We start from the raw sequence: 57,671 nt of genomic DNA, 5'->3' as shown, positions 1-57,671 counted from the left end.
ACTAACGGCTGCGACAGCTGCTATGCCAATAGTGATCCCGGCCGGGCCGAGCAGCTTCACCGCATTTCCAAGAACAATACCTGTCGCGGCAAAATCGGTATCAGAAAATGTCGTATTGGCAACCCCTAAATCACCCATGACAGGCAGAAGAAATACAGGGAAGAACGTGATGATCAGCCCGTTGACAAAGGAACCCAAGACTGCTCCTCTTATGCCTCCGGCCGCATTTCCAAACACCCCGGCCGAGGCACCCGTAAAGAAGTGGGGAACCACTCCGGGAAGAATGATGACGGCTCCGGCTGCACCGAGAATGAACATACCGGTGATTCCTCCCGCAAAGCTACAAAAAAAGCCGAGCAATACCGCGTTTGGCGCGTACGGAAAAATGATCGGGCAATCAAGCGCAGGTTTGGAATCGGGCACAAGCTTGTCGGATATTCCTTTAAAAGCCGGGACGATCTCTGCGAGCACAAGTCTGACGCCTGAAAGGATGATAAACACCCCTGCCGCAAACGTAACCGCCTGAATGACTGAGAATACAAGGTAATGCGTACCACCGCTCAGCTCGCCTTCGACATAGCCGGCCCCCGCAAATAATGCAATGAAAACGTACAGTACGGTCATGGTAAGCGCAATGCTGACAGAACTGTCCCTTAAAAAGCCGAGGCCTTTTGGAAAACGGATATCTTCCGTTGAACGCGAGCCTTTTCCGACAGCTTTTCCAATTAATCCTGACAAACAATAGCCGATCGATGAAAAATGGCCGAAAGCAACTTTGTCATTGCCTGTTATTTTTCTCATAAACGGCTGAACGGTTGCCGGAAATATCCCCATTGCCAGACCGAGCGAAACTGCGCCGACGCCGATCAAGAGCGGTCCTTTCAAACCTGCGACCGCCAAAATCACTGCGATTAAACAAGCCATGTACAATGTATGGTGTCCTGTCAAAAAAATATATTTTAATCTTGTAAAACGGGCGATTAAGATGTTGGCAAACATCCCAAAAAACATGATCAGCGCTGTTGCCGTGCCGTATTCGTTAAGGGCCATGGCGACAATCGCTTCATTGTTCGGGACAACGCCGTTAACATGAAAGGCCGCCTGAAACATTTTCCCAAACGGTTCGAGCGAGTTTACAAGAATCCCGGCACCGGCCGAGATGACGATAAAACCTAAAAATGATTTCGTCGTCCCTTTCACAACTTCATTGGCAGGCTTTTTCTGAAGGATAAGCCCAATAAGAGAAATGATTGCTATTAAAACGGCGGGCTGGCTTAAAACATCCACGATCAGCTTCAGTGCTCTTTCACCCATTTGCAACTCTCCTTTCTGTTTTTAAAGCACTCCTTTGTCCTGCAATGTTTTTACCAGTTTTGTTTTCAGTTCATCCTTATCGATGATGCTTTCAAGCACGACCATGTCTCCCAAATGGGATGCACCTTCGGCAATATCTTTGGCGACGACAAATAAATCCGCCTGATCACGCGATGCCGAGCTTAAATCAGAATGATTGACCTCTATGCCTTCTGTTCCAAGTTCCGTTAAAATATCCTGAATGTTCATTTCAAGCATAAAGCTGCTGCCAAGGCCTGATCCGCAAACCGCCAATATTTTCATAGTGAAAACCTCCTGTTTTAATAGGATGAATATGCTTTGATTAAATCTCTTACACGCTCCATTGATTCAGTTTCCTTCAAGACATTCTGATTATCTTTATTGCTGAGGAGGCGAGTCAGTTGTGAAAGCGCCTTCAAATGTGTGGTTTGATCAACGGCCGCAATACAAAACAAAAGCTTTACAGGGTATTGTTTATCATCTAAAAAATAGACGGGCTTTTTCAGCTTCAGCAGGCTCATCCCTACTTTGTTCACGCCCATTTCAGGCCGCGCATGAGGAATGGCAATCTCCGGGCCGATGATCATATAAGGACCCATCGTTTTGACATTGTCGATCATGGCGTCTGTGTATTCTTCTTGAATCACCTCCTTATCGAGCAAAGGTTTTGCCGCTTTTTTGATCGCTTCTTCCCAGCCTGTGATTTGATCGGCCATTTGAATGGTTTCATCTGTCAACAGCTCTTTCAGCACTGGTCGTTTCCTCCTTATTTCCGTTGCTTTTTGCAGGAACACAATATCTTTCAATGAGTCTCTCAGCCCTTTTTCATCAATGATGCGGACGTGTTTATTGAGCAGTTCAATAAACTCCTCTGTCAGTATTTCTCTTTGCTTGATGCCAAACAGATTCTGATACACTTCATTGACAAGCCTGCTCTTTTCAGCGGGGGTCATTAGCGGCTCGGCTATGTAATAATGCCTTTCCGTCTCAAGTTCAATGGTAGAAAACACCGCGTCATACTGGTCAAAGAGCTCGGGTGTGTATTCTTGTAAAGACAGCGTCTTTTCTACACAAATTTCGGAAAACAAAGACTCAAGCTGGCGTTTGACCATAAGTGATGAACTGACCCCGCCCGGACAAATGATGACAGCTGTCTTTTTGAACGAATTTGTCTGTATGGGTTTTTCAAGCATTGCACAGAAGTGAATCGTAATAAAACCGATTTCTTCTTCCGGTATCGGAATGTTCAGACAAGATTCAAACGGCTGAACGAGCTTTTGCACGATCGTATACAATTCTTTATGATCTTTTTTTATTTTATTTAATAGAGGATTGTGGATTGGAATGCGGTATTTCATCCTGAAATACGCCGGCTTTATGTGGCGGTATAGGGATTCAGCCACTTCATTTCGCTTTGAGAAGGTAATGCAGGCTCTTGATTCAAATTCGAGAACAAGCTTTTCGCACATCTGAAAAAGAGGATCGTCTGCTGAGCGGCTTCCAAAAGAAAGTCCTAAAAGCTGGATCATGACATAGCATACTTCTGTTTTGTATGTTGGGATGTACAGTTTTTCCAATAGCTTTTCTGCCGCGAATCTCAACGGATTTTGCTTTAACATTTCTTTTTCTTCCTGATGAAGCTGGATCACCTTGCCCTCTGCCACTCTGAGGGAATACAGCTTTAGGAAATGGATAAATTCATTCAGCCTTTCTTCAACAAACTGAAGATGGAATTCTTCGGATATAGAATCGATCGCTGTTTTTATGCCCTCTGTGCCGCCCGATGCCCCGGAGGTTTTTAAAATATACCGAAGCATTTTTTTTCCGTACGGCTTTCGCAAAAAAGAAGACAGGTAATGCATGACAGGAACCCTTTTGTCGAATTCGCTTCCTTTTAAATGATAGCCCTGATGCCTCGTATAGCCGACGGCGACCAAAAATGGATGTAACGCTTCATTTGCTTTTTTTACATCATTCATTACCGTGTTTTTGCTGACCTGCAACAGCTGTGTCAGATGAGCGGATGAAATCGGCTCTCGCCTGATAAAGAGGAAGATGTAAAGAGCTTTGATTCGTTCTTCCTGGGTGAAAATAAAGGAATATTTTCCGTCTGCTCCTGTTCGATTTCTTGTTAATTGAAGCACTTCTTCCGGAACGACCACCGTGTTTTTTCTTTTATATTCAATTTGGGGAAGCTTGTTCCCGGCCAGCCAATGATTGATTTTTTCAAAATCATAATAGATTTGGCGTTTTGTTAATTGAAAATGATCGATCAGCTGATGCATCGTAGCTTCTTTCACACGGACTAAATATTGGAGCAGATTGGCCGGGCGTTTCTCAGTGATCATCTCAATATCCTCCTTGCTGTCATCTTACAATAAAATGTTTTTATTCCGTTTGCTGTTTGAGCACAAATAACAGGACTTCAGATCCGCAAAATTGGGCTGAATAAAAGCAGCGCCTCCGCAATATAGTCAAAACCTCTTAACATATCAGAAAACAAACCGAGACAATTCATCGACTTTTCTAATGGTGAAAATTTGGCGGAATTGTCATGTGTTAAAGATGGCCGGCTTGTATTAATATATGTATTGATATTTTCATTTTCCCAACTTGTTCAAAAGCATAAGAAAAGGGTCGCCAAATTGTTGATTTAGCGACCCTTCCAACTCTAAAACAATTTTGTTCTAGACATTTCGTTTTCTTCTAAAATACCAAAGGCCTGCCCCGGCTCCCAGCAGCACAAAGCCCGCAAGAAGCAAGTTAAACATATTTGTTGCCGTATCCGGAAGCTCATTTCTTCCATCTGTCTTTTGCTCTGTATCCTTAGGCTCTGATTTGCTTGGCTTTTCCGGTTTAGCTGGTTCATTAGGTTCATTCGGCTTTTCCGGCTTCTTCGATTCGACCGTGATGTCTGTTCCCGGTTTATCAGGATCATCGACATTTCCGCCGTCTACGACTGCCACGTTTTTAATTGTTTTGCCCGCATAGCCTGATTCTACTTTCGCTTGGAATGTCACTGTCCGCCACTCGGTATCGCTCACATCGCCGAAATTCGCTTTAACCTTGCCATCTTCAAATGTTCCTTCACCGCCGTGGCTTACTTTTAAACTTCCTTCTACATATGTCAGACCGAACGGAAGTTCATCCGAAATCGTCAGGTTTTCCACTCGGCTGTCCGTTACCGTGTTGCGGGTTTTAATCGTGTAGACTACCGTGTCTCCCGCTTCATACTTGTCCTTTTCTGCATCAAGGTTCTTCGCTATTTTCTTTGATTCAAGCTTAGGGTCTTTCGGATCAACTTTGATGTCTGTTCCCGGCTTATCAGGATCATCGACGTTTCCGCCGTCAACGGTTGCTACGTTTTCAATCGTTTTGCCGGAATATCCGGACTCGATCTTCGCTTGGAATGTCACTGTCCGCCACTCGGTGTCGGTGACATCGCCAAAGTTCGCTGTGATCTTGCCGTTTTCAAATTTCACTTCCCCGCCGTTGCTTGCTTTTAAGCTGCCTTCCACATATGTGAGGCCGGCTGGAATTTCGTCTGAAATGACGAGATTTTCAACCTTACTGTCCGTTACCGTGTTGCGGGTTTTAATCGTGTAAACCACCGTGTCGCCTGCTTCATACTTCTCCTTGTTTGAATCAAGGTTTTTCGCCGTTTTTTCCGACTCTAACACAGGATCACGCGGATATACTTTGACTTCGTGGTTCGGCTTATCAGGAGTATCAACATTGTCGCCGCCGACTTTCGCCGTATTGACAATATCTTTGCCCGCTTGACCGGCTTTGACTTTCACTTCGAATGTCACCGTATGCCACTTCGTGTCAGTGACATCGCCAAACTGGCCTGCCGCCTTGCCATGGGCATAATGGCCTTGATCATCATCCTGGGCATCGCTCACCGCTGTACCGTCCACTTTTAATGTACCTTGAACATATTCAAGTCCTTCAGGAATCACATCTGAGATGACGAGATTTTTCACCAGGCTGTCATCGATCGTGTTTCGAGTCTGGATCGTGTAAAGAAGGGTGTCTCCCACTTCGGGATGAGCTTCATCCGTGTTTCCTTCCGCTTTTTCTTGAAGGTTTGCTGTTTTCTTTGATTCAAGCTTAGGGTCTTTCGGATCAACTTTAATGTCTGTTCCCGGCTTATCAGGATCATCGATGTTCCCGCCGTCGACATCTGCGACGTTTTCAATCGTTTTACCCACATAGCCGGACTCGATCTTCGCTTGGAATGTCACTGTCCGCCACTCGGTGTCGGTGACATCGCCAAAGTTCGCTGTGATTTTGCCGCCTTCGATTGTCGCTTTGCCGCTATGGCTTGCTTTTAAGCTGCCTTCGACATACGTGAGGCCGGCTGGAAGTTCATCTGAAATGGACAGATCTTCCACATTGCTTTCAGTAATTTTATTTCGGGTCTTGATGGTGTAGACAACTGTGTCGCCTACTTCAAATTTATCCTTGTCTGCATCCAGATTCTTCGCCGTTTTTTCCGACTCTAACACAGGATCGCGCGGATATACTTTGACTTCGTGGTTTGGTTTATTAGGCTTGTCAACATTGTCGCCGCCGACGTTTGCCGTATTAACAATATCTTTTCCCGCTTGTCCAGGCAGCACCTTCACTTCAAATGTCACATTATTCCATTTCATGTCGGTTATATCACCGAATTGACCATCCACTTTGCCGTCGGCATAAAAGCCCTGGTCATCGTCTTGGGCGTCACTTACTGCAGTGCCGTCCACTTTCAAGGTACCCGGGACGTATTCCAGTCCTTCCGGAATTGCATCAGAAATGACGAGATTTTTGACAAGACTGTCTTCGGAAATATTTCGAGTCTGAATCGTGTACAGAAGCGTATCCCCTACTTCAGGATGGTCTGCGTCTGTATTACCTTCCGCTTTTTCCTGAATGGCTGCCGTTTTCTTTGACTCCAACTCCGGATTTCGCGGATAGACTTTGACTTCGTGATTAGGCTTATCAGGAGTGTCAATATTGTCTCCCGTGACGTTTGCGGTGTTGACAATATCCTTACCAGCTTGGCCGGACTTTACCTTCGCTTCGAATGTCACGGTATGCCATTCGGTGTCCTTGACATCCCCGAACAAGCCCGCTGCTTTGCCATTGGCGTAATGTCCCTTATCACCGTCTTGAGCATCGCTCACCGCAGTGCCGTCTACTTTCAGTGTGCCCGGGACATACTCCAGTCCTTCCGGAATCGCGTCTGAGATCGCGAGATTTTTCACCAGGCTGTCTTGAGAGGTATTTCGGGTCTGAATCGTATAAAGAAGCGTATCTCCCACTTCCGGGTGATCGGCATCCGTGTTTCCAGCTGCTTTTTCTTGAATAGCTGACGTTTTCTTTGATTCAAGTTTAGGCTCATTAAAAATGATCGGTGTCGTCACTTCATTTGATTCCGTTTGATCATTTTTATTCGTTAACAAATTTTTGTAGTTGATTTGCGCCTTGTTGTTAACTTTTGTAACCGCATAATCCGTCAGCGTTTTCACTTTAAATTGGACGGTGACTCCATTAGGCAGGTCGGTTGTATTAGGCAAATTCCCTAGTTTCACGTTTACCTTGCTGCCGTCAAAATGGCCTTCATCGCTGTCCGAAGCATCAGTTAGATTTTTGGTTGTTGAACCGTTGATCAATTTTAACGATCCAGGGACATATTTCGTGCCCTCTGGGATTAGGTCAGTGAAGTTCGCACCGGCGGCGATATCTCCGCCTTCGTTTTTGACTTGAACCGAATATGTCAACTCATCACCGGCGTGCACTTCTCCCTGTGGAGAAACTGACTTATTTGCCGTGACACACGGCTCTGTGCCCAGGAAGATATCGTCCAAAAAGTTGCCGGCTCCTAAGCTTCCGCCGGCTGAACTCACCGCCTCAAAACCAAATCGCGTTGTCGTCTGTCCTGCCGGGACGGTATAAGATCCTGTATGGGTTCCCCATGCAGTTTTCCCATCAGACAGTTGTTTTTGGACCACGGTATCGTATGGGTTAGCAGTTGCCGCACCAATGCGGACCTGCATCGTGTCAACCCCTCCACGCCCCATATGGGATAAGCGCCAATAAATCGTTTGTCCAGGCGTTGTCTTCACGTCTTGATACAACATACCGTTTTCAAAAGCATTTAATTCCGCCCACCGGTTTCCATCAGGAGGCGCAGGGAAATTTTTTACGGATGCAGGGAGATTCTCTGCATAATTCCATAGTTCAATGACTTTATAACCAACGGCATCGTCAGTCGTCTTCCAGCCAGGAACCTCAGATTCATGAAAAAAGTAACCCGAATTATTATAGGCAGTTCCTCTGGCAGCACCTTGCTCAAAGCTTCCGTTAATCAGCGCGACAGGTGCCGGGCAAGGGTTATCTGCCGCCGGGCTTACCCCGGTATTATCCTCAGCATGGATCTGCTCAGGCAAAACGGTCAGCAGATTGCTGATGACTAATAAAAAGACAGCTAATAGCATAAAACTTTTTTTGATCTGCAGTTTGCAAGACCTAGGAATAAAGCCCTTTCGCATCAACATCTCACTCCAATAGTCCTTTTTTAAAACATGACATTCACCATAACTGTTACCATTCGTCAAAATATTAATAATATTTTGAAATTTGTTCTTAATATGACCCCCTTTCGGTGATTAAAATACAACTAAATAGTTGTATTTTTCACAATATGACAAAATATTCGTATTTTTTTAATAACGTAGATGAATATCGAAAAACAGCAGCTTTATAGTCTCTGAATCTGCTTTTTTGCATTGGTTTGACGAAAGGAGATGTAGATCGGAGTATCGTTCGGCACTTACGTCGGCAGCATTTTCAGCTCACCCAACTGCATCGATTTTCCCCAGGACAAGTTACTTGTGATGGGTTTTTATTGAACAGAGGAATGACTTATTTGATCAAGTCGAAACAAAATTTCTGCCAACCCCCACATCGATTCGTTCATCGTTTTTAGCGGCATTTGCCTGCGAAAATAAAAAAACAGATGTTCTTCAAGGATCATCTTATAATAAAACCTATACATTTTGTTTGTCGATTGAGCACAAATGAAGGGACTTCATATTTACAAAATTGGTCTGAATCCGACATTTTGTCGATTTATTTCCACAAACAGAATTCCAAAAAACGGTATAATTAAGACTGATAACACAATGAACAGGAGGAATTTTGTTGAAAAAATGGTTGATGGCAAGTGCAGTTGGTACAGCGGTCCTTTTTACAACATTTTCAGGAGGCATCCCGGGCCTTCCAAGTACAGACGCCCAAGTCGCAAAAGCAGCTTCACAGCTGCCTAATGGGATCGGCGGGCGTGCCTATCTGAACAGTACAGGCTCTGTTTTCACGGCTAAAATCAAGCTTCCCGATACGATACAAATCGAAAACGCTACCGCTTATATTTATTCCGGCTTCCGCGCGAAAAATGGAACCGAGTCAGATATCGGCCTTCAGTACAGCACCGTCTACAAGGTCTGGAAACCGCTCATGAAGGTCGGTTCAAAAAATGAGGAAACGTATATCGAGGGGAAAGAACAATTCACAAATCATAAAGGCTTCCGTCCTGGAAGCACGGTGCAAATGACGATCTATAAGAACTTGAATGGGAATACCCGCGCGACCTTCTGGGGAACGAACAATGACGGCTATACCGGACGCATCATCATGGAAATTCAAGGAACGAACATCGGCACCCTTTTAAAATGGAAAACGCTTGCCACCGCCGCGGTATCGTCTGAGAGCCAGCGGTCTTCCATCACAGCCGGCTTTTCAACCTCTTTTACCAATATCACAATCGACCAAAAGGCGGTCACACCTGTCGTGGATACACAGGATTTCGCAAAAGTTATCCCTTCCGGCAACAATGTCACGATTTCCGTGAAGAAATAACGTTAAGCAGCATAAGGCCGCCGGCAATACCGGACGGCCTTTTCTTATTTTCCACTCTCCATAAAAATCCCCAGTTCGGCTTCCGCAATCTTTCTGCCGTTTACAGACGCCAGTCCTTTCCCAAATAAAAATCCCCGTTTATAGCGCACCGCTTCAAAATAAAGATCAAGCTTGTCTCCCGGAAGCGCCATGCCGCTGGACTCAGCCTTTTTGACAGAGGAAAGAAATCCGAGCCCGGTATGATCCCCCATTGCGGTGAACGCCGCGATTTGCGCCAGGGCCTCGATGATAAGGGAAAACGGCATGTCCTTTTGGGTATCTGTTATAAACCAGTCGTTTTCCGATATTAATTTATATCCTTTCGCCCACTTGCCAGGGTCATTTTCAACAACGCGGTCAACCAATAAAAATGGGTATTGGTGCGGCAATGCTGCCATAGTCACAGTCATCATCCTTTTTATTCTCATTATACCACCTCTCTTATCTGCTTTGGCTTAGGGTATACTGAGAAAAAAGGAGGAATCCAGATTGAAAAGCGCAAATCCTTATCTCTTTATAGACGGCTGTAAAAAAGCAGTCGCATATTATCAAGAAGCACTGGGCGGAGACGTTCAAAATATTCAGCTTGCTGACGGCATCGAGATGTTCAAAGGACATGAAGGAAAATATCTGCATGCCGAACTTCACCTCGGAAACAGCATCATCCATTTCTCCGACGTTTTTGGAAAGGTTGAAAAAGGAGACCATGTCGGCATTACATTGGAGTGTGAAAATGAGGATGAAATCCGCCGGGTGTATGATGCGCTGAAAAGCGGCGGACACGCGGCTCTGGAATTGCAAAAAACGTTTTGGGGCGCGCTGCATGCGAATGTGACGGACAAGTATGGAGTCAGATGGCTGCTGAATTATCAAATGCAAGCTTAGGCAGACGGACTAAATCATGACATAAAGCCGGGCGCTAACATGCCCGGCTTTACTTTCATTTAATTTGATTTCAGCTGATCAGGAAAGACGGTCAAATCTACTCCCCAAAGATGAGGAAGAATATAGAACACAGCCCCGACAATTAAAATCAATGTAAAGATGTTAATGACAAAGCCCGTCCTGACCATTTCGCTGATCTTTAATTTTCCCGACGCGAAAATAATCGCATTCGGAGGCGTTCCGACCGGAAGCATGAAAGCACAGTTCGCCGCCATTGCGGCAGGCACCATCAGCGCAAATGGATGCACATTCAGCGCCAAAGCAAGCGATGCCAGCACCGGCAAAATCATGGTAGCCGTGGCCGTATTAGACGTGATTTCAGTCAAAAACAGCACCAATGTTGCTGAGATGACGACAATGATGACAAAGTTAAACCCGTCCAATATCGTCAGCTGTCCGCCGATCCATTCGGCCAGCCCCGTTTCTTTAAAGCCCGTTGCAAGCGCGAGCCCTCCGCCGAACAACAGCAGAATTCCCCACGGCAAGTCTTTTGACACCTTCCAGTCCAAGACCCTCCCGCCTTTATTCAGCGATGGGATGAGGAAAAGCAATGAAGCTGCAAAAATCGCAATCATTGTATCATTGATGCCCGGTATCCTCTCTTCCCATAAAAATGTTCTCGTCACCCACATAAATGCGGCAAATCCGAACACAAGCAGCACCATTGTTTCTTCAAAACGAATGTTCCCGAGCTTTCTTTTTTCTTCCAGAATTAATTCTTTTCCGCCTGGAAGCTGTTTTATTTTGATCGGGTGTGCAACCTTTGTCAAGTACAGCCATACCGCCACAAGCAAAACGACAACAACCGGAACGGCAAAGGCCATCCAGCCTCCGAAAGAGACTTCAACCCCGTAGAGCTTTTGAATATTGGCTGCCAAAATAATGTTTGGCGGTGTGCCAATCAGTGTACCAAGTCCGCCGATCGTACCCGCATACCCGATGCTGAAGATGAGAGCCTTTGAGAATCTCGCTTCTTCCCCTGCCAGATCTTTTCTCTCAGACTTCATGACAGCTGATACCTGATGGATGATAGCGGTTCCAATTGGCAGCATCATCATAACGGCGGCCGTGTTTGAAACCCACATGGACAAAAATCCTGTGGCAGCCATAAACCCGAGAACAATTCTTGACGTACTGGTGCCGACGACGAAAATAATGTTAAGAGCAATCCGTTTATGGAGATTCCAGCGCTCCATGGCAAGGGCAATGAGAAATCCTCCTAAAAACAGAAACACGATCGGATCGCCATAGCTTGCTGTGACAGCAGAGCTTTCCAGTGCTCCCGTCAGCGGCAGCAGCACGATCGGCAGCAGGGATGCCGCAGGAATCGGCACAGCTTCCGTGATCCACCAAACCGCCACCCATAAAGTAGTCGCCAATACCATGCGGCCTTCATAGCTCAGCCCCTCAGGAAAAAAGAACAAAATGACGGCGAAAAACAGTGCAGGCCCGAGAAGCAAACCAATCTTTTGCGGCGTTTTATAGCTTGGCGGCTTTTCGTCTTTCATGGCCTGATCCGCCTTTATATTTAACCCGGCATCTTTTCCAGCTTTGACTGGCATAGCGAACAAAAGCAGCTTTTTTGCTTCCCGGTGTGACCTCCAAAGCATATCCCATGCTGTTGCAACACTTGATTTCATAATAATTCCCCCTTCCCCTATGTCGATAAAGCGCTTACAATAATAATTAAAAAATAATCTGCCGACTGTCGACAGCTATAATTCAATTATAGCTGACACAGACTCGCAGTCAACAATTTTTTGTCACAAAACGATCAATTTTGTGGAAAATTAAGGTTGGGGGTTTCCCTCGATTTCTGCTAGACTATTAGTGATTTCTGTCAGCGAAAAATGAATGAGGTGAACAGCGTGAAGTTTTCGATACAACGTGCACTCTCTTACCATGATCAAGTCCACCATTATTTAAAAGATATGATTATTAAAGGGGAATATCAGCCTGGTGAGCGAATCTACGAAGCAAAAATCGCCAGAGAACTTCAGGTCAGCCGGAGCCCTGTAAGAGAAGCCATACGGACCCTTGAGCAAGAAGGCCTCCTGTTGATTGACGACAAATCAAGAATTACAGTATATGAACCGACCATTAAAGACTTGGAAGACATCTATCAATGCCGTCAAGCGCTCGAATCACTGGCCGTCGCTTTGGCGACGCGCCTTGCAGCAAATGAAACGCTGGAGCTCATAGCAGAAACGCTGCGCGAAGCGAATCATCAATTTGAAATACAAAGCTGCGGCTCGGCCAATGCTCTCCTTCACTTGAATACGAAATTTCATGATTTAATCATAGAAGCGAGCGAAAATATCCGTCTGCAAAAACAGCTCCTGGACTTGCGGTCGCTCACCTTTTTCTATCGAAGCAAAAACCTTGAAAAACGAGAGCGCAGTTTTGACATCATCAGCCAGCACGAGGAGATTTTCCGGCACATCCAGGAAAGAAACGAGACAAAAGCGGCTGAGTCGATGAAAAGACACATAGAAGCTGACCTTGATTATTTAAAAACGGTTTTGTTCCCTTCATTTACAGAGAATCCATGAAAAAACGAAAAAAGCTTTCAAAGAGAAAAGTCTGGTGGATTTTCCTTTTATTTATTGCCTTTATATATGTCGGCAACTCTTCTTTTCTCGTAAAAGAACGGAGCGGAAAGCCGGTGCTTTTGGCGCATAGAGGACTGTCACAGACCTTTCGTATGGAAGGGATCACGAATGATACATGCACGGCTGAGCGAATTGATCAGCCGGAACACTCTTATCTTGAGAATACATTGCCTTCAATGGAAGCAGCTTTTGCAGCCGGAGCAGATATCGTAGAACTCGATATTAAACCGACTAAAAACGGGAAATTCGCCGTGTTTCACGATTGGACGCTCGATTGCCGGACAAACGGCACAGGGATGACAAAGGATTATACAATGGCTGAATTAAAAAAACTTGATATCGGTTACGGCTATACCGCTGACCACGGAAAAACACATCCTTTTCGCGGCAAAGGCATTGGCCTTATGCCGTCGCTTGATGAGGTTCTTGAACGTTTTCCACATCGTTCGCTTCTCATCCATATCAAAAGCAATGACCTGAATGAAGGCGTGCAACTGGCAGGGAAACTCGCCGAACTTCCGCAAAAACGGCTGAACAAGCTGACTGTATATGGCGGCGATGAACCGATTGCAGCTTTAAAGAAAGAGCTTCCCTCACTGCGGGTCATGTCAAAAGAAACGATGAAAAGCTGTCTCATTCCATATATTTCAGCCGGCTGGACAGGATTTATTCCGGACACCTGCAAACATACGCAATTGCACATTCCTGAAAAGATTACTCCTTGGCTGTGGGGATGGCCGGATCGATTTTTGAACCGGATGGATAAAGCAAATACGCGGGTGATTGTGACGGGCGAAAGCGGCAGTCATTTCTCAAGCGGCTTTGATACACCTGAAGATATCAAGCGCCTTCCGGAATATTATACAGGGGGCATCTGGACAAACCGAATTGATCGGATTGCACCTTTATACGAAAAATAATGACAGATGGCAAAAAGCAGGGAATTCCCCTGCTTTTTTTAGCGGTTTATGATGCAGACTTCCGGTCTGTCATGTTTCAGCTCATTTAAATAATCTTCAAGGGAGACATCCTCCCCAGGAACATGAACATGCTTCAATCCAAAATCAACAGCGGCTCTTCCCGCTTCTTCGCTAAGGCAGACGGCATGGAGGTCTGCAGCATCCTCAGGCGGCATGCCGATGCTGCCTGCCTCTTTCATAAAAAGCTCGACACATTTTCTATTCGAAAACAGGATGATATCAATTGGAAATTCATTCATTTCCCTTTTCATAATCGATGTAAAACGGCCGTCGATCATTTGATCATGTGTAATGAACGTCTCACAATCGGGATGGGGGTTATTTTGAACGGCCTGCCGGCTGCCGATGATTAAACATGCGCCCGAAAAAGGCATATCCTTCCGCAGACAGGCTAGAAATCCCCGATCTTCAAGCGCTGCTTTTACTAAAGGCTCTGAAGCGTAAAGCCTGGCGCGTATTTGTCTAACATCGATTTTCAGGGCTTTACATCGGCTGAAAAACTCATCCACCGCTCTCTGCGATGTGAACAGCAGACTGTCGAAACGAGCGATCTGACGCAAAACCACATCTTTCTCCGCCGTTTTAAGCGGCTTCCATTTTGGCCATTCAATGACCTCAGCACCTTGTTCCCGCAATGCGTCTGCCGGCAGGCTTTCTTCTTCTCCGCTTTGAACGGCCATGATATTCAGGCCGATTAACGGCTTTTCTTCAAACCAGCTGTGCTGCCGGAAAGAGACGATATCGCCGATGACGATAATCGCAGGATTTTTAATATGATGCTCCGTTATTTTTTGCCGGATATCCTGCAATGTTCCTTTTACACTGCGCTGGCGGCTCCATGTGCCCCATTGGATCACCATCACGGGAACAAAAGGAGACTTGCCGTTTTTGATCAGCTGCTCGCATATATAGTCCAGATTTTTGATGCCCATATAGAAGATGAGCGTTTGAACGCCCCTGGCAAGCCCTTCCCAATCCATATCCGGTTTTCCAGATTTATCATGAGCGGTAATGACGGCAAAGGATGAAGCAAAATCGCGGTGGGTCACAGGCAATCCGGCATAAAGAGGCGCTGCGATTCCAGAGGTAATCCCCGGCACCATTTCATACGGTATGCCGTGTTCGCTAATGGCGGCCGCTTCTTCTCCGACTCTGCCGAACACACTGGGGTCCCCCCCTTTCAGCCTGACGACATGAAGGCCTTTTGAACCTTTATCGATCAAAAGAGCGTTGATTTCACTCTGCTTCATAAAATGCCGGTTGGGAAGCTTCCCGCAATAGATGAATTCACAAGATGCTTTTGCATGCTCAAGCAGCCGGGCATTGACCAGCCTGTCATACAAAATGACGTCGGCCGACTCTATCAACGCTTTTCCTTTTAATGTGATAAGCCCTGAATCTCCCGGTCCAGCTCCTATAAAATATACTTTCCCATTCCCCATCAACTGTCATCCTTCCATCTGCCGATTCTGTGAATGCGTTTGATTTTAAATATAAAGATGGATCACATCAGGAGTGATCCAATGAGGCTGCCGCTTTCACCCATATTCTTCAACATTCAGATTTTCAGTGCGCCCCCGCTGACCATTAAGCGGAAAAAGAATGGCGGCGTTTGGCAAAACGCCGGCACCGGCATCCTTTTCTCCCTAGAGCAGCGAATCTGTCAATCTTGTTTAATAGACAATAAACAGGTCTTCCCCTTCAACCACTGTTTCATAGGTTTGGATACAACCTGTATCCGGCTCTTGAACTTTGCCGTCCTCAAGGCTGATCTTCCAATCGTGCATCGGACAGAATACGAATTCGCCGCTTACCATTCCTTCGGCAAGCACGCCCCCTTTATGGGGGCAGCGGTTTTCAACCGCGCGGACGCCGCCGTTTGAAAGCTTGAATACCGCTATTTCCTTACCTTCGATAACCACTGTCTTTCCCAGTTGATTCGGCAAATCGCCGATTTTCGCAACATATACCTTTGTTAAGTCTTTGTTCACCATGTGAATTCCTCCTCAAGATGGTTTCTATCGTTAAGAAGTGACAACATTTTCGAATAGCTGCTTTGTTGTCTTTTCATCTTCCAAAAAGTTCTTCCACGGATCTTTGTGGACAGACAGGGCTTCATTGATACGGTCATTCAGCTCTTTTCGTTTTGCTTCATCGTTCAATACGGACTGGACGTGTTCCAGGCCGACGCGTTCGAGCCATGCGGACGTCCGCTCTAAATAGTTGGCCGTTTCCCTGTAATATTGGAGGTAAGCGCCTGTCACCTCAATGACTTCTTCAGTCGTTTTGACTTTCATTAACAGGTCGCCGGCGCGCAGATGCGTCCCTCCGTTTCCGCCGACATAAATTTCCCAGCCTCCGTCAATACCGACGACACCGACATCTTTGATACCGGACTCGGCACAGTTTCTCGGACAAGCGGAAACTGCCATTTTAATTTTGTGAGGCGTGTAGAGGCCCTCGAATTTTTTCTCAAGGTCGATTCCGAGCGCCATTGAGTCTTGCGTACCGAAGCGGCAGAACTGTTCGCCTACACACGTTTTAACCGTTCTGAGCGTTTTTCCGTAAGCAAAACCTGAAGGCATGTCAAGATCAGTCCATACTTTCGGAAGGTCTTCTTTTTTGACGCCGATTAAGTCGATCCGCTGACCGCCCGTCATTTTCACAAGAGGAATGTCATATTTGTCGACAACATCGGCGATGCGCCGCAAATCATTCGCATTGGTGACACCGCCATACATCCGCGGTACGACGGAATATGTGCCGTCTTTTTGGATGTTGGCGTGCATCCGTTCATTAACGAAACGGGATTCTCTTTCATCTTCATATTCTTTCGGATTGATCATGCCAAGGTAGTAGTTGAGCGCAGGGCGGCATTTGGAACAGCCCTCTGCCGTTTTCCAGCCGAGCACATTCATGACTTCTCTCGTATGTGTCAGGCCTTTCTCTTTGATTTCGGCTACCACTTCATCTCTTGAAAGGTCAGTACATCCGCAAATCGCTTCTTTTTGGGCGGATGCGTCAAATTCTGAGCCGAGTGTATGCTGGAGAATCTCCGCTACAAGCGGTTTACAGCCTCCGCAAGAGCGGGAAGCACCGGTGCAGGCTTTGATTTCATCCGTTGACGTACAGCCTTGTTCTTTAATGGCCTGCACGATCATTCCTTTTGAAACGCCGTTGCAGCCGCAGACGATCTCATCATCACTCATTGCCGCAGTAATGCTCATGCCTTCCTCTTGATTCAAAGGCTGCAAGATTGAAACTTTAGAAGTTTCTGAAATGTCGGCTCCTTTTTGAATCATCGAAAACAATCTGTTGCCTTCACTGCTGTCGCCGAATAATACGGCTCCGATGATTTGATTTCCACGCAGCACGATTTTTTTATAGATGCCGTCCTGTTCGTCAAACACCTTGAGCGCTTTTTTGCCTTCATCATCGTCCTCATTGAAGTCGCCTGCGGAAAATACCTCGACTCCGGAAACCTTTAACTGTGTTGATAAAACAGAACCTTCATACGGCTTCGTCTCAACGCCGCAGATTTTCTTGGCCATTACTTTGGCCTGCTCATAAAGAGGCGCGACAAGCCCATAGGCAATTCCTCTATGTTCGGCGCATTCCCCGACAGCATAGATGTGAGGGATTTCAGTCTCCATATAATCATTGATGATCAGCCCTCTGTTGACTGGGACTCCGCAGTCTTTTCCAAGCTGAACGTTCGGTTTGATTCCGACTGCCATGACGACCAAATCAGCATCAAGCGTTGATCCGTCTTTAAATTTTAATCCTTCTACACGTTCATCTCCGTAAATTTCTTCTGTTTGCTTTTCAAGCAGAAATGTCATGCCCTGTTTTTCCAATTCCTTTTGCAAAAGACGGCCCGCAGTCGCGTCAAGCTGGCGTTCCATTAAATATGGCGCAAGATGAATAACGGTGACGTCCATGCCAAGGTTGAGCAGTCCGCGCGCAGCTTCAAGGCCCAGCAAACCGCCGCCGATGACAGCCGCTTTTTTGTACGTTTTGGAAGCCTCGAGCATGACATCCGTATCCTTGATATCGCGGAAAGCCGTAACACCTTCTTTATCCGCTCCAGGCAATGGCAGAATAAAAGGGAGAGAACCTGTCGCCAATATCAGTTCATCATAAGGCTGAACCCTTCCGGAATCAGTTGTCACGGTTTTGGCCTCAGGATCGACTTTGACAACCTCTTCACCTGTAAATAGCTGAATGCCGTTTTCTTCATACCAATCCCAATCATTCAGTGTAATGTCTTTAATATCCGTATCTCCCTGCAGCACTTTAGAAAGAAGAATTCGGTTATAGTTCGGATGCGGCTCGTTTCCGAAAATCGTGATTTGAAATTGCTCGCTTGACACTTTGAGTATCTCTTCAATGGCCCTGACCCCGGCCATACCATTCCCAACAAGGACTAGCTGCTTTTTTTTCACTATGATCCTCCCCTTTTTCAAAACAATTCACAATGTCGTCCAAAAAATGTATTTCATCTACATCTTTAAAACTATCACAAATTATATTTAATTTTGTAAACTTTTTATGACTTTTTATGACAGTTTATTCACATCTTTGTCATCGGCCCGACGAATTCGGACGGAACAAACCTTAAAGCCCGGCATTTGGCATGAAGGATCCAAATCTTCTGCGACTAAGCAATTCACATTTTGCGAGTCCCCCCAATGCATCGGCACAAAAACGGTGTCAGGCCTGATCGACTCAGACCATTTGCTTCTCACGATGATGCTGCCTCTTTTTGATTCGATCTTCACCAAAACGCGGTCTTCAATCTTGTATTTCTCCGCCGTTTTCGGATGGATTTCCATAAAGGATTCAAAATGTCTCGCTCTGAGGGCTGCACTCCTCCTCGTCTGCACACCGGTTAAATAGTGTGACATCACCCTCCCGGTCGTTAAACACAGCGGATAATCTTCAGTCGGCTCGTCTTTTTTAACAGTCGGTTCATTTGGAACGACACACATTTTTGCTTTTTTGTCCGGATGAGAGAATTCCGTTTCAAACAGACGCTTTGTCCCCGGGTGCCGGTGTTCAGGACAAGGCCACAAAATGCCGCCTTCCTTTCTGATCCGTTCATAGGTGATTCCCGAATAGTCGGCGATTCCGCCCCGGCTCGCTTTGCGGAGTTCATTAAAAATGTCCTCAGCAGATTCATAGGAGAAAAAACGGCCTTTTCCAAGCGCAGCTGCGATGTCGCAAATAATCTGCCAGTCATGCCTTGCTTCCCCGAGGCATGGTTTCGATGCCTCCCTTAATGTCACCCTGCCTTCTACATTCGTCATCGTCCCTTCGTCTTCAAGATAGGATGAAGCGGGCAGAATGACATCTGCAAGCCTTGCCGTCTCTGAAATAAACAAATCGACTGCCGCAAAAAACTTAAGTTTTTTTAAAGCTGCTTTGACAAAATTGGCATTCGGATTGGATACGGCAGGATTTGAACACATCAAAAACATTCCGGTAATCTCTCCCTCATGAACCTTTTTCATCATTTCAAAAGCCGAGACCCCTTTTTGCGGCAGGTTTTCCTCCGCAATTCCCCAAATATTTGCAATATAAGCACGGTCTTTTTGATTTTCGATCGAACGGTATCCGGGCAGCTGATCTGCTTTTTGGCCATGCTCTCTTGCTCCCTGTCCGTTTCCTTGTCCCGTGATGGCCCCGTAGCCGCAGCCGAATTTGCCGATCTTCCCAACGGATATTAGAATATTCAGTAAATTCCTGACAGCTGCCGTTCCGTCTGTCTGCTGCTCAACTCCTCTTGCGGTAAAGAGCATGCCCGTTTCTTCACGGGCAAATTTCACGGCAGCCTTTCTCATCTGTTCAATCGGTACACCGGTCTGCTCTGAAATATCCTCCAAAGACAAAGATGTCACATAGCGCTTCACACCCTCAAAGCCTTCTGCCCTCTGTTTGATGAAAGCCTCGTCTGTGAGCCGCTCTTCAATGATGATCTTCAGCATGCCGTTTGCAAGGGCGGCATCTGTCCCGGGCTTTATCTTCATATGCAGATCAGCGATTTGGGCTGTTGCCGTTTCACGGGGGTCAATGACGATGATATAGGCGCCGTTTTCTTTCGCTTCTTCAACATAAGGCATGATCGTCGGCTGGCATTCGGCGATGTTTGTGCCGGCAAGCATGATCACTCTTGCATGCGGAACCTCAGAAAGTGCATTTGTCAGCCCCCGATCCATCCCGAAGGTTTGATTTGCCGCTGTTGCCGCGGCTGACATGCAGAGCCTGCCGTTATAGTCAATATGCTTCGTTTGCAAGGCCACACGGGCGAATTTTCCGAGCAGATAGGCTTCTTCGTTTGTAATAGACGCGCTTCCGTAAACCCCTAATGCATCATGACCGTCTTTAGTTTGGATGCTTGTCACTTGCTCTCTGATATATTGAAGCGCTTCTTCCCAGGAGACACGCACAAACTCGCCGTTCTTTTTGAGCAGCGGGTGGGTGATCCTCTCTGAATGAAATGCATGCTGATGAGCGTTCATTCCTTTCATGCATAAGCGCCCTTTTGTTGTCGGATTGTCTTTTCCAACCGCGCTGTACTTTTTTCTTGTAACAATCGTTTGTTCGATAAGCTGCATTTTGCATTGCATGCTGCAAAATGGGCATTGCGTATCATACGTTTTTTCGGATTGTACTTCTTTCTGCTTTGTGCGAAAGTATTTCAGCATGAACTCTGTCACTTCACATCAGCCCTTTTATCATTTCTTGCTCCATCAGCCTCTTTTCTGCTTTGAGCCGTTCGATCAGCTGACTTCGAAGCCAGTTATCAAATAAAACCTCTCTTATATGAATGATGCCGACGCGTTCGATCCACTGCCTGATTTGTTCAAGGTAATTTGCCGTTTCACGGTAATACTGGAGAAAACCTTTAAGCAATTCTCCAGCTTCCGCCGCCGTTTCAGCCACAGACAGCAGCTCTCCGGCAGAAGCGTTTTGGCCTCCTTGACCGCCGGCATATATGTCCCATCCTCTGTTTGCCTTAAGGATTCCGATATCCTGTACGGCTGCATATACACAATCATCCAAGCATGCCGATATTCCGATCGAGACTTTCGCCGGAATCAGCAGGGATTCCGCTGCTCTTTCCAAATCAGCCGCCAATGTTTGAACCGCGTCATCAGGTCCGCATGAACATGTTTTAATCGTGCCGATCGCCTGCTTCTGCGGCGGACAAACAGGCATTTGCAGCTCTTCTTTTACGCTTTGCAGATGCTCCCGTTTGACTCCTGAGAGCCTCAGCCTTTGCCCGTGTGTAATAAATGCCTGGGGAATGTGGTATTTTTCGATCACATCGGCAATCCTTTTCAGCTCATCGGCATTTGTCCGTCCTCCGTACATTTGCGGAACAAGCACGGATGTGCCGCCTTCCTGCTCCGGCTCAAACAGGACGCTTTCTTCCGCCCGCGGCCGAATCATCCTTAAATAATAATGAATCGCAGGCACGCAGTAAGAGCATCCGCTGCTGTTTTTCCATCCCAGCGCTGAGATGACGTCCTGAACGGAAGAAAGATGTCTCATCTGTATTTCGTTCACGACTTCATCTTCCGTTAATGAAGTGCAGGAGCACATCGCTTTATTTGCGATCTGTGCGTCATATTGCTGATCTGAGGCATGAATCAGCAATTCTTCGATCAACGGTTTGCAGCCTCCGCAGGATGCGGAAGCCTTTGTACAGCGCTTCACATCATCAGCCGTTTTCAACCCGTGGATGCGGACGGCTTCGATAATCGTTCCTTTTGAAACCGCATTGCATTGGCAGATCGTTTCTCCAAGCGGCATTGAAGCAACTGAATTTTCTTCCCCGGATTGAAAAAACTCTTTTTTCACAACTGTAATATCCCTTTGTTTTACGATGCTTTCGAGCAGCTTTTGTTTGCTGCTTGTGTCCCCGTATAAGATGACACCGGCCATTTTGTCAGCTTGAAAAACCGCTTTTTTATAAATTCCGGCTGACTCATCAAGTAGTTTGATGGCCGTTGTCGTTTCATCCTCTGTGATGTTGCCCGCTGAAAATACGTCGACTCCCGCTATTTTCAAAGTTGCGGACTGGACGGACCCATGATATCCGCCGCATTCCGAGCCGCAAATATGCTTTGCCAGCACTTCTCCCTGCTCATATAACGGCTTGATCAATCCATATACGATTCCATTATGCTCCGCACATTCTCCGACAGCATAAACATTTGGGACATTTGTCTGCATATAGTCGTTGACGATGATGCCCCTGTTGATCGAAATGCCGCTCGTCTTTGCCAGCTCAATATTCGGTCTGACACCGGCAGCCATGACGATCAGATCGGCGCGAATCTTCGTTCCGTCCTTGAACCGCATCCCCTCGGCTCGGCCCGTTCCCAAAATCTCTTCCGTATCTTTTTCTAAAAGAAAACGAATGCCCCGGCGTTCCAGCTCATCCTGCAGCATGGCAGATGCAGGCGGGTCAAGCTGGCTTTGCATGATATGGGAGGAATGCTGTACCACATCGACGTCCATCCCAAGATTCACAAGTCCCATCGCCGCCTCAAGCCCTAAAATACCTCCGCCGATGACGACCGCTTTTTGAAACTGTCTTGATGCATCTATGAATGCCCGGCAGTCTTCTATCGTGCGAAATCCATATACCCCTTCTTTGTCTGCACCCTGAATCGGGAGGATAAACGGGGAAGATCCTGTCGCGATAATCAGCTTGTCATAGGATATTTCACGGTTTTGGTCAGTAGCCACCGTCCGCTTATCAGTGTTGATTCTGACAGCTGTTTCTCCAGTATAAAGAGCAATCCCGTTTTCTTCATACCAGCTGCGGGTGCTGAGCGTTATATCCGGCATATCAGCTTCGCCCTGAAGGACGGAAGACAGCAAAATGCGATTATAATTCAGATGGGGCTCGCTGCCGATGATGACGATCTCAAACTCCTTTTCCAGCTTTAAAATCTCTTCAATCGAACGAACCCCCGCCATGCCGTTTCCTATTAAAACCAACCTTTGTTTCCCCATATTCTCCCTCCCCTCTGCAGTTGTTGAACTCCGTATTATTATTTCACATTGCTTTGCTAAAGCGTTCAAACCTGTTACATTTCCTGACAAAAGAATTTTGAAACCGTACCGTTTCACCCATTTCCCATCAGGAAATGCGCACTGCAAAACACCGTTGTTAAAGTTCAACATATTATCACATTTTTTATCATCTCCTGCTTGTTTCTTTTGCTTCAATCTACTAGGCTAATACATATAGGAATGAAGAATGGAGGGGGAGAATGCTACCAATTAAACGGAGGCAGCAAATTTTATCATGGATCAAAGAAGAGGAGACGCTCCGGATTTCGGACATTTCAAAAAGACTGAACGTCTCGGAAATGACAGTGTACCGTGATATTAAACCGCTTATCGAAAACGGCCAAGTCATCAAGACGGCGGGCGGAATCGCTTTAAACCGGCCGAAACAGCAGCCGGGTCAGCTTTGTTTCGTTTGCGGAAAAGGAGCGGCAAACTCGAGGCTGTCCGTGCAGATCGTAAGAACCGACAGCCGGATTGAACACTTTTGCTGTGCCCACTGCGCCATGCTGCGTTATGAAAAAATAAAGGATGATATATCACAGATCATCTGCAGGGACTTTTTATTGGATACAACGATCAGCGCAAGAATGGCCGTTTTTCTGCTGGATGCGGAGCTGCATTTGCATTGCTGCGAGCCGCAGGCGATTCCGTTCGCTTCGGCAGCTGATGCGGAGAAATTTAAAAAGGGTTTCGGGGGAAAGCTTTTATCTTTCGATGATGCAGCGCGAGACATTCAGAAAAATATGAAGGACAGCTGCTGCAGCCTGAAAACGTGAAATTTTTGATGAAAGATTGGATGAATGTTATGAAAAGAGCAACACTCTGGACAGTCATGGCCGTTCTTTGTTTCATCCTGCTGCCAAAAGCCGCCTTTGCTCACGCTTATATCGTCAATTCGGCGCCTGCAGAAAACCAAGAGCTGAAAAAAGCGCCGGACCAAATGAAAATTGAGTTCAATGAAGCGATACAGGAAGGGTTTCATTCGATAACGGTCAGAAATTCTTCGGGCAAGCGCGTCGATTCAGGCAAGACTCAAATCGATCCGCAAAACCCAAAAATCATGACCGTCAAGCTGAATAACAATTTAAAGGATGATATTTATTCGGCTGAATGGCGGGCCGTCTCAGCTGACGGGCATCCCGTTTCAGGAACGATCCCATTCAGCATCGGGAACATACAAGGCGGATTGCCGAAAGACCAGCAGAGCGGCTCGGCAAACCTGCCTTCGGCCGATACCGTCATCGAACGCGCGCTTCTTTATACAGGCTTTTCCCTGTTCATGGGAGCCGTCCTTTTTCAGCTTGTCTGGCACCGTCCGGAAAACGGCTGGCCGCAAAACAGGCGCCGCCGCGTTCAGCGGGTTATGAAGCTCGCACTCCTTTTCATCGGCGCTGCCATCATCATTCAGCTGCCGCTGCAGACAAAAACAAATGCTGGTGTTTCATGGGCAGATGCCTTTCAGCCTGGGCTGTTAAAGGAAACGCTTCTGCATACGACAGGCGGGATGTTATGGATGATCAACATCGCCTTGATCACTCTGCTTGCCGTTTTCTCGCTGAAAGCCGGCCGGTTGAACGGCATAGCGGGTATGATCCTGTTTATGGGTCTTTTATTTGTGAAATCACTTTCCGGCCATGCCGCTGCAACGAGCTACAGCTATATGACGACAGCTATGGACTTCATTCACTTGACGGCAGCTTCCGTCTGGACCGGGGGGCTCGCGGCCATTGTGCTGTTTTTCGGAAAAGACTGGCTCAAGCCTGATAAAGACCATATTTGGGCGACGATCAGACGATTTTCACCATGGGCGCTCGGTTCAGCGGGGATGATCGTGTTTTCTGGACTGTTAAACAGTTTTTTCATTGTGCACACATTGAATAACCTTCTGGAGACCCATTACGGAAAAACGCTTCTCATGAAATCAGCACTCGTCCTGATGATGATCGGCTTCGGAGCATTTCATTATGTCCGCTTCAGAAAAAAACCGAAAAACTCTGGACGCACGATCAAAGCCGAATGGGCAATCGGACTTCTCATTCTCTTGACAACAGCCGTTTTCACCAATATTCCAAGCCCGCCGGCACCGCTTCCGCAGCCGTTTAATGAAACAAAACAGCTGACGGACGGAGAAACCCTGTCACTGAGAATCAGCCCGAACATGCCCGGATCGAATACATTTGAAGTCATTGTCAGGGACCGGAACGGAGAAGTGATCAAAGATATTCAGAAAATCGACTTAACGGTCTCGAAAACAGGGCTTTTCGGCGACAGCAAGGAAAGCACCTTCACCCTTTCCAAAAATGAAAAGGGCGTGTTCCAGTCAAAAAATTTAAACTTGAACGAAGAAGGTATCTGGAAAATCCGGGTGCATGGATTAACAGCATCATTTGATGAAACCAGAACGGTTTTTAACGCAAAAATCAATAAAAAGGAGTTTTGATGTCAATGTTTAAACGAAACATGTTTTTAAGCGCCGTATGTGCAGCGCTTCTGCTTATTGCCGCACCTGTCAGCGCCCACGTCACCGTAAAACCGGACGAATCCGCGGCGGGATCATGGGAAACATATACAATCAAAGTACCGGTTGAAAAAGATATTGCAACGACAAAAGTCGTTCTCAGTATGCCGAACGGCGTTGAATTCCAGCAGCATGAGCCTGTCCCCGGCTGGAAAACGAGCACTGAAGAAAAAGATGGAAAAGTGACAAGGGTGACATGGGAAGCTAAAGACGGAGGCATTCAGCCGGGGCAATTCCAGCAGTTTACCTTCACGGCGAAAAACCCTGATAAAGAACAGCAAGCCGCATGGGACGCCTTCCAGTATTATAAAGACGGAAGCATTGTCGAATGGACCGGTGATGAAGACGCCGATACCCCCCACTCGATGACAAACATCGTCGATGCTTCCAAGCTCGGACACGAAACGGTTGATGAACATGGAGCAACAACAAAAGAGAGTCCGGCAGAAACACAGGGAAACTCAGGTATTCAAACCGCTTCCCTCATTTTGTCGATCCTGGCCGTATTGCTTGGGGGAACGGCATTGTTCGTAACAGTACGCAGAAAAAAATCGTAAAAAAAGCTTTAGGCTGTCGAGAGATCTCGGCAGCCTTTTTAAACTCTCTCATCTTTCTGGAAAGGAGGCGTCTCAGACTATTCAGGCGTAATCTCATAATAAATGCCCGTTTTTTCATCGACGGTCTGTGCAATATCGTATCCCGTATCAGCAATCCCTAAGTTTAAGGGGTTTTGAATTCGGCAGTAGCGTTTAAATTGGGGTTATCCCATTTCAAAACGACTGATTTAAGCTGTGACACCATTGATATTTGTTATTTTGATGAATGAAGTGAGCCATTTCCGTCCGATTCGGAGCATCGAAAAACAATTACGTTTCATCATTCAAATCTATTTTTCTGTTTATATTTTCTTCTTGAATGGCGTACTCAATGGCTTTCTGCTCACTATTAAACATTTGTTTTCCCCTCGAACATCCGCCTGTAACGAACTTTCATTTCTTCATCCGGTTCCTCCATTATTTTTCGATTTTTAGCCTATTCCTTTTGCGGGACCCGAATGGCGTAAAGTCCGGCACCGTCGGCGCGGTCATCTCATCAACATGCCTCTTTTTATACAACGGCGATTTAAAAAAAGTCAAACTTGTCTTACAATAAAAAAAGCTCTTAATGACCGAGTTTTTCGTGGGGAGAGATCAGAGTATGAGGATATCCATTCTATTTGTCTTGCTTGCCGCCATGTTATGGGGAACGACGGGAACAACCCAGGCATTTGCGCCAAAAGAAGCGGCACCCGTCGTTTTTGGCGCCGTCAGAATGGCAGTCGGCGGCTTAACCCTGCTGCTTTTCGCGGCTTTCCGCGGACAGTTGAAACGCGAAGGCTGGCCTGTTCGAACACTCATCATCGCAGCCTTGAGCATGGCATTTTACCAGCCTTTCTTTTTTTCAGCCGTCAGCTTATCCGGCATTGCCGTCGGAACGGTTGTCGCGATCGGCAGCGCTCCGATTATCGCAGGCTGCCTCGAATGGCTCATCTATCAAAAGGTCCCTCGGACAAGATGGTGGATCGCAACGATGGCAGCAATAGCAGGCGTATCTTTATTGTTTATTCCATCCGCCTCCTCAGGAGGCAGCTTTTTAGGGATTTTGCTGGCGCTCGGGGCAGGGCTTTCCTTTGCCGTTTACACGCTGACTAGCAAACAGCTTCTTCAAAAGCAAAAGCCTGAGGCTGTTACGGGTGTTGTTTTCTCTTTAGGCGGTGTACTGCTGGCGCCGTTATTATTTCTCTATGACCTTGGCTGGATCGTCTCCGTGCAGGGAATGGCTGTGAGCGTATATATCGGGGTGATCGCCACTGGAGCGGCCTATCTCTTGTTTACTGCAGGGCTTTCAAAAATACCCGCTTCAACAGCCGTTACCCTGTCATTGGCCGAGCCGCTCACCGCATCGCTTTTGGGGACCGCGCTTGTCAGAGAGTCTCTGCCTCTTATTTCATGGGCCGGCATTGCTCTTCTTCTGCTGGGCATTTTTTACGTCTCCTATCAGCCCAGAAAGAATAAAATGAGCGCCGAAAATGTGAATGCGTAAAAAAGAGCCCGCCCGGATTGCCCCGGACGGGCTCTGCTCTGTTACTACTCATCCAAACCGATGGACAAATACTTCGTTTCCAAATAAGGCTCTATGCCCTCCAGTCCGCCTTCACGGCCGATTCCGCTCTCCTTCATGCCGCCGAACGGCGCTTGTACGGTTGACGGCCCGCCGTCATTCCAGCCGAGAATACCGTAATCAAGGTTTTCCGACAAATAGATGCCGCGGCGGTAGTTTTCCGTAAAGAAATACGCGGCTAAGCCGTATGGCGTATCATTGGCAAGCTTGATCGCTTCGTCCAATGTTTTGAAAGTCGTAATCGGCGCAACAGGACCAAATGTTTCCTCATGCATGATCGTCATCGAAGCATCCACATCCGTCAGTACTGTCGGATGAACAAAATAGCATGATTTCTCATCATCACGTTCATATTCCGCGCCAATCAAAACCTTTGCACCTTTATCGACCGCATCATTTATTTGATCGACGATTTTCTGAAAGCCCTTTTTATTGATGATCGGACCGACTGAAACACCTTCGTCAAGCCCGTTCCCCACTTTCAGTTTGGTGACTTCTGCACGGAGTTTTTCTGCAAATTCGTCCTTGATCGATTCATGGACGATCAGACGGTTTGCACAGACACAGGTTTGTCCGGCATTTCTGTATTTCGAAAGCATTGTCTGTTGAACGGCCAGGTCAATATTTGCATCTTCATCAACGATCAGCGGCGCATGTCCGCCAAGCTCCATTGATACATGCTTCACCGTATCGGCGCTGTTTTTGATCAAATGTTTGCCGACAGGCGTTGACCCGGTAAATGTAATTTTGCGGATCAATGGATGGCTCGTAAAAATAGAACCGATCTCTTCCCCATCGCCGTTTACACATTGAAGGACGTCTTTCGGAATGCCGGCTTCATGTCCGAGGCGCACCAGCTCAAGCGCTGTCAATGGCGTATCAGGAGCAGGCTTGATGATAAAGGTGCAGCCCGCCGCGAGTGCCGGCGCCGCTTTACGCGTGATCATCGCTGCCGGAAAGTTCCACGGCGTGATGGCCGCAACGGGACCGACAGCCTGACGGGTGACGACAATCCGCTTATTGGTGACAGATGCGGGAACCGTTCTGCCGTAGACGCGCTTCGCCTCCTCTGCATACCACTCGATATAGCCCGCGGCGTACATCACTTCCCCATGTGCTTCTTGATAAGGTTTTCCGTTCTCAAGCGTAATCAGCTTCGCCAGTTCTTCTTTTTGCTCCACAATGAGGTCAAACCATTTTTTCAGCAAGCCCGCTCTTTCAGAAGCAGATGTTTTGGACCATGTTTGAAACGCTTCATGCGACCGCTCGACCGCTTCTTCGACTTCCTTTCCGGATTGCCGGGGAACCGCTTTGATTTTTTCTCCAGTCGCCGGGTTAAACACTTCTAGCATGCTGGTCATGTTGAATCTCCTCCCCTTTATGATTTGAATTGCTGTTGTATAAAATCAATCCGATCAATGTCCATCCCGCCAATATCAGCCATTCATACGGCCACGACAATGCGGCCGGCATGCCCGGCAAATAAAAGGCAAGAAAGATAACACTTAAGAGGATAGCAGATAAACCCGTTGTTTTCCACTTATTGATTTTATAAGGTCTGTTTAAGTCCGGCTCTGTTTTTCTCAGCTTCAGGAATGCAATTGACACGATCAAATACCCGACAATAATCCCGGTTCCCCCGGCATTGACGATCCACACGAGGGCAGGGCGCCCCAAAAGCGGAGCGAAGAACGCCAGCGCTCCAAGGAACAAAATCGCATGTGTCGGCGTCTTATACTTCGGATGGATGTAGCCGAACCATTTCGGAACCATCCCCTTTTCAGCCATTGCAAACAAGATGCGGCTCGCGCCGATGATAAACGCGTTCCAGCTCGTGATAATGCCGGCCACACCTCCAAGTACCAGGACAGTGCCGAACATCTGGCTGCCAAGAAGATTGACCATGGCGTCTGCAGTCGCCAAAGAAGTCGCCGCCAGCTCGCTTTCAGATAATCCCATCGTCACGCCGAAAACGATTAAAAGGTAGAACACAACCGCGCTGATAATCGAAATGATTAAAATTTTGCCGATGATTTTTTTCGGCGCATTGATTTCTGCCGCCACCTGAGGAATCACGTCAAACCCGACAAACAAAAACGGGATCATGACGAGGACGGACATCATTCCGGAAAAACCGTCTTTAAAGAGCGGCTGTACATTTTCAAAATCACCGTTTACTAAAGCGCCGCTCAATAGCAGAAAGCCGGTTGCGATGATTGCAATCGTAAAGACCGACTGAAAAACAGCTGCCGGCTTGACGCCGAAATAGTTGAGCGCGGTCAAAATGACCGCTCCTCCGGAACCAATCAAAACCCAGGTAAGATACACATCCCAGCTGCTGAGCGACCACAAAAACCCTTGATGCTCAACAGGCAGTACATAATCGATCACAGTCGGCAGTGCGACCGCTTCAAAGGTGATCACTGAAACATAGCCGAACAGCACGCCCCAGGCCGCGATGAACGCCGGCTTTCGCCCGAACGCCCTGTAGACGAAAATCAGTCCTCCCCCCGTCTCCGGGATCGCAGAAGAAAGCTCCGCATAAGTTAAACCGATCAATATCACAAGAATCCCGCCGATGATAAACGCGATGGTGCTGCCTAAAAAGCCGGCTGTCAAAATCCAGTCTCCTGAAAGAACGACCCAGCCCCAGCCCAGCATAGCTCCGATTGCCAAAAATAACACATCTGTCTGCGACATTGACTTTTTCATTTCGTATTTTCCCATGAAAATCCGCCCCCTTTGTTGAAGCTGTCAAACTAGAGTTGTTCCAGCGCTTCTTCGATGATGCCGAGCCCTTCTTGAAGCAGTTCGTCCGTGATCACGAGCGGAGACAAAAAGCGGATAATATTGCCGTTGATTCCTGCCGTCAACAACAGCAGGCCGTGTTCATTTGCATACTTTGCCATCTTAGCCGCGGCCGCTTTATCCGGCTGGCGTGTCCCTTGATCCTTGACGATTTCAATCGCCGCCATTGCGCCAAGTCTGCGGACTTCGCCAATCTGCGGGTATGTTGTTTTCCATTCAAGCGCTTTATTTTCGATCGCTTTACCGATTTCCTCAGAGCGCTTGTTCAGCTGTTCTGCCTCGATGATATCGAGCACTGCCAGAGCGGCGACACAGCCGAGCGGACTTCCGGCGTATGTGCCGCCGAGTTCCCCTGGGTCTGCGGTATCAACCATTTCTGCACGCCCGATGACACCGCTGAGCGGAACGCCGGCGGCAAGCGATTTTGATACCGTCACAAGGTCAGGCACCACATCAAAATGCTCAATTGCAAAATACTTGCCGGTTCTGGCAAAGCCCGTTTGAATTTCATCGGCGACAAAAACGATTCCGTGTTTTTGGCAGAAGCCGGCGACATGCTGCACAAACCGTTTCGAAGGAATGATAAAGCCGCCTTCTCCTTGCACCGGCTCCATCACGAGGCATGCGACCGTTTCCGGAGCAACAGCAGAAACAAAGAAATCGTCAAAAGCCTGAATCACAATGTCATCATAGCTTTCATCAGTCATTCCTTCCGGCTTTTGATAATAGTAGGGAAACGGTGCCTGATAGACTTCAGGTGCGAATGGCCCGAAGCCGAACTTATATGGCTTCACCTTGCTGGTCATGCTCATCGTCATGTTTGTACGGCCGTGAAATCCGCGGGTAAAAGAAACAACCGCTTGGCGATTTGTATATTTTCTCGCGATTTTCACGGCATTTTCGACAGCTTCTGCCCCCGAGTTTAAGAAAATGGCTTTTTTATCGTGAGTGCCTGGTGCAAGCTGACAAAGCTTTTCCGCCAACTCCAGATATGCCGGATACATCATGACATTAAAGCCGGGGTGGATCAGCTCGCCGGCCTGCCGCTTCACCGCTTCCACGACCTTCGGATGGGAATGCCCGACGTTTATTGTACCGATCGCTCCTGCGAAATCGATAAAACGCCGGCCGTCGATATCATATAAAACCGCGCCTTCTCCCCTTGCTGCAAGATGGCGGTTGCCATTTGCGACCCCTCTTGCCACATATTGATCCCGTTTTGCCTGCCAATCTTTCGTAGTGAATGCTGTTGTGTTAAGACTCATGAATCATCTCTCCCCCTTTTTATTTCTTATTATTCTGAATATTATTTGGTATGATGAAAAGTGCCAACTTTTTATTTTTCAAGGTACCAGAAGGAGGCGCTATGATCACAATACCGATTGACCGCTCTGAAGACGCGGATTATATTTATCATCAAATTTATCAAAGAATCAAAGAAGAAATTTTCAGCCGAAATCTTTTGCCCGGCAAAAAGCTGCCCTCAAAACGCGAGCTTGCCAAAGCACTGAACGTCAGCATTAATTCCGTCAATGCAGCTTACCAGCAGCTTCTTGCCGAAGGATACCTTTATTCAAAGGAAAGAAAAGGCTTTTTTGTGGAGCAGATCGAAACGTTCCACGCCACCGAGCATTCAAAGCCGCTCCAGCTCGAAAAAGAATTGGCTGAAGGAGAAAACAGAGGCAGCGGCTGGATTTCTTTTTCTCATATGAGCGTTGATACGGCTCATTTCCCTTTCAAAACATGGCTTCGCTGTGAGCAAAAAGCCGTCGCTTCCCATACCGATGAACTCGGGGAAATGACGCATCCTCAAGGCGTCTACCAAGTGCGTCAAACGATCGCACGATTCATCGCTTTAACGAGAGGTGTCAAGTGCCACCCGGAGCAAATCGTGATCAGCGCCGGCACTCAGCCGCTCATTCATATCATTCAAGATCTTCTTCCGGAATCTGCTTTATATGCGATGGAAGAGCCGGGCTACAGCCGCATTTATCAATTGTTGAAAAATGAGCGGAAACGGGTTGTCACGATTGGCCTTGATCATAAAGGAATACGAATCAGCGATATTCAAGCCCTGGACCCCGACGTGCTGTTTGTCACGCCTTCACACCAGTTTCCGACGGGGATCATCATGCCTGTATCAAGAAGGATTCAGCTTTTGAACTGGGTTTCTGATGGAGAAGACCGCTATATTGTTGAAGATGATTATGACAGCGAGTTTAAATACGGCAGCGATACGATCCCGGCTCTGCAAAGCCTTGACCGCTCTGAAAAAGTCATTTACATCGGAACGTTTTCAAAGTCGCTTCTTCCCGGCCTTAGAATCAGCTATATGGTACTTCCGCAAAAGCTTTTGAAACGCTACAGAAAAAGGCATCATTTTTCGATTCAATCAAGCAGCGTCCTGACGCAATTTGCGCTTCAGGAATTGATTGAATCAGGGGAATATCAAAAGCACATCAAAAAAATGAACCAGATTTATGAGGAGAAACGGACAAGGCTGATCGGCAGCCTTGAGAAAACCTTCACAGGACGGGTGAAAATCAAAGGTGCGAGCGCAGGGCTGCATTTTGTGGCTGATTTTGAAACAGAACGCAGTGAAGAAGAGATATTGATGAGGGCCAGGGAAAACCGGGTTGAAGTATACGGCATGAACCGGTTTAGTTTAAATAGTAAGAAAGAGATTCGCACCGGAACGGCGTCTCTTGTGTTGGGATTTGCAAAAATCGGCATGGATCAAATTGATGAAGGCGTTGTCAAGCTTTATCAAGCGGTGTGCGGATAATACAAATGTACCGGCAGAGTCCGTCTGCCGGTATCCAATTAGCCCCGAAATTCAGTTTCTGTATGAGGCGCCGCAAGCTTACCACCGTTCTTTGTCAACATGAAGGACCGCACAGATCAATCCCGGAAACTGCTGTTCAAGCTCATCTCTGCAAAGCGAATAGTAATGATGCTTCCCTTCGATCCGCACTTGGAGAATGCCTGCCTCCCTAAGCACTTTGAAATGGTGGGACAGCGTTGATTTAGCGACTTTGAGATTGGTGCAGGCACCGCACGTTTTTTCGGTTGTTTCCGCCAAAGCTTTGACAATTTCCAGTCTGACCGGATCACTCAGCGCCTGAAGAACGGAGATTAACTTCATGTCATGTGTTTTCATGGGTTAAATGTATCATAATCTTCACTTCAAGACAATTGCCCTAAAATGCAAAATGGTTGCCGCCAGATGATCTCCATGATACGATTCAATTGTTCGATGACTTTCGAACAATAAACCGAATGCATACAACATAAGGCAAAAGGTATTCTAAATTTAATGACGGAGGTTTTATCCGATGATCGTATTGCAAGCCTACATGAAAGTAAAACCAGAAAAACGCGAATCATTTCTAGAAAGCGTGCATCCATTGCTGAAGCATTCAAGAGCTGAAGCAGGGAACGCTCAATACCAGCTGTTCGAGGATGTGGAAAATGCCAATACATTTGTCATGCTTGAACAATGGAAAGACGAAGAAGCGCTTAATGCCCATAATCAGACAGAGCATTTTCAAACGTTTGTTCAAGCAGCAGGCGATCTTTTAGCTGAGCCGCTCAATGTGGTACGCACTCAGGACGACTTAAATAAGAAGGGATAGGCGAAAAACATGAATGAAGTATTGAAAACATTGACAGACCACAGATCCATCCGCAGCTATACTGATGAGCCCGTCAACCCGGAGCAGCTGGACAGCATCATCGAAGCCGTCCAAGCCGCTCCGACATCGATCAACGGCCAACAGGTTACCGTTATCACCGTTCAGGATCAGGAAAGGAAAAAGAAAATTGCCGAACTGGCCGGAGGACAGACCTGGATCGAACAAGCTCCCGTTTTCCTCTTATTCTGCGCTGATTTCAACCGGGCGAAAATCGCTCTTGAGAAAAACGACCAGAACCTTGCGATAACAGACGGAGTCGAATCCGTGCTCGTCGGTGCAGTCGACGCCGGCATCGCCCTCGGAACTGCAACAGCTGCCGCCGAATCGTTGGGACTTGGCACTGTTCCGATCGGCGCAGTCCGCGGCCGCGCTGAAGAACTGATTGAGCTGCTCGACATTCCCGAATATGTCTTTCCTGTCGCAGGCCTTGTCGTCGGCCATCCGGCGGACCGCTCTGCGAAAAAGCCGCGCCTGCCTGAACAAGCGGTCAGACACAGCGAAACATATCATTCAGATGTAAAACCGCTGATTGACGCGTACGATGAAGAAATGTCCGAATACATGAAACAGCGCACAAACGGACAGGAATCAAGAAACTGGTCACAAGGCATTTCCGCTTATTACAATCGCGTGTATTATCCGCACATCCGCGCAATGCTTGAGAAGCAAGGCTTTAAACTCGAATAGAAACCTTTAGGCTATCGGTAAGCGATAGCCTTTTTTCATGCTTCACATTCCACATTTCGATGAGCATCGAAAGATAAAACATTTAAAATGTTTTACAAAAGGAGTGGAATATATGAAGCAATTTACGAAATTTAAGGCCTTTCAGCAGCTCCATCATCAGCCTGGCACCTTTGTACTCCCGAATGCCTGGGATTCGGCAAGCGCCAAATCATTTCAGCAAAACGGTTTTAAAGCCATTGGAACAACAAGCGCCGGGATCGCCATGTCTTGGGGCTGTAAAGACGGTGAAAACCTCCCCTTTGAAAAATTACTTGAAACATTAAGAACGATCGTTAATTCAGTCGATGTCCCCGTCAGTGCAGATATTGAAGCAGGCTGCGGCACATCACCTGAAGAAGTCGCTGATCATGTCAGAAAAGTCATTGCAGCCGGTGTTGTCGGCATTAATCTTGAAGATGGAACAGGAAATCCCGATCAGCCCCTGAGTGATGTTTTATTGCAGGCCAAAAAAATCGCGGCGATCAGAGACCTGAATGTCCCTCTTTTTATCAATGCACGCACTGATGTGTATTGGCTAAAAGCAGGCGATCCCGGCTTCCGCCTCCAGTCAGCCGTCGAGCGGGCAAATCTATACCGGCAAGCGGGTGCAGACTGCATATTTATCCCCGGGGTTGAAGATACTGAAACCATTGTAAAACTGAGAACAGGCATTTCCGGTCCGCTCAATCTGCTGGCAGGTGCGTCTACCCCTTCATTAAAGCTTCTTTCTGAAATCGGAATTGAGAGAATCAGCTGCGGATCTGCACCTTTCAGAGCCGGATTGACATTGCTGAAAAAGATCGGCGAAGACATCATCCGTCATGGACGTTTTCAGCATATGACGGATGATGTGCTTTCTTATAATGATGCGGCAGAATGGATTCACTTAAAAAATAATCCGAAACAAAATGATTGACCGGACCTGATGGGTCTGCTAATATTTCTTTTATGAAAACTCATGGGTTTTTTAGTGACTCATGAGTTTTATCATTGTGAGAGAAGGAGTAAGGATGAAGGATAAAAAAGCAGACATCATAGAAGCTGCCAAAAAACTGTTTGCCCAAAAAGGCTATATCAATGTTTCGATGCAGGCGATCGCTGAAGAATGCAAAATGTCAAAGGCTTCTATTTATAAAATATTTCAATCAAAAGAGGAACTGCTGCTGGCATTAAGCAACTTCAATAAGCAACAAATGCTGAAAAAATCTGCTAAAATCAATGCGGAAACCTCTTTGACGCCAAAAGAGAGATTTGCTAAGAAAATCGCCCTTGAAATTACGGAGTTCAGAGAAAACCGCCAATTTATCAACTTCATGTCCAATGATGGTTCTTCTCCTGATACCTCCGTTTTTAGAAAACACCTCAAACAGACGAAGTCCATGATCATCAGCTGGCACAGAGATTCCATTATTCAAGCGTATGGAGAAGAGGTGCAGCCGTTTATATGGGATCTCGTGATCATTTTTCACGGCCTGATGAGGGAGTTTCTTTTCTTAGTCGCTATCGAAAAAACACAGCCGGATGTTGAAACGATTCCCCGTTTTATCATGACTGTGATGGATTTGTACATCCAGAAAAAGCGGGCTGGAGATCAGAAAACATCATTAAATGATGATGTGATTGCCGCCTATATGAATGTGGCCTTTTGCCGTCCGCCGAAAAAGGAAGAATTACTGGCCGAGCATTTGCAAAAATTGAAAGATACGATTTCCTCGCTTTCAAAGGATGAGGTTGAAAGCAAAGAACTGCTGTCTGCAGCAGGATTGCTTAGCGAGGAATTGTTCGAAAAAGAGCCTCGTCCGTTTTTAATTCGGGCCCTTCTCGATTATTTGGGGAAAATTGAGGGGCTGCAGCATGACATTTCACAAATCAAAACCATATGTATGAAAGAATAAGAGGGATTTCACATGAATACAGAAACTGAACAGCACACATATAATCGAAAGATCATCGTAGGTTTGCTTTTGGCTGGAGCGTTTATCGCGATTTTGAATCAAACGCTTTTAGTGACCGCACTGCCGCACATTATGTCAGACTTGAACATCGATGCAACAAAAGGACAATGGCTGACGACAGCGTTCATGCTGACGAACGGCATTCTCATTCCGGTTACCGCCTTTTTAATAGAGAAGTTTTCAAGCCGCGCGCTCGTCATCACAGCGATGAGCATATTTGCGGCCGGAACGGTCGTCGGCGCGATTGCGCCTAACTTCCCTGTTCTCTTGACTGCGCGGATTATTCAGGCCGCAGGCGCCGGGATTATGATGCCGTTGATGCAAACGATCTTTTTAACGATTTTCCCGGTTGAAAAACGCGGATCAGCGATGGGAATGGTCGGCTTGGTCATCGCCTTTGCCCCTGCCATCGGGCCGACACTGTCAGGCTGGATCGTCGACAGCTTTACTTGGAGATACTTATTCTATATTATTTTGCCAATTGCACTTATTGACCTTGTACTGGTCATCATACTGATGAAAAACGTGACAAAACTAAGAGAAACATCTGTGGACATTCTTTCCATTATCCTGTCCAGCTTAGGCTTCGGCGGATTGCTGTACGGATTCAGCAGCGCCGGATCAGACGGCTGGGGAAGCCAAACCGTTGTCACCTCATTTATCATTGGCGCCATCGCCTTACTCTTCTTTATCATCAGACAAATGAAGATCGAAAGACCGATACTTGAATTCCGCGTTTTCCAATCATGGACATTCAGCATCACTACGTTTTTGAGTATGCTCGTCTTTGCATTAATGATCGGTACAGAAACGATTTTGCCGCTATATACACAAAACGCTAGAAGCGTTACAGCTTTTGATTCCGGTTTGATGCTGCTTCCCGGAGCGATCGCAATGGGCATCATGTCTCCGATCATCGGCAGGATTTTTGACAAGATCGGCGGCAAAGGCCTGGCCATCATCGGTTTTGCCACCTTGCTGTTAACAACGATTCCGTTTGCGGATCTGAAAATCGATACATCACTCACATTCATTGTTGTGATTTACACGCTGCGGATGATCGGTACATCAATGATTATGATGCCGCTGACAACGGCGGGCATCAACGCATTGCCGAATCATCTCATCCCGCACGGTACGGCAATGAACAATACGATGCGCCAGATCGGCGGATCTATCGGTACAGCTGTTTTAATCTCGGTCATGAGCAGTTCGGCCAAAAACGCCAGCACCTCAAGCCCGATAAACGCAATGATTCACGGAATGAACTCAGCCTTTATCGTTGCAGCTGTTTTGGCGCTGATCGGGTTTATTCTCTCATTTACGCTGAAAAAGAAACCGCAGAAACAGGAGCAGCCGGCGCGCTGAATGCTTAACACCAGTTCAGATTGAACTGGTGTTAAATTGTTGACAAAATCCTAAAACGATTTAAAGTTTTAGGATTTTGTCATCTTTACTTTTAAATGTGATAACGGCGGCGTTCAGGCAGGGCGATGAAGAGAAGAAAAGCTGGATAATCGACAGTGAAGAAGATGATGATATGGTAAGCAAAGACGTAGAAAAAACGAATTTTTAAGAGAGTAGGACATGGCCTCTTTATCGATTATCTATGGGAGAATATATAGTATTTTATTGGTTGAATTAAAAAAGGGGGAGTATAACCTGTGTGTGGTATGCTGCTCCTTTTTTAATTCAACCAGCGTCATTCAATTCCACAATGTTGTTCCATATAATTGCGCCCCCAATCTTCTAATGCTTTTAGAATTGGAAATAGACTTTCACCTTGTTTTGTCAAGGAATACTCTACTTTAGGGGGAACAACTGGATATACTTCCCGATGAACGAGTCCGTCTTCTTCAAATTCCCTAAGTTGAGTCGTCAACATTTTCTTCGTTATTTTAGGAATTAGTTTTCTAAGTTCTCCAAATCGCTTTGTTCCTTTTAAGCCTAAATGACATAAAATAATGAGCTTCCATTTACCCTCTATCACAGACAATGTGACTTTCTTCTCAGAATACATGCCGTCATCCTTTTCCGTCATATGTTCTAAATGTTTTTTTCCCCAGTCATATAACATATCTAGAATGGGCAATAAGCTTTCCCCTTGTTCTGTTAAGGAATACTCTACTTTAGGAGGCACAACACGATATACTTCTCGATGAACGAGTCCGTTTTCCTCTAATTCTCTAAGTTGATTCGTTAACATTTGTTGTGTGATCTTAGGTGTTAATTGCTTAAGCTCGCAAAAGCGTTTTGTCCCTTTTAAACCTAAATGACATAAAAGAGTAAGTTTCCATTTCCCCTCTAGGATAGACAATGTTAATTCTTTTTCAGGATATATTCCTTTGAGTGTTTTAGTAATCATCCAATCCCTCTCTCTTGCATTAGTCTATTTTAAGATACTATATCAGAAAAAAGTGCCTACTTACATAGATAAAGTTTTGTCTCTATTATAGATTATGACAGATTTTCATTAGGAAGCCTTAAGTGATTTGATAAAAATCTGCCTAAATAAAATAGTAGGAGGCAATAATCAATGAAATTACAATTAGCGTTAGATCTTGTCAACATCCCGGAAGCGAAGGAAGTAGTCAAAGAGGTAGAAGAACATATTGATATCGTAGAGATTGGTACACCAATTATTAAAATTGAAGGCCTTAAAGCTGTGAAGGAAATAAAAGAAGCTTTCCCCGGATTGCAAGTATTGGCTGACTTAAAAACAATGGATGCTGCAGCGTATGAAGTACAGAAAGCTTCTGAAGCAAATGCGGATATCGTTACGATTCTAGGTGTGGCTGAAGATGAGTCGATTAAAGGTGCTGTTGAAGAAGCGAAAAATCAAGGGAAGAAGGTTCTTGTTGATTTGATCGCGGTGAAAGATATCGAAGCACGAGCAAAAGAGCTGGATACATTCGGCGCAGATTACATTTGTGTACATACGGGTTATGATCTTCAAGCCGTTGGCAAGAACTCATTCGAAGATCTTCAAACAATAAAACGTGTTGTTAAACATGCTAAAACAGCTATCGCTGGCGGAATTAAACTAGAAACACTACCAGAAGTGATCAAAGCCCAACCGGATTTAGTTATTGTTGGTGGAGGAATTGCTGGACAAGCGGATAAAAAAGCTGTTGCAGCAAAAATGCAAGAAATGATTCAGCAAGGTTAATACGATGAGGACCACTGAATTTTTACAAGAAATCATGAAAGAGCTAAATCTTTCAGTAGACTTAATCGCTGATGAGGAAGCTGAAAAATTAGCGGACGAAATTCTTGAATCCAAAAAGGTCTTTGTAGCTGGAGCTGGCAGATCAGGGTTTATGGCAAAATCCTTTGTTATGCGAATGATGCATATGGGGATCGACGCTTATGTTTTAGGTGAAACGGTGACCCCGAACTTTGAAGAAAATCATATTTTAATTATCGGATCAGGTTCAGGAGAAACGAAGGGTTTAGTGACCATTGCCGAAAAAGCAAAAAGTATTGGCGGAACCATTGCCGCTGTTACATTAGTGCCAGAGTCCACGATTGGAAAGCTTGCTCATTTTACGATTCAATTACCTGGGGCAACCAAAGACCGAACCGATAGCGATTATAAAACCATTCAACCAATGGGTTCACTATTTGAGCAAACCCTTTTGCTTTTTTATGATGCAGTTATCTTAAGAGTTATGGAGAAAAAGGGATTAGATACAAATAAAATGTATGGAAAACATGCCAATCTAGAATAATTGCAGGACGTCCGCCTTCTTTGTACACTCGTCAAAAAGCTGATCATCCAACTGGTCGACCATTTCGCTCACAACGCGCGCCACATGATTCTCTGGAATGAGACCGGAAAAATCCATACTGCTTATAAGCAGCCTTTTGGGTACAAAAAAAGCGCCTTCTATCGTTTAAGGTTTTGTTGTGGTGACTTTATTTTAAACGATTGGGCGATTTTTTTGTGTCTTTTTTTATGTAAAGTGCACAAAAAAGCAGCCGAACCTTTGCCGGCTGCCTGCTTGTTTATTTCAAACCGTTTTCGATTTCCTTCGTCATTTCAGACACAGACTCAAGACCGCCGCCTGACAAGTACCAGTAGCCAGGGTCAAGGTATGTGATATGTCCGTTTTTATACGCGTTTGTTGATTTTACTATGTCGTTTTCGATCACTTCTTTAGCTGATCCTTTTTCACCGATGGCAGCGCTCCGGTCGATGACAAACAGGTAATCCGGATTTTTTTCTGAAATATATTCAGAAGAGACGCTTTGGCCGTGAAGCGATGCTTCAATATTTTGATCAGCAGGTGCAACGCCGAGCACGTCGTGGATCAAACCGAATCTAGAGCCGCTTCCATAAGCGCTGATTTGTTTATCACTCGTCAGGACGACCAATCCTTTTCCGCCTTTATCTTTCGCCAATTTATTGACTTTCTCTACTTGGTCATCAATTTTCGCAAGGGCATCTTTCACAGCATCTTCTTTGCCGAAGATTTTTCCGATGCTTTCAGTATTTTCTTTAAAGCTTTCCATGTAGTTTTTCTGGTCAAGCTGGATGTCGATCGTTGGAGCAATCTTTTTAAATTCGTCGTATTGTTCAGACTGTCTGCCTTCGATGATGATCAAGTCAGGCTCAAGCTCTGCAATTTTTTCAAAATCCGGCTCTTTCAGACCGCCGACGCTTTCATATTTACTATCTTTGTATTGTTTAAGATATGAAGGAAGATTCTGTTTTGGAAGACCGACAACACGATCACTCAGTCCCAGTTCATCCAATGTATCAAGCATTCCGAAGTTGAAGACAACGACTTTTTTCGGATTTTTCGGGACTTCTGATGTATCGCTTTTATGTTTAATCGAAACCGTTTCTTCTTTTTTTGAATCAGATTTTGCATCTGAATCCGCAGATTTGCTCCCGCACGCCGCAATGACGAGCACTGTTATTAACGCCATGAAAAATAATGATAGTTTTTTCATTACAATCACCTCATCCTTTAAAGTAAACACAGATTTTTTGATCTCCGATTTGCTGAATCGGGATATCCATATCATAGATTTCTTTCAGCACCGGCGTCTGAATGATATCTTCCGTCGGCCCCTCTTTTATGATCCGCCCGTTTTTCAGGGCGACGATCCTGTCTGAATAAACCGAGGCAAAGTTGATGTCATGAATAACAATGATAATTGTTTTGCCAAACTTTGCGACGAGGTCTTTCAGAAGTTTCATAATATCTACAGAATGTTTCATATCAAGGTTATTCAATGGTTCATCCAGCAAAATATAGTCGGTGTCCTGCGCGATGACCATCGCGATAAACGCTCGCTGGCACTGACCTCCGCTCAATTGATCCAAATGTTTATATTCAATGTCTCTCAGTTTCATATATTCGATCGCTTCATCAACGTATCTCCAATCCTCTTTCGTCAGCCTTCCCTGTGAATAAGGAAATCTTCCGAAGCTGACCAGCTCTCTGACGGTCAGCCTGACGTTGATCTGATTGGACTGCTTTAAAATGCTGATTTTTTTAGCCAAGTCATTGCTTTTGTATGCACTGATTTCTTGGCCGTCGATCAGGACTTTCCCCGAATCCATGCCGATCAGTCTGCTGATCATGGAAAGCAGCGTGCTTTTACCCGCTCCGTTCGGACCGATAAAAGATGTGATTTTCCCTTTTGGAATCGCCAGCGACGTCGTCTCGACAACGGTTTGGCCTCCGTACTGTTTATTGACATGTTGAACTTCTATCATCATTTACGCTCCTTCAGCAGCAGGTAAATAAAATAAATCCCGCCAATAAAATCAATGATCACAACCAAAGTCACCGTTAAACCAAACAGCTTTTCAACCATGAACTGACCCCCGACAAGCGCGATGATGCTGAACAAAACCGCTCCTGGAATCAGGATGCTGTGCTTATATGTTTTGAACACTTCCCTCGCGACATTGACAACGAGAAGCCCCAAAAAGGTGATAGGTCCGACAAGCGCGGTTGATACAGAAACAAGCACGGCGATCACGATCAGCATTTTCTTCACGGTCCGGTCATAATCCACCCCAAGATTGACGGCCTGATCCCTGCCGAGCGACAGCACATCGAAGTACGGATTAAACCGCCATGCGTAGGCAAGAACCGCAAGAATGATGACCGAGGCGAGCCATAAAATGTCCGTATTCAAATTGTTGAAGCTGGCAAACATCTTGCTTTGGACGACCTGGAATTCGTTCGGATCAATCAGCATCTGCATAAAGGAAGACAAACTTCTGAACAAAGTGCCGAACACGATGCCCACAAGCAGAAGCAAAAAGATGTGCTTCCCTCCGCGGCGGAACATCAGGGCGAACAGCGCAAATGAAAAGCAGACCATCAGGCCCGTCGATAAGAGAAAGTTGCCGATCTTCCCAAGGTCGGCCAATTGCGCAGCGCCGAAAAAATAAATAATGGCCGTTTGCAGGAGCACATAAAGCGAATCAAGTCCGAGAATGCTGGGCGTTAAAATCCTGTTGTTTGTGATCGTCTGGAAAATCATCGAAGAATATGCTATCGCTGTACCCACGACGATGATAGCCAACACTTTGGTCAGTCTTCTCGGCAGGGCATATTCCCAGACGGACGGCAGGCCGTAAAAAAGGAATAAGCCGATGCAGACAGCTGCGATGATGATCAGTACGAACATTTTTTGTTTATGACGCATAGGCTTTTCTCCTTAAAAGCAAATAAAGAAAAACGCCGCTTCCAATGATGCCGACCATCAAACCGACAGAAATTTCATACGGATAGATGACGAGCCGGCCCAAAATATCACATATCAGGACAAAAACGGCGCCGAGCATTGCCGTATGAGGCAGACTGTTTTTCAAATGGTCCCCGCGGTAGATCGAGACAATGTTTGGAATGATCAGACCCAGAAATGGAAGCGTGCCGACCGTCAGAATGACGACGGATGAGATAACCGATACAATGATCAGCCCGATATTGATGACCCGCTTATAATTCAGTCCCAGATTGACGGCAAAGCTTTCCCCCATCCCGGCCACGGTAAATTTGTTGGCGAAAAGATAGGCAATGATAACGAGCGGGATACTCAGGTATAAAAGCTCGTACCTCCCCTTCATGATCAGTGAGAAATTCCCCTCAAACCATGCATTGACGTTTTGAATGAGATTATACTGATAAGCCATGAAAATGGAGATGGCGCTGACAACGCTTCCTAGCATTAAGCCGACAAGAGGGATAAATACGGCATCTTTAAACTTGATTCTGTCCAAAATTTTAACAAACAGAAAACTGCCAATCAGTGCAAAAACAAAGGCAAACAGCATTTTTACAAAAATGCCGGCGGAAGAAAAAAGCAAGATGGCTATGATGACGCCGAGTCTCGCCCAATCCATTGTTCCGGCTGTAGTCGGTGAGACAAATTTATTGCGCGTCAGCTGCTGCATCATCAATCCGCAGATGCTGAGGCTCATTCCCGCGAGCACAATGCTGACCATACGCGGAATCCGGCTTATGTAAAGCGTTTGGATTTCATCCTCATTCAATTGAAAAAGATCGAAAGGCGACAATTCTTTAACGCCGATGAAAATAGAACAGAAAGAAAGAATGATGAGCAGTAGCAATAAATACAGTAATTTCATGCTGCAAAAGCCTCCTTGCACAACAAAAACATACCCCTCGCGCCGAACGCTAATGATTATCATTATCAATAAGGGCCTCTCATTATATTATCATCTTTTCTCACATAGTCAATATGATCAATCTAGATAAAACGCGGACTTGAAACGATTTCTCGCGATAAAGTCCTCCTCAAAAACACATTTGTTTATTCAGAAAAGAAAAACCTTGATTCTTCTCGTGAAAAGCGTGATAATAAAAATTAAATTTATTGTGAAAATTTAAACTTTAGGAGATGTCATGAATGAAAGTCGTTAAATTTGGCGGCAGTTCGTTAGCAACAGGGGCTCAGCTTGAAAAGGTTTTTCAAATCGTCATTTCTGATCCTGAGAGGAGAGCTGTCGTCGTATCAGCACCCGGGAAACGGCATGCACAAGATACGAAAGTCACTGATCTGTTAATTGACTGCGCCAAGCAGTATTTATTATCAGGAGAAGCGCCAGAGCTTGTTAAAACAATTGTTGGACGATATGCCGACATCGCAGCGGAGCTGGGACTTCCGGAAGATGTGATCGATCTCATCCATTCCGACCTGCTTCATCTGCTTGAAGGTGAGAAACAAGACCCCGACCGCTATATCGATGCGATAAAAGCAAGCGGAGAGGATAACAATGCCAAGCTGGTGGCTGCTTATTTCCGGCATCGGGGTGCTGAAGCCCATTATGTCAGTCCAAAAGATGCCGGGCTTTTCGTTACGAGTGAACCGGGGAACGCCCAAGTGCTGCCCGAATCGTATGATAATTTGTTTCGGCTGAGACAGCAGGAGGGCATCATCGTATTTCCGGGCTTCTTCGGTTTTAACCAGGAAGGCGAAGTCATTACGTTCTCGCGGAGCGGATCAGATATTACGGGCTCCATTTTGGCCAACGGCTTAAAAGCGGAGCTGTATGAAAACTTCACGGATGTTGATGCCGTATATTCCGTCAGCCCATCGATCGTTTCCGATCCTAAAGAAATTCGCGAATTGACATATCGGGAAATGCGCGAGCTGTCCTATGCCGGCTTTTCCGTCTTTCATGATGAAGCTCTGATTCCGGCCTTCCGCGCACGTATTCCGGTTCAGATCAAAAATACGAACAATCCGGCTGCAGAAGGGACAAGAGTTGTCGCAGAGCGTGACAACACCAATGGCCCAGTCGTCGGAATCGCCAGTGACAGCGGCTTTTGCAGCATATACATCAGCAAATATTTGATGAACCGCGAAATCGGATTTGGGCGACGCGTTCTGCAAATTCTTGAAGATGACGGGCTGACATATGAGCACATCCCTTCAGGCATCGATGATATCACGATTATTTTAAGGCAGGATCAAATGGATGAAGCGATTGAACAACGGATCGCCAAGCGGATCAAGGAAGAATTGGATGCCGATGAAGTGACAATTGAACACAATATTGCCTTAATCATGGTGGTCGGCGAAGCGATGCGCCATAATGTCGGAACAACGGCGAGAGCGTCAAAAGCGCTGTCTGAGGCCCATGTTAACATCGAAATGATCAATCAGGGCTCATCAGAAGTCAGCATGATGTTCGGTGTCAAAGAAGCTCAGGAAAAACAGGCAGTCCGCGCTTTATATCAAGAATTTTTCGCAAAAGTACTTGTTTAAACCCCTTTTTTATGGGGTTTTTTTAGTTGTTAAAACATAGTCCGTTCCCTTAACTTGGATATCGCATATTTATTATAAATGTCTTCAAAAGCAATTTAAAAAAGCCGATAGTATGAGTAAATAAATAATGGGAGAAAACATATGAAACTACTTAAAAATATAAAGATCAGAAGTAAGCTGTTTATCATTATCATCATTTCGGCGCTTGCTTTGTCGATAGTCGGCATCCAGGGGATCAGAGGTTTAAGCAAAATTTCAAAGGGTTCGGAGATTATCTATCAAGAGCAATTAATCCCCAATCAATTATTTGCAACATTAAGAGCGAACAACCTTGAACTTGATACGTACAATTTTGAATTGATGGTGACGAAAGACAACAGCCGAAATGAAACACTGCAAAAAAACATTGACGAAAAAAACGAAGAAAACACGGCCGTCATGGAAGAAATCGATCAGCTGAATTTAGCTGGAAGTCTATCAGAGAAATACGAAAGCTTCAAAAGCGAATACACGGAATTACAGAACATCGGCAAACAGATGCGCAGCTTGGCGATGGATAATAAAAACAAGGAAGCATATGACGTTTATCTAAAAGATATGGAGCCTCAAAGAGAAGCCGTCAGCCATCTAATCGAAGAGATCCAAACCTTAAATTCCGAAAGCGCAAAAACCATCTATCAGCAAGATTCTAAAGAAGCCGGTTCGATCATCATGCTTCTCATCATTGTGATGGCTGCCTCCCTTGTCTTATCCGTCTCTATCGGCCTTCTGATGACAAGACTGATCGCAAAGCCGATTAAAGATATTCAGGCATTATTTGCGCAAACGGAGCAAGGCGATTTTACAGTTGAAGGAACATATCAATCGAAAGATGAATTGGGATTGTTAACAGCATCGTTTAACAAAATGGTAACAGGCGTTCACGCGATCATTGAGACAGTTGGCGAAACTTCTCATCAAGTCGCTTCATCATCTCAGCAGCTAAGCGCCAGCGCGGATGAAAGCACGAAAGCCAGCGAATACATTTCAACGACGATCCAAGAGCTTGCAGCAGGCTCAGAACAACAGGCGGACAGCGTAGAAAACAGCAGAACCGTTATTAAAGGAATGACGGAATTCGCCGGAAGGATTTCTTCCAATGCCGAAAAAGCGGCCGCAACCGCTGACCAGACGGCGCAGATGTCGCTTGAAGGCACGAAAGCCATTAATAAAGTCAGCGTTCAGATGCAGTCTATTAATGAAACGGTGGTCTCCCTCTCAGAAGCATTTAAACATTTAACAGAGCGCTCCAATGAAATCGGGAATATTACCGAAGTGATTACGAGCATCGCTGAACAAACGAACCTGCTTGCTTTAAACGCGGCAATCGAAGCCGCCCGTGCGGGAGAACAAGGAAAAGGCTTTGCCGTTGTCGCGGATGAAGTCAGAACATTAGCCGAACAATCGGCCCGTTCCGCAGAACAGATTACAAAATTGATTGCCATCATTCAAAATGATACGAAGCAAACAATGAACACGGTCATTTCCGCAACCGGCGAAGTCAAAGAAGGGCTCGTTGTCGTCAATGAAGCCGGAGGCGCTTTTCACAAGATCGAGAATTCGATAACAGAGGTCGTCACACAGATCAATGACGTGACAAACTTAGTGAAAAACCTGACGGCAGGGACAAGTGAAATTGAAACCGCCATTACCGGCGTCAAAGAAGTAGCCGAGACAGCGGCGGAAAGCACGCAAACGGTTAGTGCGGCGACCCAGGAGCAGCTTGCTTCAATGGAGGAAATCGCCGCCGCGTCGCAAATCCTTGCGCAAAACGCCGAAGAACTGCAGCACCTCATCCAGAAATTTAAGATTAAAGCTTAACAAAAAACCGCCAGACGCTGTCTGGCGGTTTTCTATTCATCATCATCTCTCGCGGTCAGCGGCAGACGTATGACAAATTTTGTTCCTTTGTTTTTCTCGCTTTCGATCTCAACCGTTCCGTTGTGAAGGGCGACGAGCTGTCTGACGATCGACAGCCCAAGACCGTATTCTCCGTAAGGCGTGTTTGTCCGCGACAAATCAGCTTTATAAAAACGGTCCCAAATGTTTTCGATATCTTTTTGATCGATGCCGACTCCGGTATCCTCCACTTCAATTACCGTTTCTTTGTAATCTTCCCTTCCTCTCAGCCAAACGGTTCCGTTCGAGGTAAATTGGATGCTGTTTTTCGTAATGTTGACAAGGATCTGAATCAGTCTGTCATAATCGGCATTCACCATCACATGGTCCTCTACATCAAGGATCAGCTCATTATTTTTCTCCTCCGCTTGGATCGCCAGCTGCTCTTTAATGATTTCAAAAACTTCGATCAGCGGGTAATGCAGTTTTTGCAATGTAATTTGGTTGGAGCGGATTTTTTCATAATCTAGGTTTTCATTGACGAGACGAATCAGCCTTTTCGTTTCCTCCGTAATCAGCTTCAGACATTTTTCCTGCTGATCCTCAGGTATGGTCTGGCTGTTCATCCCTTCAACCAAACCGCTGATCGTTGTCAGAGGCGTCTTTAACTCATGTGAAACATCTGTGATAAACTGCCTTCTCCGTTTTTCAAGACGGTCGATTTCTTCGCTCGAGCTCTTTAACTTGCCGGCCATAATGTTAAAGTCAGTGCCCAAATGGCCGATTTCATCCATATTACGATTTTCGATATGAATGTTATAATCCCCAGCGGCGACTTTTCTCGTCGCGTCGCGAAGCTTCTGAATCCGGCTGACATGGAACTTGGATGTCAGCCAGCTTAAAAGGAAGGCAATTAAGATGACGCCTGCCGCCGTATACAGCATAAAGCGGTTCATTTGGCTGATCATTTCCTCCGTTCCGCTGATCGGAGCCGTCAGAAGAATGCCTCCCTGGAATTCGTTGTTGACGATGTTGGGCAGCGCCACAATCGATACTTCTTCATTAAAACGGTTCAAGTCGGTTTTGACGACAACGGCCTTTCCGTCTTGGAGTTCTTTCCACTCTTCATCACTGAGCAGCAATTTTTTCGGCCGCAAGTCGGCGGGAGTCATGAGGACTTCTTTTTTTTCATTAAACAGAAAGAAACTGATCTGCCTGCTTCTTAAAATTTCTTCAAAAGGTTTCATAATGGGCGGCGTCCCTTTTGGCCGCATCTCCATTTCACCCATGATGCGGTAGCCATAGGAAGTCAGCTCATCTACTTTGCTCTGGTATGCAAAATCTTTGGCAAAGTGGGAAAACAGCCCCCCCGTAATGAGAAAAGCCAAAATTAAAATACTGATATGACTGGCCAGCAGCTGATAGAGATACTTAATCTTCATCGAACTTGTACCCTACTCCCCATACGGTATAAAGAAACGGGCGCGACTCACTGCCAAGCTTTTTCCTCAGCCGTTTAATATGAACGTCAACCGTCCGCTCATCACCATAGAACTGATACCCCCAAACCTGTTCAAGCAGCTGCTCCCTTGAAAAAACCTGTTTTGGGCTTTGTACAAGATAATACAGTAGATCAAACTCTTTAGGGGTTAAGTTTTTAATTTGAACGCCGTTTAAAAAGACCTCTCTCGTTTTTTTATTGATTTTAAAGCATTCCGTTTCAAGAATATCGGCATCAGCGGGAGCCCGCTGTTCTGTGTTTTGGTACCTTCGGCTCACCGCCTTGATTCTGGCCACCAGCGCCAAAGGGCTGAACGGCTTCGTCACATAATCGTCGGCCCCGAGTTCGAAGCCGAGCACCTGGTCTGATTCCGTATCTTTTGCCGTCAGCATAATAATCGGAACGGTGCTTTCTTCCCTGACCTTTTTGCAGATCGTCACACCGTCCATGGACGGCAGCATGATATCAATGATCAGCAAATCCCAGTCCTCCGATTGAAAGCGGTTATATCCTTCAAGTCCGTCATGGACAAATTCCGTCTCAAAACCTTCTTTTGCAAAAAACATCTCAGTCATCGTACATACGCTCAGATTATCTTCAATCATTAATATTTTCATCGTAAATGCGCCTCCGCTAGACAAACGTTAGATTCATTTTACACATGGTACTTTGAATTCTCAATTCTTTACTGAACATTTAAAGGACTGGCAACAGTTTGGTCATAATTTTTTCATAAGTAGCGGCTAATATGAAATCAAGCAGTAAGAAAAAAGTCCTGCTGTCCCAACTTGACAGCAATCACAATCATATAAATATGGGGGAATAAAATGTTATGAATTTTTTCAAACGCGCCTTTTGGGGCATGAAATCGAAGAAAGGAAAAACGCTTTTACAATTATTTGTCTTTACAATGATTTGCGTTTTAGTGCTTACGGGACTTACGATCCAATCAGCCGTTACGAAATCGAGCGAATTGGCGAGAGAACAGCTGGGAGGCAGCGTCACTCTCCAGGCTGACAGAGAGAAAATGATGAAAGAACAGCAGGAATCAGGAGACCGGCAAAGGTTTGAATCCACTCCCGTTTCCGTCAAATCAGCTGAAACACTGGCGAACCTTGACCATGTCAAAAGCTATAATTTCATCTCATCAACGTCTGCTTTAGCGGACAATTTTGGTCCGATCGAAAGCGGAGACGAGGATTCTGACACATCTTCAGATTCAGCGAATTCAAACAGCAGCCAGCAGACGGCCGGACGAGGCGGCAACGAGCAAGGCGGACCTCAGATGATGCAGGCTGACCTTTCCATCGAAGGTGTAACAAGCACATCACTCGTTGACGATTTTTCTGACGGCACTTCAAAAATCACGAAAGGACGCGCTTTGACAGAGGATGACGTGAATAAAAAAGTCGCCGTCATTGAAGAAACCCTTGCGGAAGAAAATGAGTTGAGCATCGGTGACACGATCAAAGTCAAAGCCAGCACGGATGAAAACACAACAATCAAATTGAAAATTGCAGGCATTTACAAAACGACATCTTCAGGGGATAACCAGGCGCAAAACTTCGCCTTTCTAAACCCGTACAATAAAATCTACACGCCATATACGGCGGCATCAGCCTTAAAAGGCGACGATTATAAAAACGCAATTGATGAAGCTGTTTACAATATGGACGATGCTTCCAATATTGATGCTTTCATCGCTGCAGCCAAGAAAACAGGCATCGATCTGGATACATTCACATTGGATGCTAATGATCAAGTGTATCAGCAAATGGCCGGCCCGATTGAAAATGTGGCATCATTCTCGAAAAATGTCGTCTATCTTGTCACGATTGCAGGAGCGGTAATACTCGGACTGATCGTGATGATGTCGATCAGGGAAAGAAAATACGAAATGGGCGTCTTGATGGCCATCGGTGAGAAGCGCTGGAAACTGATCGGGCAATTTTTAACCGAAATCTTGATGATCGCAGTTCTGGCCGTCGGCATTTCCGCCTTAACAGGCAATCTTATTGCAGGCCAAATTGGAAATCAGCTTTTGTCCCAGCAAATTGAGCAATCGGCAGACAGCCAGTCTGGCAGCGGAATGATGGGCCCTGAGGGCAGAGGAGGATTCTTCGGACAAAGCTCTGCCCAAGTCGAAGCAATTGACCAGCTCAATATTCAAGTATCATTGGGCGACATAATGGCGCTGGGCGGAATCGGCCTTTTAATCGCCATATTCGCGACATTGCTGCCATCGATATCTGTTTTAAGATTCCATCCGAAAACGATTTTAACAAAACAAGAATAGAAGGAAGGGAAAGCCATGAACAATATTTTAGAGTTTAAAGATGTATGTTATTGGTACAAAGATCAAGATAAGCCTCTATTTGAAGATATTCATATTGAATTTAAACAAGGGCTCTTTTACACGATTGTCGGAACTTCAGGTTCCGGCAAAACCACCTTTTTATCATTGGCCGGCGGCCTGGATGTCCCGAAAGAAGGCGAAATCCTGTATAAAGGCCAGAGCATTTCCAAGATCGGTTTAACCAATTATCGCAATCAGCATATATCAATCGTTTTTCAATCCTATAATCTCCTGCCTTATATGACGGCTCTGCAAAATATCACGTCAGCCATGGAGATTACGGGATCTAAAATCAAAAACAAAGAGCAATACGCTTTGGACATGCTTCATAAAGTCGGCATCGGCGAAAAACAGGCCCGGCAAAAGGTTCTTACGCTAAGCGGCGGGCAGCAGCAGCGGGTCTCCATCATCCGCGCCTTCTGCTGCGACACCCATTTAATTGTCGCCGATGAACCGACGGGAAACTTGGATGAAGACACATCAAAAGACATCGTCCGCCTGTTCCAAAACCTTGCCCACGAAGAAAACAAATGCATTATCATGGTCACTCATGACGAACAAATCGCAAAGGTATCTGATGTCAACATCAGACTGTCAAGAGGCAGCTTTACCATTAAACACCGCCGATCAGCAGGCTAACAGCTCCTGCGGGGCCCGCTATAAACAGAATAAAGGGGAACGGCTTGCCGTTCCCCTTAGATTGCTGACAAAATCCTAAAATGGTTTAAAGTTTTAGGATTTTGTCATCCCCTTCTTTTTCATGCGGCATAAGCTTCCGCCGCTGCCATGATATAATAGGAAAGCCCTGTTTGCTGGTTTTCAAGCATGCTGCGATGGAAATCATCCTCTATAAAGAAGCGTGTCTGCGCCTGAAAATCAGCAGCGGTGATCCCCAAAAAGCCGAGGTGCCGTTTGATGGAAGCCTGAACTTGTTCATGGTCATGTTTTAATCCGTTCTTTAGCGCTTCAGCCATTCCATTCATAAAACGAGTCGCTTCCATCGCTTTTTCATTCATCTCTTCCGGATTGATCGGCTCTCCTCCCAGCAGATCAACATCATATGTCTCTTTTAAATACCGCCCCTGCTCATAGAGCGCATCCTCCCATTCTTTTCTGCTGGAAAACCCTTTAAACATCGCCTGCTGATCCATCATTTCTCCTTTCTCGGTGTGCCTGATCGATTGATCAAGCGTCTCAATGAGCTGTTCCATTCTTCCCATTCTTGAAAGGAAAAGCTTTTTTTGCTCAAATAAAAGCGCCAATCGATCAGCTTCACCGTCTAAGATTTGCTGAATATCCTTGAGCGGAAATTCCAGCTCCCGATAAAACAGAATTTGCTGCAGCCGTTCAAGCTCTTTTATGCCATAGAGGCGGTAGCCGGCTTCTGTCACCTTGACAGGGAATAAAAGGCCGATTTTATGGTAATGATACAGCGTTTTGATCGTGATATGAGCCAATTCCGCAACCTCTTTTACCGTATAGAGCATTAGAATTTCACCTCAGTCGTTATGTTAAAGGCTTCCCTAAGGTTGGGGTCAATACATGTTTACATTTTTTTTTGCTTTCTGGTTTTAAAATAAGTGACAAGGCATATAAAAGCAGGAAATATGATTTGCATCGGCAAGTGGACATATAAAGGAACAAATTCAATTCCTTCTTTTACATGTTCAGAAATGTTGCTGGCAATGGATATGGATAAAATTAAAATGACGATGCCGATGGCATGAACGGCTTTCGACGGATTTTTCAATTTAAATAAAACGGACACCCCTTCAGTCACGGCATACATGAAAATACTCATTTTAAAGAACCCGCCAATGACCAGAACAAGCATAAAAAATACATCGAGCCTATCCAAAAATTCAGCTACTTGAATCGTTTGAATCGTACTAAGCAAAGGAAACCGCGAGCGCATATTAAGGTTAACGCCGAGCACGCTGATATTCATGGCTACATTGAGAGCCAGAACAACGCCGCTGATTCCGATCGCCCACAACCCGGCTTTTTTGACTTTTTTCGGTTCATTGATATAAGGGAGGATTAAAGTAAAGACGATAATCTCTCCAAATGGAAAATACAATGTTTGTGTAAGTACGGCATTCATCATAGGACCGATTCCATTGCCAAGAACGGGCCTCAATTCGTCCGGATTGATCAAACCGGAGCAGACAACCAAAAGAAATCCCAAGATGGCGATGACAAACATGATCCCAAACAGCAGTTCACCTGCTCTTGCTAATACTTCTATCCCCTTTCGCACCGTAAAAATACAAACGGCAATCAGCAGCCCGTTTGCAAAAATAATCGGTGTGTTCGGATAGGCCGATGTTAACAGCATTTCGCCAAAATCGCGCAAAACCCTTGCCGCAATGTAGCTGTAATAGAGAATGTAGAGAAAAGAAAAGACCCAGCCGACCGGTTTTCCGAAAATGTTCATCAACGTTTCATAAGGAGATGCATCTGGATTCACCCGATAAAAATAATGATGCATCGAAAACAAAACAAGGCCGCCCACGGCTCCAAGCAAAATCGCCAGCCATGCATCCTGTTCTGCAGACTGTCCGGGAAAAATCAGCAGGGAACTGCTGAGTTCAAACAGAATAATCAGCACAAACAGCTGACTTGCACTGATTTTTGCCCTTTCCATCTACAATCCCCTCCTTTTTCGTCCATCAAGAACGTCCCTCTTTATGATTCAAAATGTTCGGGTTGTTTCTTAATCCTGTTCTCCGTACATAAGCGTTGACCGTAATGTCGACATCCAAGTCTGGAAAATATTGATTGCTCCATTTCGGTTCGATCTTTTTCCAAATGCCGGGGTATGATCGATAAACAGCATCGCCGAATTGGAGAACATCGGTTTTATTTTGCTGGACGACATCGATCGTGTGCTTCAATTCCTTTTTTAATTCTTGCGATACCATTTTTTCAATATGATTGAGCACTTTTGGATCTTCTAAACGGACCGGTACACCGATTTCACCAATATCCCCCTCCACGTCAATGTGAACGGATATGGCGGGACGGTTGTTTTTAAGCTTTGCCGAGACCTGCGTTTTCTGGCGGATGACATCATATGTGACAGAGTGTCTTTCATGTTTTAATTGAAGGGTGATATAAGTCCTGTCAATTTTATTGCGAAGCCACAAAACTCCTCTTGCAGTTTTGCCCTCAAGATAATTGACAAGCTTTCCTTCTTTAATCACCGCTAAGCCGTCAGCTTCAACCGTTGCTTCGGGAGCGGTTGACTGAACGTTCTCCATTTTCTCGGCTTTCTGCGGACTGCCTTTCAGTCTGAAAGCCGAAACAATTGGATGCCTCGCTTGAGAGGTCAAACATTTAATCACATCTTGGACACTTGTTTTCATATGCTCTCCCAGCTGCTTTTCAGTAAATTGCAGTGTTTTGTTTACTTTATTTGAAGGAATTTTATCGATCGGCGTCAGCGCCTTTATGAAATCTTTCGCCTTATTTCCGTGCGAAATGATGATGGTCGCCGTCGAGCGAAAATCGGTGTCACGGTCAAATACATCAAGGATTTTGACAATCCCTTCGTCTTTGGCGAGCTCTTCGTCAACGACAACAAGGTTTGTATGGGAATAATAAAGCTCCCTCGAAATCTTAGTCGAAGCATGGCGGCTCATTTCTGTCAGGTTGTTCCCGGCAACCGAATAATTTGTCACCGGGGGCCTGTCTCCGCCTTGTCCTCCCTGCAGTCCGCCTGTGGCGTTATTAGGATTGACGATCTGAAAACTCATCACGTATTTTGAATTCTCCCCTTTGTCAATGCCGATGGCGGAGACTAACGACAAATCAGTCAATTCCCTTTTATCCCAGCAGCCTGTGAGAAAGGTTATGGCAGCAAGCAGAAACAAGATATTAAGGCTATGTTTCATTTTGGTCACCCTCTTCTTGATTTGTCTTCATTTCACTTGAGACAGGAGGATGGGGTTTCTGATGCTTTCCTTGACGAAGTTTATTATCATTGCCAAGCAGTTCCGGCCTTTTCTCATGCGTCCACCATGGCAATCGGACAACCGAATCTCCCCAATTTCTGGAGATAAACGGGGCAAAAGGCGTCATATATGGAACACCGAATGAACGAATACTGCTTAAATGAACGAACATAATAATCAGCCCTAAAATAATGCCGAAAAACCCTGTCGTCGCTGCTGCTAATATGAAGAGAAAACGAATGAGCCTTGCTGAAATGGCCATGGCAAAGGATGGTGTTGCAAAGCTCGATATGGCCGTGATAGCCACGATGATGACCATTGCCGGAGACACGATTCCCGCCTGAACTGCCGCCTGTCCAATTACGATGGCTCCTACAATCGAGACGGCCGAACCGATCGCTTTCGGAAGGCGGATGCCCGCTTCACGCAATATTTCAAACGATATTTCCATAATCAAAGCTTCCATCACGGCAGGGAACGGAACGATTTCTCGCTGTGCGGCAATGACAATCAGCAGCTGGGTCGGAATCATTTCTTGGTGAAATGTAGTTGCTCCAACATAAATGGCAGGGGCGATCAATGAAATAAAAAAAATCAACACGCGCAAAAAGCGGATAAATGTTGCGATATCAAAACGCGAATAATAATCTTCAACAGATTGAAAAAATTGAATGAAAACGGCGGGAACGAGTAATACAAACGGCGTTCCGTCAACAAGAATGGCGATTCTTCCTTCAAGCAGATTTCCCGCTACCATATCCGGTCTCTCGGTGTGATATACCGTCGGAAATGTTGTAAAAGTGACATCTTCGATAAACTGTTCGATGTAGCCCGATTCAAGGATGCTGTCAATTTCAATTCCTGCCAGCCTTTTTTTGACTTCTTTCACCGTTTTTTTGTTGCAGATTCCATTGATGTACATGATGGCAACATCTGTTTTTGTAACGCTGCCCATGTTCACTTTTTCAACCCAAAGATTTGGGTTTTTGATAATTTTCCGGATCAAGGCAATATTCGTATCAAGAGCTTCAATGAAACCTTCGCGGGATCCGCGAAACGCCTGCTGGTTTTCCGGTTCTTTGATAGAGCGCTTTTCCCCGCCTTTTGTGCTGGTGACCACCGCGCTCTCCGTCCCGTCAGCCAAAATAACCGTGCCCCCGGCCATTAATGAATCCACAATCTTATCGAGCCGTTTCTCCTGATTCACTCCTCCAAGTGCAACGGCGTCTTCTGCAATGGCCTCAAGAACTTCTCCGCCGCTTTCCTTTTTCATCAATTCTTGAGCATTCATGATCGATTCGAGCAAAAAATCATGTATCGCTTTCTCATTGGTAATTCCCGCTATATAAACAACGGCTGTTTCTATTTGTGAATCAGCGCCGGTTTTCAGCCTGCGGATCACGATGTCTGCACTATTTCCCGTTATCTCTTTTAAGACATCAAGATTTTCAGCAAGTGAATCACGAACCGAACCTGTTACATGATTGGTTTCCGGACTTTTATGACCGCTCATCAGAGATTCTTGTTTTTTTTCCGTCTTGTGACGACCTTTAAAAAAGAATGGCATGGCTGTCAGAATCCCCTTTTTTGTTTCATATTTTTCCTTGCAAAAGAACATTTATACTATTCCCCGCGAATAGCGCATTATGAAAACAGAAAAAATAACGGGGAACGGAGAGTGGTTGATGTGAAAATCATCGGAATCGCGGTTTTGCTATTTGTCGGCTTGATGACTTTTTCTTTCTTGCTTGATGTATTTCAAGGGATGAGTCCCTCTGAAGCCCTGCACAATAATCTGTCGTTTGGCATATTAGAACTGGGCGAATCGGTCGTGATCATACTATATGTATTGATCGTTTTGGCTGAAGCCTTGGAAAATGCCAGAAGAAAGAAAAAAAGAACATAGAAAATCAGCTCCCTATACAGGGAGCTCAGGCTGTCGAGAAAATCG

47 protein-coding genes and 1 pseudogene (1 of these 48 running past the window's edge) are annotated in these 57,671 nt (G+C 45.8%); 21 read left to right on the top strand and 27 right to left on the bottom strand.

The window, feature by feature from the left end; all coding sequences use genetic code 11:
- From ulaA to BTA30_RS10530, 4 genes are all read right to left on the bottom strand, one after another.
- Window positions 1–1,314: the 5' portion of a PTS ascorbate transporter subunit IIC gene (gene ulaA / locus BTA30_RS10545; RefSeq protein ID WP_076761214.1), read on the bottom strand. It extends 60 nt beyond the left edge of the window; the window shows 1,314 of its 1,374 coding nt (coding positions 1–1,314); its start codon is at window positions 1,312–1,314; the stop codon falls past the left edge of the window.
- Window positions 1,315–1,335: 21 nt separating this feature from the next.
- A complete protein-coding gene (locus BTA30_RS10540) occupies window positions 1,336–1,617 on the bottom strand; it encodes a PTS sugar transporter subunit IIB (RefSeq protein WP_076761213.1) in 282 nt (93 codons plus the stop codon).
- Between the two features lie 17 nt (window positions 1,618–1,634).
- A complete protein-coding gene (locus BTA30_RS10535; RefSeq protein ID WP_076761212.1) occupies window positions 1,635–3,683 on the bottom strand; it encodes a BglG family transcription antiterminator in 2,049 nt (682 codons plus the stop codon).
- A 339-nt stretch (window positions 3,684–4,022) separates the two neighbouring features.
- On the bottom strand, window positions 4,023–7,874 hold the full coding sequence (locus BTA30_RS10530; RefSeq protein WP_076761211.1) for an isopeptide-forming domain-containing fimbrial protein: 3,852 nt from the start codon (window positions 7,872–7,874) through the stop codon (window positions 4,023–4,025).
- 649 nt (window positions 7,875–8,523) lie between these two features.
- On the opposite strand from BTA30_RS10530, the gene BTA30_RS10525 reads away from it, so the two are divergent.
- Window positions 8,524–9,240 carry a YrpD family protein gene (locus BTA30_RS10525; protein WP_125921359.1) on the top strand — a complete coding sequence of 239 codons (717 nt, stop codon included), beginning with the start codon at window positions 8,524–8,526 and terminating at the stop codon, window positions 9,238–9,240.
- Window positions 9,241–9,284: 44 nt separating this feature from the next.
- On the opposite strand, the gene BTA30_RS10520 is transcribed toward BTA30_RS10525, so the two are convergent.
- Window positions 9,285–9,707, bottom strand: a complete 423-nt coding sequence (locus BTA30_RS10520; protein ID WP_076761209.1) for a 3-hydroxyacyl-ACP dehydratase FabZ family protein — start codon at window positions 9,705–9,707, stop codon at window positions 9,285–9,287.
- A 61-nt stretch (window positions 9,708–9,768) separates the two neighbouring features.
- Here BTA30_RS10520 and BTA30_RS10515 point away from each other — a divergent pair, with 61 nt between their 5' ends.
- The gene (locus BTA30_RS10515; RefSeq protein WP_076761208.1) at window positions 9,769–10,164 is read left to right on the top strand and encodes a VOC family protein; all 396 of its coding nucleotides are present in this window, start codon (window positions 9,769–9,771) and stop codon (window positions 10,162–10,164) included.
- Window positions 10,165–10,223: 59 nt separating this feature from the next.
- On the opposite strand, the gene BTA30_RS10510 is transcribed toward BTA30_RS10515, so the two are convergent.
- On the bottom strand, window positions 10,224–11,864 hold the full coding sequence (locus tag BTA30_RS10510; protein ID WP_076761207.1) for an SLC13 family permease: 1,641 nt from the start codon (window positions 11,862–11,864) through the stop codon (window positions 10,224–10,226).
- A 228-nt stretch (window positions 11,865–12,092) separates the two neighbouring features.
- Between BTA30_RS10510 and BTA30_RS10505 the strand changes: the two genes are divergently transcribed.
- Both BTA30_RS10505 and BTA30_RS10500 read left to right on the top strand, forming a co-directional pair.
- Window positions 12,093–12,776 (top strand): GntR family transcriptional regulator, encoded by a 684-nt coding sequence (locus BTA30_RS10505; protein WP_076761206.1) that lies wholly within the window; start codon window positions 12,093–12,095, stop codon window positions 12,774–12,776.
- The gene (locus tag BTA30_RS10500; protein WP_076761205.1) at window positions 12,773–13,756 is read left to right on the top strand and encodes a glycerophosphodiester phosphodiesterase family protein; all 984 of its coding nucleotides are present in this window, start codon (window positions 12,773–12,775) and stop codon (window positions 13,754–13,756) included. The genes BTA30_RS10505 and BTA30_RS10500 overlap by 4 nt, the downstream gene beginning before the upstream one ends.
- Before the next feature lie 38 nt (window positions 13,757–13,794).
- Here BTA30_RS10500 and cobA read toward each other — a convergent pair whose 3' ends face one another.
- The 5 genes from cobA to nirB (BTA30_RS10475) form a co-directional block, all read right to left on the bottom strand.
- Entirely contained in the window at window positions 13,795–15,258 is a 1,464-nt protein-coding gene (gene cobA, locus BTA30_RS10495; protein WP_076761204.1) for a uroporphyrinogen-III C-methyltransferase, read from the bottom strand.
- Window positions 15,259–15,489: 231 nt separating this feature from the next.
- Window positions 15,490–15,810 (bottom strand): nitrite reductase small subunit NirD, encoded by a 321-nt coding sequence (nirD, locus tag BTA30_RS10490; protein WP_076761203.1) that lies wholly within the window; start codon window positions 15,808–15,810, stop codon window positions 15,490–15,492.
- 30 nt (window positions 15,811–15,840) lie between these two features.
- Window positions 15,841–18,261 (bottom strand): nitrite reductase large subunit NirB, encoded by a 2,421-nt coding sequence (gene nirB / locus BTA30_RS10485; protein WP_076761202.1) that lies wholly within the window; start codon window positions 18,259–18,261, stop codon window positions 15,841–15,843.
- A 114-nt stretch (window positions 18,262–18,375) separates the two neighbouring features.
- Window positions 18,376–20,535 carry an assimilatory nitrate reductase catalytic subunit NasC gene (nasC, locus tag BTA30_RS10480; protein WP_076761201.1) on the bottom strand — a complete coding sequence of 720 codons (2,160 nt, stop codon included), beginning with the start codon at window positions 20,533–20,535 and terminating at the stop codon, window positions 18,376–18,378.
- A gap of 1 nt (window position 20,536) precedes the next feature.
- A complete protein-coding gene (gene nirB / locus BTA30_RS10475) occupies window positions 20,537–22,846 on the bottom strand; it encodes a nitrite reductase large subunit NirB (protein WP_076761200.1) in 2,310 nt (769 codons plus the stop codon).
- 260 nt (window positions 22,847–23,106) lie between these two features.
- On the opposite strand from nirB (BTA30_RS10475), the gene BTA30_RS10470 reads away from it, so the two are divergent.
- From BTA30_RS10470 to BTA30_RS10455, 4 genes are all read left to right on the top strand, one after another.
- On the top strand, window positions 23,107–23,682 hold the full coding sequence (locus BTA30_RS10470; RefSeq protein WP_076761199.1) for a DeoR family transcriptional regulator: 576 nt from the start codon (window positions 23,107–23,109) through the stop codon (window positions 23,680–23,682).
- A gap of 29 nt (window positions 23,683–23,711) precedes the next feature.
- Window positions 23,712–25,346: a copper resistance protein CopC gene (locus BTA30_RS10465; protein WP_192855974.1), complete on the top strand. Its 1,635-nt coding sequence runs from the start codon at window positions 23,712–23,714 to the stop codon at window positions 25,344–25,346.
- A gap of 5 nt (window positions 25,347–25,351) precedes the next feature.
- On the top strand, window positions 25,352–25,981 hold the full coding sequence (locus BTA30_RS10460) for a YcnI family copper-binding membrane protein (protein WP_076761198.1): 630 nt from the start codon (window positions 25,352–25,354) through the stop codon (window positions 25,979–25,981).
- A gap of 640 nt (window positions 25,982–26,621) precedes the next feature.
- The gene (locus BTA30_RS10455; RefSeq protein WP_076761197.1) at window positions 26,622–27,506 is read left to right on the top strand and encodes an EamA family transporter; all 885 of its coding nucleotides are present in this window, start codon (window positions 26,622–26,624) and stop codon (window positions 27,504–27,506) included.
- A gap of 44 nt (window positions 27,507–27,550) precedes the next feature.
- Here the strand turns inward: BTA30_RS10455 and gabD are convergent, their stop codons facing one another.
- From gabD to gabT, 3 genes are read right to left on the bottom strand one after another with little or no spacing between them, the layout of a single operon-like run.
- Window positions 27,551–28,945 (bottom strand): succinate-semialdehyde dehydrogenase, encoded by a 1,395-nt coding sequence (gene gabD / locus BTA30_RS10450; RefSeq protein WP_076761196.1) that lies wholly within the window; start codon window positions 28,943–28,945, stop codon window positions 27,551–27,553.
- Window positions 28,920–30,311, bottom strand: a complete 1,392-nt coding sequence (locus tag BTA30_RS10445) for an APC family permease (protein WP_076761195.1) — start codon at window positions 30,309–30,311, stop codon at window positions 28,920–28,922. Before BTA30_RS10445 ends, gabD begins: the two co-directional genes overlap by 26 nt.
- Window positions 30,312–30,343: 32 nt before the next feature.
- Window positions 30,344–31,657, bottom strand: coding sequence for a 4-aminobutyrate--2-oxoglutarate transaminase (gene gabT, locus BTA30_RS10440; protein ID WP_076761194.1), 1,314 nt, complete (start codon window positions 31,655–31,657; stop codon window positions 30,344–30,346).
- 101 nt (window positions 31,658–31,758) lie between these two features.
- Here gabT and gabR point away from each other — a divergent pair, with 101 nt between their 5' ends.
- Entirely contained in the window at window positions 31,759–33,177 is a 1,419-nt protein-coding gene (gene gabR / locus BTA30_RS10435) for a MocR-like transcriptional regulator GabR (protein ID WP_076761193.1), read from the top strand.
- Window positions 33,178–33,255: 78 nt separating this feature from the next.
- On the opposite strand, the gene BTA30_RS10430 is transcribed toward gabR, so the two are convergent.
- Window positions 33,256–33,552 carry an ArsR/SmtB family transcription factor gene (locus BTA30_RS10430; protein WP_076761192.1) on the bottom strand — a complete coding sequence of 99 codons (297 nt, stop codon included), beginning with the start codon at window positions 33,550–33,552 and terminating at the stop codon, window positions 33,256–33,258.
- Between the two features lie 175 nt (window positions 33,553–33,727).
- Between BTA30_RS10430 and BTA30_RS10425 the strand changes: the two genes are divergently transcribed.
- From BTA30_RS10425 to BTA30_RS10405, 5 genes are all read left to right on the top strand, one after another.
- Window positions 33,728–34,027: a putative quinol monooxygenase gene (locus BTA30_RS10425; RefSeq protein WP_076761191.1), complete on the top strand. Its 300-nt coding sequence runs from the start codon at window positions 33,728–33,730 to the stop codon at window positions 34,025–34,027.
- 9 nt (window positions 34,028–34,036) lie between these two features.
- Window positions 34,037–34,774 carry an NADPH-dependent oxidoreductase gene (locus tag BTA30_RS10420; RefSeq protein WP_076761190.1) on the top strand — a complete coding sequence of 246 codons (738 nt, stop codon included), beginning with the start codon at window positions 34,037–34,039 and terminating at the stop codon, window positions 34,772–34,774.
- A gap of 112 nt (window positions 34,775–34,886) precedes the next feature.
- Window positions 34,887–35,729: an isocitrate lyase/PEP mutase family protein gene (locus BTA30_RS10415; RefSeq protein ID WP_076761189.1), complete on the top strand. Its 843-nt coding sequence runs from the start codon at window positions 34,887–34,889 to the stop codon at window positions 35,727–35,729.
- Between the two features lie 94 nt (window positions 35,730–35,823).
- A complete protein-coding gene (locus BTA30_RS10410) occupies window positions 35,824–36,708 on the top strand; it encodes a TetR/AcrR family transcriptional regulator (RefSeq protein ID WP_239693630.1) in 885 nt (294 codons plus the stop codon).
- Window positions 36,709–36,720: 12 nt separating this feature from the next.
- Window positions 36,721–38,136 (top strand): MDR family MFS transporter, encoded by a 1,416-nt coding sequence (locus BTA30_RS10405; protein WP_076761187.1) that lies wholly within the window; start codon window positions 36,721–36,723, stop codon window positions 38,134–38,136.
- A gap of 334 nt (window positions 38,137–38,470) precedes the next feature.
- On the opposite strand, the gene BTA30_RS23805 is transcribed toward BTA30_RS10405, so the two are convergent.
- Both BTA30_RS23805 and BTA30_RS23800 read right to left on the bottom strand, forming a co-directional pair.
- Window positions 38,471–38,809 (bottom strand): winged helix-turn-helix transcriptional regulator, encoded by a 339-nt coding sequence (locus tag BTA30_RS23805; protein ID WP_223831685.1) that lies wholly within the window; start codon window positions 38,807–38,809, stop codon window positions 38,471–38,473.
- Window positions 38,792–39,133, bottom strand: a pseudogene (locus BTA30_RS23800) (winged helix-turn-helix transcriptional regulator); the annotation flags it as partial. The pseudogene BTA30_RS23800 and the gene BTA30_RS23805, both read right to left, overlap by 18 nt.
- A 171-nt stretch (window positions 39,134–39,304) precedes the next feature.
- Between BTA30_RS23800 and hxlA the strand changes: the two are divergent.
- Together hxlA and hxlB are read left to right on the top strand one after the other, a co-directional pair.
- Complete coding sequence (gene hxlA / locus BTA30_RS10395) at window positions 39,305–39,937, top strand: 3-hexulose-6-phosphate synthase (protein ID WP_076761185.1); 633 nt, start codon at window positions 39,305–39,307, stop codon at window positions 39,935–39,937.
- 4 nt (window positions 39,938–39,941) lie between these two features.
- On the top strand, window positions 39,942–40,499 hold the full coding sequence (hxlB, locus tag BTA30_RS10390; protein ID WP_076761184.1) for a 6-phospho-3-hexuloisomerase: 558 nt from the start codon (window positions 39,942–39,944) through the stop codon (window positions 40,497–40,499).
- A gap of 277 nt (window positions 40,500–40,776) precedes the next feature.
- Here the strand turns inward: hxlB and BTA30_RS10385 are convergent, their stop codons facing one another.
- Genes BTA30_RS10385 through BTA30_RS10370 form a run of 4 tightly spaced genes read right to left on the bottom strand, consistent with a single transcriptional unit; the run spans window position 40,777 to window position 44,386 of the window.
- Window positions 40,777–41,727, bottom strand: coding sequence for a siderophore ABC transporter substrate-binding protein (locus BTA30_RS10385; RefSeq protein WP_076761183.1), 951 nt, complete (start codon window positions 41,725–41,727; stop codon window positions 40,777–40,779).
- Between the two features lie 10 nt (window positions 41,728–41,737).
- A complete protein-coding gene (locus BTA30_RS10380; RefSeq protein ID WP_076761182.1) occupies window positions 41,738–42,499 on the bottom strand; it encodes an iron ABC transporter ATP-binding protein in 762 nt (253 codons plus the stop codon).
- Complete coding sequence (locus BTA30_RS10375; RefSeq protein ID WP_076761181.1) at window positions 42,499–43,443, bottom strand: iron chelate uptake ABC transporter family permease subunit; 945 nt, start codon at window positions 43,441–43,443, stop codon at window positions 42,499–42,501. Before BTA30_RS10375 ends, BTA30_RS10380 begins: the two co-directional genes overlap by 1 nt.
- Entirely contained in the window at window positions 43,433–44,386 is a 954-nt protein-coding gene (locus BTA30_RS10370) for an ABC transporter permease (protein ID WP_076761180.1), read from the bottom strand. Before BTA30_RS10370 ends, BTA30_RS10375 begins: the two co-directional genes overlap by 11 nt.
- Window positions 44,387–44,667: 281 nt before the next feature.
- Between BTA30_RS10370 and BTA30_RS10365 the strand changes: the two genes are divergently transcribed.
- Window positions 44,668–46,029, top strand: coding sequence for an aspartate kinase (locus tag BTA30_RS10365; RefSeq protein WP_076761179.1), 1,362 nt, complete (start codon window positions 44,668–44,670; stop codon window positions 46,027–46,029).
- A 141-nt stretch (window positions 46,030–46,170) separates the two neighbouring features.
- Window positions 46,171–47,889, top strand: a complete 1,719-nt coding sequence (locus BTA30_RS10360) for a methyl-accepting chemotaxis protein (RefSeq protein ID WP_076761178.1) — start codon at window positions 46,171–46,173, stop codon at window positions 47,887–47,889.
- A 32-nt stretch (window positions 47,890–47,921) separates the two neighbouring features.
- Here BTA30_RS10360 and BTA30_RS10355 read toward each other — a convergent pair whose 3' ends face one another.
- Window positions 47,922–49,349, bottom strand: coding sequence for a sensor histidine kinase (locus tag BTA30_RS10355; RefSeq protein ID WP_076761177.1), 1,428 nt, complete (start codon window positions 49,347–49,349; stop codon window positions 47,922–47,924).
- Window positions 49,339–50,025 (bottom strand): response regulator transcription factor, encoded by a 687-nt coding sequence (locus BTA30_RS10350; protein ID WP_076761176.1) that lies wholly within the window; start codon window positions 50,023–50,025, stop codon window positions 49,339–49,341. Before BTA30_RS10350 ends, BTA30_RS10355 begins: the two co-directional genes overlap by 11 nt.
- 215 nt (window positions 50,026–50,240) lie before the next feature.
- Between BTA30_RS10350 and BTA30_RS10345 the strand changes: the two genes are divergently transcribed.
- Window positions 50,241–51,704 (top strand): ABC transporter permease, encoded by a 1,464-nt coding sequence (locus BTA30_RS10345; protein ID WP_076761175.1) that lies wholly within the window; start codon window positions 50,241–50,243, stop codon window positions 51,702–51,704.
- A 15-nt stretch (window positions 51,705–51,719) separates the two neighbouring features.
- Window positions 51,720–52,403 (top strand): ABC transporter ATP-binding protein, encoded by a 684-nt coding sequence (locus tag BTA30_RS10340; RefSeq protein WP_076761174.1) that lies wholly within the window; start codon window positions 51,720–51,722, stop codon window positions 52,401–52,403.
- A gap of 119 nt (window positions 52,404–52,522) precedes the next feature.
- Here BTA30_RS10340 and BTA30_RS10335 read toward each other — a convergent pair whose 3' ends face one another.
- The 4 genes from BTA30_RS10335 to BTA30_RS10320 are packed head-to-tail and all read right to left on the bottom strand — an operon-like array spanning window position 52,523 to window position 57,287.
- Window positions 52,523–53,251, bottom strand: coding sequence for a MerR family transcriptional regulator (locus BTA30_RS10335; RefSeq protein WP_076761173.1), 729 nt, complete (start codon window positions 53,249–53,251; stop codon window positions 52,523–52,525).
- 59 nt (window positions 53,252–53,310) lie between these two features.
- A complete protein-coding gene (locus BTA30_RS10330) occupies window positions 53,311–54,411 on the bottom strand; it encodes a GerAB/ArcD/ProY family transporter (protein WP_076761172.1) in 1,101 nt (366 codons plus the stop codon).
- Between the two features lie 25 nt (window positions 54,412–54,436).
- Entirely contained in the window at window positions 54,437–55,660 is a 1,224-nt protein-coding gene (locus BTA30_RS10325; RefSeq protein WP_076761171.1) for a Ger(x)C family spore germination protein, read from the bottom strand.
- Window positions 55,650–57,287 carry a spore germination protein gene (locus tag BTA30_RS10320; RefSeq protein ID WP_076761315.1) on the bottom strand — a complete coding sequence of 546 codons (1,638 nt, stop codon included), beginning with the start codon at window positions 57,285–57,287 and terminating at the stop codon, window positions 55,650–55,652. Before BTA30_RS10320 ends, BTA30_RS10325 begins: the two co-directional genes overlap by 11 nt.
- A 111-nt stretch (window positions 57,288–57,398) precedes the next feature.
- On the opposite strand from BTA30_RS10320, the gene BTA30_RS10315 reads away from it, so the two are divergent.
- Window positions 57,399–57,626 carry a YczF family membrane protein gene (locus BTA30_RS10315; protein ID WP_239693629.1) on the top strand — a complete coding sequence of 76 codons (228 nt, stop codon included), beginning with the start codon at window positions 57,399–57,401 and terminating at the stop codon, window positions 57,624–57,626.
- Window positions 57,627–57,671 lie beyond the last annotated feature (45 nt).

Source organism: Bacillus swezeyi, from assembly GCF_001969815.1.
GTDB classification, from domain to species: Bacteria; Bacillota; Bacilli; order Bacillales; family Bacillaceae; genus Bacillus; species Bacillus swezeyi.
Note: the sequence above shows the minus strand (reverse complement) of the source record. Positions and strands in the feature narration are given on the sequence as shown.

Coding starts and splice junctions, on each gene's coding strand:
- BTA30_RS10540 (WP_076761213.1), bottom strand. CDS start 1,617: ATGAAAATATTGGCGGTTTGCGGATCAGGCCTTGGCAGCAGCTTTATG.
- BTA30_RS10535 (WP_076761212.1), bottom strand. CDS start 3,683: ATGATCACTGAGAAACGCCCGGCCAATCTGCTCCAATATTTAGTCCGT.
- BTA30_RS10530 (WP_076761211.1), bottom strand. CDS start 7,874: ATGCGAAAGGGCTTTATTCCTAGGTCTTGCAAACTGCAGATCAAAAAA.
- BTA30_RS10520 (WP_076761209.1), bottom strand. CDS start 9,707: ATGAGAATAAAAAGGATGATGACTGTGACTATGGCAGCATTGCCGCAC.
- BTA30_RS10510 (WP_076761207.1), bottom strand. CDS start 11,864: ATGAAATCAAGTGTTGCAACAGCATGGGATATGCTTTGGAGGTCACAC.
- BTA30_RS10500 (WP_076761205.1), top strand. CDS start 12,773: ATGAAAAAACGAAAAAAGCTTTCAAAGAGAAAAGTCTGGTGGATTTTC.
- cobA (WP_076761204.1), bottom strand. CDS start 15,258: ATGGGGAATGGGAAAGTATATTTTATAGGAGCTGGACCGGGAGATTCA.
- nirD (WP_076761203.1), bottom strand. CDS start 15,810: ATGGTGAACAAAGACTTAACAAAGGTATATGTTGCGAAAATCGGCGAT.
- nirB (WP_076761200.1), bottom strand. CDS start 22,846: ATGGGGAAACAAAGGTTGGTTTTAATAGGAAACGGCATGGCGGGGGTT.
- BTA30_RS10470 (WP_076761199.1), top strand. CDS start 23,107: ATGCTACCAATTAAACGGAGGCAGCAAATTTTATCATGGATCAAAGAA.
- BTA30_RS10465 (WP_192855974.1), top strand. CDS start 23,712: ATGAAAAGAGCAACACTCTGGACAGTCATGGCCGTTCTTTGTTTCATC.
- BTA30_RS10460 (WP_076761198.1), top strand. CDS start 25,352: ATGTTTAAACGAAACATGTTTTTAAGCGCCGTATGTGCAGCGCTTCTG.
- BTA30_RS10455 (WP_076761197.1), top strand. CDS start 26,622: ATGAGGATATCCATTCTATTTGTCTTGCTTGCCGCCATGTTATGGGGA.
- gabD (WP_076761196.1), bottom strand. CDS start 28,945: ATGACCAGCATGCTAGAAGTGTTTAACCCGGCGACTGGAGAAAAAATC.
- BTA30_RS10445 (WP_076761195.1), bottom strand. CDS start 30,311: ATGGGAAAATACGAAATGAAAAAGTCAATGTCGCAGACAGATGTGTTA.
- gabT (WP_076761194.1), bottom strand. CDS start 31,657: ATGAGTCTTAACACAACAGCATTCACTACGAAAGATTGGCAGGCAAAA.
- gabR (WP_076761193.1), top strand. CDS start 31,759: ATGATCACAATACCGATTGACCGCTCTGAAGACGCGGATTATATTTAT.
- BTA30_RS10430 (WP_076761192.1), bottom strand. CDS start 33,552: ATGAAAACACATGACATGAAGTTAATCTCCGTTCTTCAGGCGCTGAGT.
- BTA30_RS10425 (WP_076761191.1), top strand. CDS start 33,728: ATGATCGTATTGCAAGCCTACATGAAAGTAAAACCAGAAAAACGCGAA.
- BTA30_RS10420 (WP_076761190.1), top strand. CDS start 34,037: ATGAATGAAGTATTGAAAACATTGACAGACCACAGATCCATCCGCAGC.
- BTA30_RS10415 (WP_076761189.1), top strand. CDS start 34,887: ATGAAGCAATTTACGAAATTTAAGGCCTTTCAGCAGCTCCATCATCAG.
- BTA30_RS10410 (WP_239693630.1), top strand. CDS start 35,824: ATGAAGGATAAAAAAGCAGACATCATAGAAGCTGCCAAAAAACTGTTT.
- BTA30_RS10405 (WP_076761187.1), top strand. CDS start 36,721: ATGAATACAGAAACTGAACAGCACACATATAATCGAAAGATCATCGTA.
- BTA30_RS23805 (WP_223831685.1), bottom strand. CDS start 38,809: ATGACGGAAAAGGATGACGGCATGTATTCTGAGAAGAAAGTCACATTG.
- hxlA (WP_076761185.1), top strand. CDS start 39,305: ATGAAATTACAATTAGCGTTAGATCTTGTCAACATCCCGGAAGCGAAG.
- hxlB (WP_076761184.1), top strand. CDS start 39,942: ATGAGGACCACTGAATTTTTACAAGAAATCATGAAAGAGCTAAATCTT.
- BTA30_RS10385 (WP_076761183.1), bottom strand. CDS start 41,727: ATGAAAAAACTATCATTATTTTTCATGGCGTTAATAACAGTGCTCGTC.
- BTA30_RS10380 (WP_076761182.1), bottom strand. CDS start 42,499: ATGATAGAAGTTCAACATGTCAATAAACAGTACGGAGGCCAAACCGTT.
- BTA30_RS10375 (WP_076761181.1), bottom strand. CDS start 43,443: ATGCGTCATAAACAAAAAATGTTCGTACTGATCATCATCGCAGCTGTC.
- BTA30_RS10370 (WP_076761180.1), bottom strand. CDS start 44,386: ATGAAATTACTGTATTTATTGCTACTGCTCATCATTCTTTCTTTCTGT.
- BTA30_RS10365 (WP_076761179.1), top strand. CDS start 44,668: ATGAAAGTCGTTAAATTTGGCGGCAGTTCGTTAGCAACAGGGGCTCAG.
- BTA30_RS10360 (WP_076761178.1), top strand. CDS start 46,171: ATGAAACTACTTAAAAATATAAAGATCAGAAGTAAGCTGTTTATCATT.
- BTA30_RS10355 (WP_076761177.1), bottom strand. CDS start 49,349: ATGAAGATTAAGTATCTCTATCAGCTGCTGGCCAGTCATATCAGTATT.
- BTA30_RS10350 (WP_076761176.1), bottom strand. CDS start 50,025: ATGAAAATATTAATGATTGAAGATAATCTGAGCGTATGTACGATGACT.
- BTA30_RS10345 (WP_076761175.1), top strand. CDS start 50,241: ATGAATTTTTTCAAACGCGCCTTTTGGGGCATGAAATCGAAGAAAGGA.
- BTA30_RS10340 (WP_076761174.1), top strand. CDS start 51,720: ATGAACAATATTTTAGAGTTTAAAGATGTATGTTATTGGTACAAAGAT.
- BTA30_RS10335 (WP_076761173.1), bottom strand. CDS start 53,251: ATGCTCTATACGGTAAAAGAGGTTGCGGAATTGGCTCATATCACGATC.
- BTA30_RS10330 (WP_076761172.1), bottom strand. CDS start 54,411: ATGGAAAGGGCAAAAATCAGTGCAAGTCAGCTGTTTGTGCTGATTATT.
- BTA30_RS10325 (WP_076761171.1), bottom strand. CDS start 55,660: ATGAAACATAGCCTTAATATCTTGTTTCTGCTTGCTGCCATAACCTTT.
- BTA30_RS10320 (WP_076761315.1), bottom strand. CDS start 57,287: ATGCCATTCTTTTTTAAAGGTCGTCACAAGACGGAAAAAAAACAAGAA.